Source organism: Ignavibacteriota bacterium (assembly GCA_016218045.1).
In the GTDB taxonomy this organism is placed as follows: domain Bacteria; phylum Bacteroidota; class Ignavibacteria; order SZUA-365; family SZUA-365; genus JACRFB01.
The window spans coordinates 1-42,347 of record JACRFB010000044.1; the positions used below are offsets into that span (position 1 = coordinate 1).

32 protein-coding genes and 1 tRNA gene are annotated in these 42,347 nt (G+C 58.4%); 7 read left to right on the forward strand and 26 right to left on the reverse strand.

Going from position 1 to position 42,347, the window contains the following annotated elements; all coding sequences use genetic code 11:
- The 4 genes from HY962_11525 to HY962_11540 all read right to left on the reverse strand — a co-directional run.
- On the reverse strand, positions 1 to 167 hold a 167-nt coding region (locus HY962_11525; protein MBI5647552.1), incomplete at its 3' end, for a hypothetical protein.
- Between the two features lie 185 nt (positions 168 to 352).
- The gene (locus HY962_11530) at positions 353 to 715 is read right to left on the reverse strand and encodes a hypothetical protein (GenBank protein ID MBI5647553.1); all 363 of its coding nucleotides are present in this window, start codon (positions 713 to 715) and stop codon (positions 353 to 355) included.
- A gap of 251 nt (positions 716 to 966) precedes the next feature.
- Positions 967 to 1,368: a hypothetical protein gene (locus HY962_11535; protein MBI5647554.1), complete on the reverse strand. Its 402-nt coding sequence runs from the start codon at positions 1,366 to 1,368 to the stop codon at positions 967 to 969.
- 4 nt (positions 1,369 to 1,372) lie between these two features.
- On the reverse strand, positions 1,373 to 2,305 hold the full coding sequence (locus HY962_11540; protein MBI5647555.1) for a zinc dependent phospholipase C family protein: 933 nt from the start codon (positions 2,303 to 2,305) through the stop codon (positions 1,373 to 1,375).
- A gap of 961 nt (positions 2,306 to 3,266) precedes the next feature.
- On the opposite strand from HY962_11540, the gene HY962_11545 reads away from it, so the two are divergent.
- Positions 3,267 to 4,142 carry a hypothetical protein gene (locus HY962_11545; protein ID MBI5647556.1) on the forward strand — a complete coding sequence of 292 codons (876 nt, stop codon included), beginning with the start codon at positions 3,267 to 3,269 and terminating at the stop codon, positions 4,140 to 4,142.
- Between the two features lie 452 nt (positions 4,143 to 4,594).
- Here HY962_11545 and HY962_11550 read toward each other — a convergent pair whose 3' ends face one another.
- The 5 genes from HY962_11550 to HY962_11570 all read right to left on the reverse strand — a co-directional run bounded on the left by HY962_11550 (position 4,595) and on the right by HY962_11570 (position 7,741).
- Positions 4,595 to 4,894, reverse strand: coding sequence for a hypothetical protein (locus tag HY962_11550; protein MBI5647557.1), 300 nt, complete (start codon positions 4,892 to 4,894; stop codon positions 4,595 to 4,597).
- A 1-nt stretch (position 4,895) separates the two neighbouring features.
- Entirely contained in the window at positions 4,896 to 5,639 is a 744-nt protein-coding gene (locus tag HY962_11555; protein ID MBI5647558.1) for a hypothetical protein, read from the reverse strand.
- A gap of 321 nt (positions 5,640 to 5,960) precedes the next feature.
- On the reverse strand, positions 5,961 to 6,749 hold the full coding sequence (locus HY962_11560; protein ID MBI5647559.1) for a hypothetical protein: 789 nt from the start codon (positions 6,747 to 6,749) through the stop codon (positions 5,961 to 5,963).
- A 199-nt stretch (positions 6,750 to 6,948) separates the two neighbouring features.
- The gene (locus tag HY962_11565; GenBank protein MBI5647560.1) at positions 6,949 to 7,263 is read right to left on the reverse strand and encodes a DUF898 family protein; all 315 of its coding nucleotides are present in this window, start codon (positions 7,261 to 7,263) and stop codon (positions 6,949 to 6,951) included.
- A gap of 178 nt (positions 7,264 to 7,441) precedes the next feature.
- Positions 7,442 to 7,741: a hypothetical protein gene (locus HY962_11570; protein MBI5647561.1), complete on the reverse strand. Its 300-nt coding sequence runs from the start codon at positions 7,739 to 7,741 to the stop codon at positions 7,442 to 7,444.
- Positions 7,742 to 8,305: 564 nt separating this feature from the next.
- Here HY962_11570 and HY962_11575 point away from each other — a divergent pair.
- The gene (locus HY962_11575) at positions 8,306 to 9,016 is read left to right on the forward strand and encodes a DUF2807 domain-containing protein (protein ID MBI5647562.1); all 711 of its coding nucleotides are present in this window, start codon (positions 8,306 to 8,308) and stop codon (positions 9,014 to 9,016) included.
- Positions 9,017 to 9,420: 404 nt separating this feature from the next.
- Here the strand turns inward: HY962_11575 and HY962_11580 are convergent, their stop codons facing one another.
- The 4 genes from HY962_11580 to HY962_11595 form a co-directional block, all read right to left on the reverse strand.
- Positions 9,421 to 9,822, reverse strand: a complete 402-nt coding sequence (locus HY962_11580; GenBank protein MBI5647563.1) for a hypothetical protein — start codon at positions 9,820 to 9,822, stop codon at positions 9,421 to 9,423.
- A gap of 304 nt (positions 9,823 to 10,126) precedes the next feature.
- Positions 10,127 to 11,407 carry an insulinase family protein gene (locus tag HY962_11585; GenBank protein ID MBI5647564.1) on the reverse strand — a complete coding sequence of 427 codons (1,281 nt, stop codon included), beginning with the start codon at positions 11,405 to 11,407 and terminating at the stop codon, positions 10,127 to 10,129.
- A gap of 57 nt (positions 11,408 to 11,464) precedes the next feature.
- Positions 11,465 to 12,313: a PAS domain-containing protein gene (locus HY962_11590; protein MBI5647565.1), complete on the reverse strand. Its 849-nt coding sequence runs from the start codon at positions 12,311 to 12,313 to the stop codon at positions 11,465 to 11,467.
- 174 nt (positions 12,314 to 12,487) lie between these two features.
- Positions 12,488 to 14,701, reverse strand: a complete 2,214-nt coding sequence (locus HY962_11595; protein ID MBI5647566.1) for an ATP-dependent RecD-like DNA helicase — start codon at positions 14,699 to 14,701, stop codon at positions 12,488 to 12,490.
- Here HY962_11595 and HY962_11600 point away from each other — a divergent pair.
- A complete protein-coding gene (locus HY962_11600; protein MBI5647567.1) occupies positions 14,700 to 15,113 on the forward strand; it encodes a YjbQ family protein in 414 nt (137 codons plus the stop codon). The two genes, HY962_11595 and HY962_11600, sit on opposite strands and share 2 nt — an antisense overlap.
- A 326-nt stretch (positions 15,114 to 15,439) precedes the next feature.
- Here the strand turns inward: HY962_11600 and HY962_11605 are convergent, their stop codons facing one another.
- The 3 genes from HY962_11605 to HY962_11615 form a co-directional block, all read right to left on the reverse strand.
- Positions 15,440 to 18,430: a VWA domain-containing protein gene (locus HY962_11605; GenBank protein MBI5647568.1), complete on the reverse strand. Its 2,991-nt coding sequence runs from the start codon at positions 18,428 to 18,430 to the stop codon at positions 15,440 to 15,442.
- A 175-nt stretch (positions 18,431 to 18,605) separates the two neighbouring features.
- The gene (locus HY962_11610) at positions 18,606 to 21,596 is read right to left on the reverse strand and encodes a VWA domain-containing protein (protein ID MBI5647569.1); all 2,991 of its coding nucleotides are present in this window, start codon (positions 21,594 to 21,596) and stop codon (positions 18,606 to 18,608) included.
- A gap of 190 nt (positions 21,597 to 21,786) precedes the next feature.
- Positions 21,787 to 24,780: a VWA domain-containing protein gene (locus HY962_11615; GenBank protein MBI5647570.1), complete on the reverse strand. Its 2,994-nt coding sequence runs from the start codon at positions 24,778 to 24,780 to the stop codon at positions 21,787 to 21,789.
- 470 nt (positions 24,781 to 25,250) lie between these two features.
- On the opposite strand from HY962_11615, the gene HY962_11620 reads away from it, so the two are divergent.
- The gene (locus tag HY962_11620) at positions 25,251 to 25,694 is read left to right on the forward strand and encodes an ATP-binding protein (protein ID MBI5647571.1); all 444 of its coding nucleotides are present in this window, start codon (positions 25,251 to 25,253) and stop codon (positions 25,692 to 25,694) included.
- A 108-nt stretch (positions 25,695 to 25,802) separates the two neighbouring features.
- Here the strand turns inward: HY962_11620 and HY962_11625 are convergent.
- The 10 genes from HY962_11625 to HY962_11670 form a co-directional block, all read right to left on the reverse strand.
- Positions 25,803 to 25,876: transfer RNA gene (locus tag HY962_11625), tRNA-Arg, on the reverse strand.
- Positions 25,877 to 26,162: 286 nt separating this feature from the next.
- Positions 26,163 to 27,497: an OmpA family protein gene (locus tag HY962_11630; protein ID MBI5647572.1), complete on the reverse strand. Its 1,335-nt coding sequence runs from the start codon at positions 27,495 to 27,497 to the stop codon at positions 26,163 to 26,165.
- A 138-nt stretch (positions 27,498 to 27,635) separates the two neighbouring features.
- Positions 27,636 to 29,399, reverse strand: coding sequence for a hypothetical protein (locus HY962_11635; GenBank protein ID MBI5647573.1), 1,764 nt, complete (start codon positions 29,397 to 29,399; stop codon positions 27,636 to 27,638).
- A gap of 11 nt (positions 29,400 to 29,410) precedes the next feature.
- Positions 29,411 to 31,435 carry a hypothetical protein gene (locus tag HY962_11640; protein MBI5647574.1) on the reverse strand — a complete coding sequence of 675 codons (2,025 nt, stop codon included), beginning with the start codon at positions 31,433 to 31,435 and terminating at the stop codon, positions 29,411 to 29,413.
- A gap of 51 nt (positions 31,436 to 31,486) precedes the next feature.
- Positions 31,487 to 33,082 carry a hypothetical protein gene (locus HY962_11645; GenBank protein ID MBI5647575.1) on the reverse strand — a complete coding sequence of 532 codons (1,596 nt, stop codon included), beginning with the start codon at positions 33,080 to 33,082 and terminating at the stop codon, positions 31,487 to 31,489.
- A gap of 37 nt (positions 33,083 to 33,119) precedes the next feature.
- Positions 33,120 to 33,974 carry a hypothetical protein gene (locus HY962_11650; protein ID MBI5647576.1) on the reverse strand — a complete coding sequence of 285 codons (855 nt, stop codon included), beginning with the start codon at positions 33,972 to 33,974 and terminating at the stop codon, positions 33,120 to 33,122.
- Positions 33,975 to 34,059: 85 nt separating this feature from the next.
- On the reverse strand, positions 34,060 to 35,595 hold the full coding sequence (locus tag HY962_11655; GenBank protein ID MBI5647577.1) for a hypothetical protein: 1,536 nt from the start codon (positions 35,593 to 35,595) through the stop codon (positions 34,060 to 34,062).
- Positions 35,596 to 35,626: 31 nt separating this feature from the next.
- Complete coding sequence (locus HY962_11660) at positions 35,627 to 36,406, reverse strand: hypothetical protein (GenBank protein ID MBI5647578.1); 780 nt, start codon at positions 36,404 to 36,406, stop codon at positions 35,627 to 35,629.
- A gap of 284 nt (positions 36,407 to 36,690) precedes the next feature.
- Positions 36,691 to 37,620, reverse strand: coding sequence for an NAD-dependent epimerase/dehydratase family protein (locus tag HY962_11665; protein MBI5647579.1), 930 nt, complete (start codon positions 37,618 to 37,620; stop codon positions 36,691 to 36,693).
- A 198-nt stretch (positions 37,621 to 37,818) separates the two neighbouring features.
- The gene (locus HY962_11670; protein ID MBI5647580.1) at positions 37,819 to 39,321 is read right to left on the reverse strand and encodes a polysaccharide biosynthesis C-terminal domain-containing protein; all 1,503 of its coding nucleotides are present in this window, start codon (positions 39,319 to 39,321) and stop codon (positions 37,819 to 37,821) included.
- Between the two features lie 251 nt (positions 39,322 to 39,572).
- Here HY962_11670 and HY962_11675 point away from each other — a divergent pair, with 251 nt between their 5' ends.
- The 3 genes from HY962_11675 (at position 39,573) to HY962_11685 (ending at position 42,000) form a co-directional block, all read left to right on the forward strand.
- A complete protein-coding gene (locus HY962_11675; GenBank protein ID MBI5647581.1) occupies positions 39,573 to 40,052 on the forward strand; it encodes a hypothetical protein in 480 nt (159 codons plus the stop codon).
- A 9-nt stretch (positions 40,053 to 40,061) separates the two neighbouring features.
- Positions 40,062 to 40,715 (forward strand): hypothetical protein, encoded by a 654-nt coding sequence (locus HY962_11680; GenBank protein ID MBI5647582.1) that lies wholly within the window; start codon positions 40,062 to 40,064, stop codon positions 40,713 to 40,715.
- 148 nt (positions 40,716 to 40,863) lie between these two features.
- Positions 40,864 to 42,000 carry a hypothetical protein gene (locus HY962_11685; protein MBI5647583.1) on the forward strand — a complete coding sequence of 379 codons (1,137 nt, stop codon included), beginning with the start codon at positions 40,864 to 40,866 and terminating at the stop codon, positions 41,998 to 42,000.
- Positions 42,001 to 42,347: the final 347 nt, after the last annotated feature.

Consider the following 42,347-nt stretch of genomic DNA (forward strand, 5'->3'; position numbering starts at 1 on the left):
CCGGCAGTCTGGTACACGAGCCAGGAGGCGAACTCGGCACAGTCCCACGGACCGGTCCACGACGCGTTGTCTTTCGGTGCACTGGCACCCAGGATGTATTTTTCCTTGAGATGTTTGCTACCCAGAGATACGAGTTTACTTCCTTTGGCGTTTGGTGTGTCGGGCATGGGGCGCTCCGGTGGAATGTGGGTAGCTCAGGACTTGTAGCGGCGTTGAATTACTGTGCGCTGAAAATGTGGAGGGCGTGCGACGGAAACAAGAGTACTGCAATGCAGCGAGGTGCTACGAGGTATGGCCGCGTGGCGTGATGCAAGGTTGTGGCAGCGGCTGCACGCCATGTGCTACCGCCATGTTACGGGGACCCGATAGACATCACAGGATGTAATTCCCTGCCGTTCCATGCCATGCCGTGTTGGCCGTGGAGGCGGTCGTAGAAGCCGACTCCATGTACGACGACTTGCACGGGGGCCGGGAGTTCCTTGTATTTGGTGGTAGGTTTTCGGATGTGGTCACTGATCCAGTTCCGTGCCTCCCGGTATTGGGCAGCCCAGGGAGTGGCGGCAACTTCGGCACAATCGGGATCGGGGATCTCGATCACCATGGTGCTGTCGGTGGTCAGGTCTTTTAACACGAGGTGATAGTCCCTGTCCTTCTCAAGTACCATACCGATGAGCCAGGCCTTGACACGGTAGAACTTCATCTCCACACGATTCATGCGTCGATTGTGGCGACTCGGTTTGATGGCTTGGAGTTGGGTTTGTTTACGCACGGAGCTGCGGATCGTATCGTGAAAGTTAATTTTGGGCATGAGCGAGTCGGTGAGGGTCTTTACATCCCAACGCTCGATACCGCAAGATTGAGCTTCCGCACGAATGCCCGTAACTGAGAAACAGAGTACAGCGAAGGCCGCAATGAGAAGCAGTTTGATAAGGATCCGCCGCGGTAGGCGTGTTGCTGTTTGCATGATCATTCCTCGCATGGTACTGCCTTGAGAAAGAACTTTGTGTTCTTTCGGTACACGGGACCGTCCACAACATCCGGTGAACAGCCGTAATCGAAGAGGACAAAGTCCGGACCATCGTAGACGAAGAGTACGTAACTGCCTTTGAGTGGAGTCAACTCCAGCGTGTAGCCACGAAGCACCTCGAGTTCATGAAACCGCTCCTGCTTGCTCAGCAGCGCATAGAGGGAGTCCCGCGTGAAGGTAGCAGGGAGAGAATCACCGTAGGCGCCAAAGACCGCATCCCGCACATCGCGCACGACGGTTTCCACGGGATTGTATTTCGCGATGGCATCTTTTGTCGGGCAGCAGCCACTCAGCCCGGCCAGAAAACCAATACCGATAAGGAGAGATGTGAGAGTTTTCATGGTGTCAGGCCCAGAGAGTTGGTGTGGTGGAATCCGCGGTGCAGCCCGTGTCAAGGTCCCATTCCTTCAGCACCGCGGCAATATTCCCGTTGTCAAGCATTGCGGTGTACAGGGCGAGCCACCCGTCACACACATTACGCACAGTCCGATCGAACACCTCTTCAAAGCTGCTCACACCACCACCGGGCAGTTTCACTTCATCGTAATATTTTTTGCACTGGTCCTGTTGGGTTGCCCGTAATTCCGAACTCTTGGTGTACACGACGGTACCCGGCTTGCCGAGCCCTGCGTGACGGAAGATGGCGGTGACCCCTTTCTCATTATCCGCAACGTCCATCAACGTGCGGAAATACTTGAACCAGGTCTTTGGTTCGGGCCGGGGTGTTTCCGTCGGATATGCGTCCACCAGGAGCTGCTTCCAGAATTCCATTACGTAGTCAAAATGCGCCGACTGAGCACAGTTCCTGAAGCGGTCCGTGTACTCCGCATGTGTGATCTCCTGCCCATCCATGATGGTGTTGAAGAGCAGGGAGTCCTGAACCTTCTCACATTCCCTGTGAGGTGGCCGGTTTGCTTCTACCGTATATGGGCCGACAATGGCCTGAACAACCGGGTGAACGGTTACATCCGTGATGATGTGCGAGGCATACCCCAGAAGCCAGACGAGAGTATACCGGTCCTCGATACGATTTGCCGGCCACAGGGCACGGAGCCCCAAAACACCATTTTCAACCGGCCTGTCTGTCGTCGTGTAGTGCATCGTGTCCGCCCACTTCGATTGTGACCCAAACGGCACGGCATACGGCAGATCAGGCGAGGCCGCACCGAGGTACATCCAGTGCGAGTGTGCGTTGAGGAGCTGCCGGAGTTCGATCGGCAGTTTCTTACAGTTGCGCGCCTTGTAACAGGCCATAAAATGTGTGATGAGACCAGCCATACACTTCTCCTTTCTCTGCAACCGGCAGTTCACATCCACAACCACCGGTGGATGAATGGCGATGTGAAACCCCAAACTCGCCAAAATGTCCTTGTAATTGTTACCCTGCGGGTACTAAGCATGTGAGGCGGTATGCTGTCACTCTCCTGCCCTTGATTGGGAGTGTGCGGCATACTCTTCGAGCTGGAGTTGTGTGGGCTGTCCGCGGTGGAGCTGGCCAATGCCCGTTCGTATTGAAGTCCAACCTAGCTGCGAATAAAATCTACCTCGATTTCGAGGAGAAAGCAACTTCGATACTTGCAAGTCAGTGATAACTGCAGTGAGAAAGCGGGCAACAGTCACCCCCACGAATGTGCGTAGCGAATAACTTGGATGGAATCGTCCGCAACCTATTGCCTCGCGCATCACCAATTGTTAGATTTCTACGCGGGACATTCTATCACTAACCTGGTGCAGCATGAGATTGACCGTGTGGGCTCTTGAAACACTGTTAGAAGATGAAAAGGTTGTTAAACTGCCCAAGGTGTCTTGTGGTCGACTGGGGTAGTACAATCTTGCACAGGAACCTGCTTAACCTGTGAGCCATGTCACAAGAAAGTGTGCTACCAAACGAGATAAGTCCGCAGTAAGACGGTGAAATACTCACACTCAGGTTTCAAAGTTGCACGGCTGCCTTTCTACCCGTTGTATATATATGGCTGGGTATCATTATTCTGCTCAAGGCAATTGCTGGGGAAGAGATCGCAAACATGCGTGCTCTCGGAAATAAATGTGTCGTCAATACACTCTCAGCATTGGCGCCTGCTGAATGGATATCGCTAAGCCCACAGTTTTCACGTAGGCAAAATCACAATAGTAAGTGCCATTGCTCGCGCCTACGCATAATCGACACTCTTTAAGTAATAGGGTCATTACGTTATTTATTCATCCATATATTGTATAAATATTAAGGATTACAATCATGAGAACCGTTGTAAAAATTTCCCCACCTTATCTAACAATTTATGTCAACGGGAATGAGATCCTCCACGAATTGACAAACGACGAGCGCGACGTCATCTTGCCAGAGCTCGTTAGAATCAGTGATCCTAAAAAAACCAAAATTGTGGTTGACATTGCCGAAAATAAACTCAAGAATATTATTGAGAAGGCACGCAGGCGTATTAATCACGGGAAACAAACAACTATGCACACCTCACTTTGCACCCACGACGCAGCCATTAACGACTTAAGCAGCCGTATGTACGGTACAATGCGTATTTCATTAGAATTTGATGGTAACCGAAAATCAGCGTTTGTCGTTACTATTTGCAAAAGAGCCATCTCACTTCTCCAAGGCTATAAAGCATTAATGCATGAGAAGAACTTTGGCTCCTCATTGTCATTGATAAAGGAGCAATACGAGTGTTTAATGCTTTTCTATGCTTCAGATTTGGCAGTGGATCAAACCGTTTTTTTTGATCAGTACTTTGCTGGCAATTCAATAGCAGAAATAACAGATGTAAATAATCGCGCCTTGGATAACAACTATCTTGCAAGCATTGTCAATACGCGATTCAATCTTTCTGACGGATTCGAGGTCTGGCGTCGTGTTAGCAATTATTTTGATGACATTATTATCGCGGCATTCATGCAGCTCACCATCGAAGAAAGAAAAAATACTTTGACTGCGAAAATTGTTGACTACAGGGATACGCGCATCACAACTGCAGAATGGGATAAACAAACGAAAAGCATGATCGCCATCTCTACGATAGTTGCAGAATTAGGCGAATCTTGGACTCATTTACTTAATAACACTCCCACAATAAAGATTGATCCGGGTGTTGGGATATGAACTACCAAAGGCTATGGCGAACTTCTTCCAGTCGAGGTCGTACCTTAAGTTTCCAGAGCCTGCAATTACCACGACGTGGTGAATACACGACCGCATGAAACGCTGGGAGGGCAGACTCCAATTGAGGTGGTTGACGAATACTATCACGAGAACGAAGCCCAAGTGAAGATCCGAACGGCAGCGCGCCTAGAACAACGAAAACAGAATAATATTGAAGGATGTGAGATGTATCAGGTGCCGCCGTGCTGAAGTGAAACTGTTGATCTTCGAACGGCTCGAACAGTTCATTCTATCCCGCAGTCGTTTGGAGATAAACAGCCATACAGTGCTCTAAATCAATTCCACCGTTCTGTTGCGCTAGATTCATAAGACCGCCCGGTCATAACCTATGACGGTCATTCATTACTCGCTTAGGGACTGATGTCATGGCGAGATGAGTGCGACATCTTACTTCAGCGGGCTAGACGAATTTGAATAATAGCATTTTTTACTGCCTCTATTGCCGTTTCGGTTGTCGAATATGTTTCTGAAGCATCGTACTCGCCTGCTTGTAGCAAGGATTTTCGTCGGCACCCAACAGAGGCCACACTCCCGTCGGCACAGATTCGCACTTCTTCTTCTTCTCCCATATTATTTATCCACCGCAACATTAAGTGATGTTCACCTGTTTTATCGAGGATCAACCCGTTACCTCCACCGCTCGATAATGCACTAGTTACGATAGTTCTAAGATCATCGGCAAAGGTGCTCACTTCACACCCCCATCACTCGCACCACCTCATCGCCATAGTGGTTTATCACTTTCACTGCGATTTTGCCGGAGAGGGGTTTGGTGAAGGGGGTGCTGATGGTGCTGTAAAGAGATGCCCAGGCGGCTTCGTCGATGTCGGCGCGGAGGGCACGTTTGAGTTTGTCGTAGGGTTCGTCGGCGCCGGTGAAGTAGGCGTGACGGACAAAGAAGCTTTCGCCATTGTAGTCGGTGTCGATGAACCAGCAGGCGATGTCGTCGGTGGAGGAGTTGCGGATCTGGCCGGTGCTGGGGTCGTAGACATCCATACCCTTGATTTCCACGATAATGCGGCCCTCGTAATCTTCACGTACTTCAACATCGGGTTCGCCGAACACCATAAACAGGTTGCCGGCACCGGTTTTCTTGAGCAGTTCGTCGCCCATGGCAAGATCGGGATTCATCTTTGCGGGCAGCACTGAGTGTCTCCAGGCACCCGACCATGGATCGAGACGCGAGAAAACGAGGCGTTCTTGTTGGCGTGTGTCCTGAACACTTGCCTTCTTGAGATTCTCGAGTATCATGGTGGTGAAGTTCTGCTGCCTGGGCTCCTCCTGCTCGGTGACGGTGCCGTCGATGTTCTCGTCGGCCGTTGCAAGCACACGATGCGGTGAGAGGCATTCACCGTAGCGTCCATTCGAATGGTCCCACGGCCACCAGGTTATCTTGAGCTGTTTTCCCACCTTTTTCTTCTGCTGCACGACCGGCATTAAATACGAACTGACACGTCGGTCCTCAATGAAAGCGTTCGTAGGCCTCACACCATCGATACGGGAATGCCGATTCGGTTTCTCGCAGGGTGCCCTGAGGATATTGCTCCAGTGAGGTGCCAATGGCTTACTTTTTGAGGAATTTGTTGGAAAAGGGGGTGAAAGGCAAGCGTGTGCAATGTTCGCTGGCATTATGCATTCGTATGTACGTCGCTGTCGGCAATACTGTTGGGCTACTTGGTGCAATCGTTTCTGTGATTCGTATTTCGTGCTAACCACCGACAATGCAAATCGTAGGTCAGCTTGCACCGGCTACTGGAATCAGGACTTGGTTGATGAGTGCCTTTTCATCCATGTGCCATGCACTGTCTTCCATCCCGAGCTGTGAATCCCGAGCCCCGCTATCTGGCGCGGGTGGACGAGTGGTAAAAGGTCCATCTTTCGGCCTGCGACCGTGATGCCGTGGTATGTGCCATAGGTCTTGCCGGTCCCGTACTCGGCCAGGCGAGGGCGTGCATCAGATACCCGCGAGAGGAACCACTTCAACGGAAGATCACCGAGTGTTATCAGAGTTTCAGCGCCAGATTCCAACAATTCGGCCAGCAGCTCCTCGCGGCGATTACTTGAAAGACTACGAGGGACGTTCGGGGCAGTGACTGCGGGGAGTCCGAATTTCTTGATCATGGGATCGTAGTTTCGCGCGAGGGCAGCACGCTGAGATGGATTCATGGCCGCATGCGGGTGCATGTCGGCGAGCCAAACAGTGTCGCGGGTCAGCCCGAGTGGCGCGAGGATTCCGTGGTCGAGGGCATCCCCCGAGGGTCCATTAAACCGTGCTTCAGCGGGTTCCAATGTCCCAGCGCCAATTGGGAGTTTGATACGACTGATGATCTTCCTCGCCTCCTTCTGATCACCAGTCCAGAATATCTCCGGTTCACTCGCAACGGCAAGTGCACGGACAAGGATTTTTTCATTGCCGTCCTTCCAGCAGGCATGTACAGCACTGGCATACACGCCGAGGATGAAGACCTTTTTTGGTGAACGGTCTTTCTGTTCGACCTGTTTCACCGGCTGGCCGAAGGGGAAAACTCCGTAGAGAGATGTACTCATTGTCAGTATCCTATTTCAAGTTCGCAATAACCGTAAAGTGCGATGGTGCAGCCAGTGTTGCAGTATCACATGATGATACTTTTCATGTAATCGTTGCCACTGCTTTCACCCTTCTCACTTGAATTTATTCCTCGGCACATTCGGAATTGTACGTCGTGTGAGTGGATGTACGCAGAATCGACTCATCCACAACCACCCATCAGCCTTCGAAATCCGTATGCTCGACAATCCAACGCTGAAGGTTGGGGCCGACCCAGAACGAGTAAATTCCGAGGGTGATGAATATGAGCAACATCCACTTTATCCAGAGCAGGATGAGACCGCCGCCGTGTGCGGTGAAGATGAGACGCCGTCCGTCGATCAGTGTGTGTTTTGTGATCCAGCGCTGTTTCATACACAACGCCCATGGGAAACCCAACCCGGCAGTAAACACCGTGAGTAGGGCGGCCAGTATGGCGGTTCCGAAGTAGGTGCTCACTCCACCGTCAAACGTGAAGTGTGTGGATTTCGACATGAGATGCCTCCGATTTTGGTGTAATGTGCTGTGAATGATTCCGGAACACTATTGTATACAAGATGCGGCGACGTCATGAAATACTGAATATCGCTCCAACGACCGTCTCCCTGTTGTCCGTCTCTGACCCGCGTCAGGCACCGTTGAACGGTGCATGACTTTCTTTCCCTAGGCCGGCTTAGCCACTCATCCGACCCGGCTCGAGATACTTCCTTACTGCGCTGGCGAGATCGTTGAGTAGCATCAGGCGGCCCATCGCGAGTAGTAATACGGGAAAAACATACCCGGGCATTGCACGGAGGAAAGGAGAGACGAAGGGGATACCGACGAATACGTGGTACAGAGCAACTAACAGCAGCACCCAGGTGTACGGACGGCGCCAGCCGATCTTTCTTGCCTCCTGTCGCAGAAACCAACGATCATGTTCAGGAATTTCCGTCCAGCCGGGAATATGTTTTTCACGAAAATAGAGATTCATGCGCCGCTCCTCCGCAGGTACGAGAGCACTGAATGTATAATGGAAATAATACCGATAATTCCGGAATAAAGCGAATCCCGCGTGCCCTGGGAGTTGTTGTCATCTCCGAATGCACATCGTGCCTGCCCCAGTTGAGAGAATGGCCTGAGTATTGAGGGCTTCACGCAGTGCTTGTTACGTATGGCGTGCAGACGCGGTCTGCAACGTCGTGCGTCTGGATGTGTAGGAGTTAGGAGCTAGGAACCGGGAACTCGGAAGTTGACCTGGGTACTTGGTATGATGCCGCGAAAGCGGTCATCTGCCATGTCGCGCGCAACCGGGAGGGTATTCCGCCGTATATACCCGCGTAGCGATACTACTCCATCGCTCTCCACCCTCAGAGAATCCCGGGATTCCGAGATATTTTCCCGATCCCGCGAAGCACACATTCCATCCCTGCCCTACTTCCCAGTTCCTATTTCCATCTGCCCAGTTCCCAGCTCCTAGCTCCTAGCTCCCAGTTCCCAATTCCTAGCTCCTACTTCCTCGTTCCCTCCGCAGCACAACAAACACATCCGTCCAGCAATGAAACTCCGCCTCCTTCCCCTGCTCCTGCTCCTGTCACTCGCGTCCTGCGGTTTCGAGGAGATGGTCACGCCATCCGGCATGTACGTGTCGACGAATCGAAGTGTGCAGCCCTTCACGAAGGTGAGTGTGGAGAACGGCTTCACGCTGCTGCTGACGCCGGGGGATTCGCTGGCGCTGCGCATCGAGACGTACGAAAACATGCAGCACTACGTCACGACGCGCGTCGTGAACGGCACGCTCATCGTGGACGAGGCCGAGGGCTACGACATCGTGGGTGATGCGCGCGTGGTGGTGCACGTCACCTGCCGCACGCTGGAGGCGATCACGTCGAGCGGCGGGAGCGCGGTGCGCACACTCGGCACCTTCGCGGGCCGCACCATGCAGGTGAACGTCAGCGGCGGCGGAACGCTGAACGCCGACCTCGACTACGACCGTGTGTACACGCTGCTCGCAGGCGGCAGCGTGGCGCAACTGCACGGACGCACGCGTCTCTTCGACGCCTACTGCTCCGGCGGCAGCGTGATCGACGCGCCCGACTTCGTCACCGCCGCGTGCACACTCGACATGTCGGGCGGCAGCACCGCCGACGTGCGCGTCGACTCACTCCTCTCCGTCAATGCCTCCGGCGGCAGCCGCGTCACCTATCGCGGCTCGGCGCAGCTCGATAAAATTGTCACGACAGGCGGATCGATGGTGGTGCATCGATAGATCGGGGGCGGGAGAGCGGGACAGCGGGAGAGCGGAACAGCGGGAGAGCGGAACAGCGGGAGAGCGGAACAACGAAATAGTGTCTCGCTGAGCGGAGTCGAAGCGCGACGGGAGAGCGGGACAGCGGGAGAGCGGGACAGCGGGAGAGCGGGACAGCGGGAGAGCGGGACAGCGAAATAGTGTCTCGCTGAGCGGAGTCGAAGCGCGACGGAACAGCGGGAGAGCGGGACAGCGGGAGAGCGGGAGAGCGGGACAGCGGGAGCGCGGGACAGCGGGAGAGCGGGACAGCGGGAGCGCGGAACAACGAAATAGTGTCTCGCTGAGCGGAGTCGAAGCGCGACGGGAGAGCGGGACAGCGGGACAGCGGGACAGCGGTGTATCGCCTAGATATGCGGGGCGAAGAACTACACTCCCGTCCCGCCCGGCTCGAGGTACTTCCTCACAGCACGAGCGAGATTGTCGAGATGCATCAGGCGGCCTGCCACGACAATTAATACGGGAAGCAAAATGCGCCCGGGCGATGCGTCGAGGATGGGAGATACGTAGGGAATCCCGACAATGATATGGTATAGAACAAGCAGCCACAGTACCCATGTGTGTGGGCGGCGCCAACCGATATTCTGTGCCTCCTGCCGCAGGTACCATCGATCTTGCTGCGGGATGTCTGTCCAGCCGGGAATGTGCTTTTCACGCAGATAAAGATTCATGCGCCGGTCCTCCGCAGGGTCGAGTGCATCGAGTGTATAGGGAAAATAATACTGATTATTCAGGATTAAAGCGAGGGGGATCACGCGAGCGGGGGCCACTGCGGAACTCCCCCTGCCCCCTCTTGGAAAGAGGGGGTATCGGCCTTTATTGGTCGCGGGAATAGACGGGATGTGCACGAATGACGCGGTGCGGAAATGATATGGAACGGACGTGCGGAAGGCGCCCGGTCGGCCGGGACGGCCGACCGTGGAGGCGTCGATGCGCCATGCACTCGGGTCGGCCGGGGACGGCCGACCGTAGAGGCATGGATGCGTCGTGGGCTTGGGTCGGCCGGGGACGGCCGACCGTGGATGCATCGTTGTGCCGCGGACATCGGCGCGGCCGGGACGGCCGCGCTGGATATTATTCGGGCAGTATCATCGTGCTGTGATAGTTGCCGTGATCACAGGCGTAGCGCGCGACGGCGAGGATGTCGTCGGGGGTCACGGCCGAAAGACGGCGCGTCACGTCGGCGATGTCGATGGCGCGACGGTACACGAGCAGATCTTTCCCAAGACGGCTCATGCGTGTGCTCATGCTCTCGAGACCGATGAGCATACCGCCGATGGCCTGCTCGCGTGTGCGCGTGAGTTCACGCGGCGAGATCGGGCGCGTGGCGATGAGATCGAGTTCGCGACGCAATATGTCGCGGCAGCGGTCGATGGCAGAGGCCTCGGCGCTGGTGTACACGCCGAACACACCCGCGTCTTCGTACAATGTCAGAAAGCTGTACACCGCGTAGGCCACACCGTGACGCTCGCGCACTCGCTGGAACAGACGCGATCCCATGCCCTCGCCGAGCAGTGTGTTGAGCATCGTGAGTGCGTGGCTGTCGCTGTGGCGCAAGCCCGGCACGCGCAAGCCCGCGATGTAATGGGCCTGCTGTACGGACTTCACACTGCTGTGATGACTCGGCGCGCGCCGGGAAGGCGGCCGCCTCCTGCGTGGCGTGCCCGCGGGCAGATCGGCCAGGGCCTCCTCACACAACGCCACCAGCAGCTCGTGATCCACATTGCCCGCCGCCGCGATCACGAGATTCGCCGCGGTGTATTCGCGGTGTATAAAGGCCCGCAGAGTCTCGCGTTCGAGTCCGTTCACACTCTCGGCCGTGCCTATCACGGGACGCCCGAGCGGATGTCGGCCGAAGAGCTGCTCCTCGAAAAAATCGTTGATGATGTCCTCGGGATCGTCCTCGATGCTGCGCATCTCCTCGGCGATCACCTGCTTCTCCTTCACAATCTCGCGTTCGGGGAAGGTGGGATGAATGACGAGATCGGCCAGCAGATCCACCGCGCGCGGCAAATGGCGGTCGAGCACGCGCGCATAATAGCAGGTGGCGTCCTTGCCGGTAAACGCGTTTACGTAGCCACCCACGGATTCAAGGTAATGCGCGATGTGATGGGTGCGCCGGCGCTCGGTGCCCTTGAACACGGCGTGTTCGATGAAGTGTGATATGCCTCCCTCGTCCGGCGCCTCGTCGCGGCTGCCGACGTTGATCCAGAAGCCGAGGGCCACCGAACGGACGGATGCGACGGACTCGCTCACCACAGGCACGCCGTTTGGCAGCACGGTGGTGTTGATACGCTCGGACGCGGTGCCGCCGCGTGTGGTATCGAAGGGATTCGCGTGAAGGCGCGCGGTCATGACACGGTTCGGGAAGTGATGCGGGTCCGCGATGTATGCCGCCGCGGCGCCGCGCGCTCAGGAGTCCCCGCGCTCCGTCGCCGTGAGAAAAAGACAGTATCCACCCTGCTTGTCGATTCCGTCAAGACAGGGAAACACGGCAAGCAGTGCCGCGCCTTCGGTGCCGTCGCCGCGTACAAAGGTGACGGGCACGCGTTTCTTTTCCGCGGCGACAGCCGCAAAATCGAGAGATGCGGCGTCCACAATCAGATCCGCACACACGATACCGTTGTGTTTCGGCATATCGCGCTGGAACAAGGCCTGCGCGGAGGCGGACCATCCTGTCACGGCGCCCCGTGCATCGATGTACAACACGGCGGCCTTGCCGCAGTCACATGCGAAGGAATCGAGCGCGGCGCGCGCGCAGTCGCGGGCGTTCTCGGCCTCTTTCAGTCGCGTGGCATCCTGTATGCTGATGCGCACGCCGATCTGTCGTCCGCGGCGCGTAATCACGGGCTGCCACGAGGCGATGGCCCAGCGTTCGACGGCGTCCTTGCGGATGAACTTGTATTCCACGTCGCTGCCGGTCTTGCCGGTCATAGCGCGTTTTCGATCCATGCGGAAGCGGCGGCGCGAATCGGGATGTATCACCTCTTCCATCGTGACACGTCCTTCGAGGAATTCCGCCGGCGCATAGCCGGTGATCTTTTCGCAGGCCGGACTGATATGCTCGAAACGCCCGTCGACATTGAGCCAGAACTCGAGACTCGTCGTCAGATCGGTGATGATGTGCATACGCTCGTGTGCCTCGTGCAGAAGCTTCCTGTACTTGTTCTTCTGCGCGGCCATAAGTTGAAGGACGTTCTCCCGTTGGGGCTTCGTCAGATTCAACTTTTCCAGGATAACCTGGCGGCGTTTCTTTTGCATAGAGCGGGTGTGTCCGTCGCGGCTGGAATTGGAGAATGTTCCCAACCGTCTGGAGATTGTCGGGTGCAGGGTTGCACTGCAATGTACAGCGATTTTCCTTCACCAAACAACAGGATGTGATAGTCTGGTGTTATGGAATTGCGGTCCTGCGCAGACCGCGCGCGGCACGTCTGTTTACGCGAGGGCGCGTCGCAGCGTGTCGCGCAGGCCCGAGAAGCGGCGCGCGATGCGTTCGTTGCGCACGGCGGTCGCGAGGGCCTGGCGCTGACCGACAAGCACCAGCAGCGAGCGCGCGCGGGTCATGGCGGTGTAGAGCAGGTTGCGCTGCAACATGATGCGGTGCTGCAGTACGAGGGGCAGCACCACCACGTCGTATTCGCTGCCCTGGCTCTTGTGTATGGTGATGGCGTAGGCGTGTACGAGGTCGGCGAGTTCCTCGAACGAATACGCGACCACGCGTCCGTCGTCGAAGGACACGATCGCGCGCGACTCCTCGGGATCGACGGCGCTGATGATGCCGATGTCGCCGTTGAACACGTCCTTCTCGTAATCGTTGCGCACCTGCATCACCTTGTCGCCGATGTGCCAGGTCTGCTCGCCCTTGCGGTACACCACGCGGCCGTGCGGATTCAATTCTGCGCGCAGCGCGGCGTTCAGCGCGGCGACTCCCGCGGCAGTGCCGTGCATCGGCGTCAGCACCTGTATGTGCGACACGGGTTCAAAGCCCATCTCGCGCGGGATCCTATGCGCCACGATGTCGCGCACGAGCGCGGCGGTTTCCTCGGGTGTTTCGGCGTCCACAAAAAACGTGTCGCGTTCGAACACGGGCATAAATCCCTCGCGCACGCGGTGCGCGTTCGACACGATACGGCTGTCCACGCCCTGCCGGTAGTTGAGATGCAACGCCGTGGTCTCGGCGCAGCCCGCGTCGATGATATCGCGCAGCACATTGCCCGGACCGACGGAGGGAAGCTGATCCACATCACCCACAAGCACAACACGCGCCGGATCGGGCACGGCGTCGAGCAGCGCGGCCATGAGTTGTATATCGACCATCGACATCTCGTCGACGATGAGCACATCGACCTCGAGGCGGTTGTCGGCATTGCGCTGAAAGCCGCGTGTGGCGGGATCCACTTCGAGCAGACGATGGATGGTTTTGGCCTCGAAGCCGGCGAGTTCACTGAGGCGTTTCGCGGCGCGTCCCGTGGGCGCGCAGAGCGCGGGCCGCAGCTCGAGCGCGCGCGCGGCGGCGATGATACCCGCAATGCTGCTGGTCTTGCCCGTGCCCGGTCCGCCGGTGACGACGGTCATCGGACCCGCCAGCGCCTTGTGTACGGCTTCGCTCTGCACGGGCGCAAACTCCCACGAGCGCCGTTTTTCGAGATCGCGGAGCACGCCCTCGACGGCGAGATGATCCACCGCACGCGGACCTTTCGCGGTGAGACGTCGCACGTCGGCAACCACCGCATGTTCCGCCGCGAGCAATTCGGGCAGATACACGGCGTCGTCCTCGTGCGCAAGCAGGCCCTCGCGCAGCGTCTCACCCAGTGCGCCGCGCACGGCCTCGGTGTCGCCCTCGAGCAGCGCGGTGGCGGCATGTATCAACTGTTCGGACGGAAGAAACGTGTGCCCGTTGCTTCGGGCGGCTTCGCCGAGAGTGTACACGAGTCCGGCGCGCAGGCGTTTCGGGTGATTTGCATCGATGCCCAAACCGCGCGCAATGCGGTCGGCGGTGACAAAGCCGATGCCGTCCACCTCCTCGATCATACGGTAGGGATCCGCGCGCAGCAATGGCACGGCTTCTGCGCCGTAGGCGCGGAAGATGGCGACCGCGTGTCCGCCCGCCGCACCGTGGCTTTTGAGGAACACCATCACCGCGGCCACGCCGCGCTGTTCCTCCCAGGCCCGGCGTATTCCCGCGAGCTTTTTCGGACCTATGCCTCCGATTTCCGCAAGGCGTCCGGGTTCGGCGTCGAGCACATGCAGCGTGTCGGTTCCGAAGCGTCGCACGATGGCGTGTGCGAGAGCGGGTCCGATACCCGGCAGCACGCCCGACGAGATATAGCGTTCGATGCCCTCGGAGGTGACGGGATACGCGACCTGGTAGGAGGTCCACTTGAACTGTTTCCCGTAGCGCGGATGCTGCACCCAGCCGCCGGTGAATTCGAAGCTGTCGCCCACGGCGGGACCGAGCATTTCGCCCGTTGCGACGATGGGAAAGAGTTCGTTTTCCACGTCGAAGCGTCCGACCGTGAAGCCGGTATCGGCATTGTGGAACACGATGCTGCGCAGCGTGCCGCGCAGCGTTTCCGCGCCTTGCCTTTCGTCGCCGTTTCGAGTATCATCAAACGGTCGTTCGTCCATCATTCCGCCGGGGTCAGACATGAAATTCCATACCGAATATCTCACCTTTCAGACGAAAAAACACCGCGAGTACATCAACATCACAGGCGAGGTCGAAAACATACTCCGCCGCAGCGGCATACAGGAGGGCATGGCGCTGGTAAGTGCGATGCACATCACCGCGGCCGTGTACGTCAACGACGCCGAAAGCGGGCTCATACAGGACATCGACGAGTGGCTGGAGCAGCTCGCGCCCTTTAATCCCGATTACCGGCATCACCGTACGGGCGAAAGTAACGGCGACGCACACTTGAAATCACTGCTCATGCATCACGAGGTGATTGTGCCGATCACGAAGGGCGAACTCGACTTCGGTCCCTGGCAGCAGATCTATTACGCCGAATTCGACGGGCAGAGGAAGAAGCGACTCATTGTGAAGATCATGGGAGAGTGACTCAACGCCGGATCATCACAGGAGGAACGGAGGTAACGGAGGCATTTCCTTTCTCTCAGCTTGATCTCACTCGCGTGGGATGCGACATCCTCACAGGAGGAACGGAGGTAACGGAGGCATTTTCTTTCTTTTCAGCTTTTACACAATCGCGTGGGATTCGACGTCATCACAGGAGCATAGTTCAGCTATTTGAAAAAGTCTCCGTTACCTCCGTTACTCCTGTGAATATCCACTCACTTTCGCATGGGAGTCGACATCATCACAGGAGCATAGTTCAGCTATTTGAAAAAGTCTCTGTTACCTCCGTTCCTCCTGTGAGCATCCACCTACCGCTTCACCACACTCCGCGACAGCACACGCCCCTGCACTGCTGCGGTGACGAAGTACAGTCCCGCGGGGTGTGATGAGAGATCGTAGGTCACGGTCTGTTCGCCGTGTGCCTTGCGCGAGGTGGTGCCGGTGATTGTCTGGCCGAGAACAGAAACGAGGCGGATGTCGGCCGGTTTGTCTGAGGTGCCGCGCAGTGTGACGGTGAGCTCATTCGTGACGGGATTCGGATACACGTCGAGCCAGACGGATCCGGGAACGGGGACACCGTTGAGGCCCGTGAGTATAAGGTCGATGATGTCGGACGCCGATAGGCATCCGTATTCATTTGTGACATGCACCTGATAGCCGCCCTTTGACGTCGCCACATAACTCTGTTGCACCGCGCCCGATATTCGTGTGCCGTCCTTGTACCATTGATATGTCCGGTATTGCTGTGTCATCAGTGTGTCGCCCGACCGTGTGATGGTGGGTTTCACCGGAGCAGGTACAACGGTGGTTCGCACCGTGTCGGAGTACCCGTAACAACCCTCCGCACTTTTCACCCGCACCCACCAGGTTCCGGCGGTGCGGACATTTATCGAGTGCGTGAGCTCACCGGAATTCCAGAGGTATTCGGCATATGATCCAACGTCGAGCGTGGTGTAACTCCCTTCACAAAGTCTCAGTCCATTGAGTGGCATGATACGCGGCGCGGGGGCAGGCGTCGGAAGCATCGCGATTACGATGGGTGGCGCAGTTCCTCGGCGTCCGTACTGATCCGTGACCGTGACAACATACATGCCCGCGCTGTGCACGACAATGGTGCGTGTGCGTTCGCCCGTACTCCAGATATAACTACTGTATCCGTCGCCCGCGTCGAGTTCCACACTTCCGCCCGGACAGAGACGCAGCGATCCGAGCGGTGTGATGACAGGTGCGGGCGGCCGTGTGAGTGCCGGGACCGCCAGCTCTATCGCTGTCCGACAAATCTCCACGGTGTCGCGCCGTGTCACACATTCAAGCACGAGTCGCGTGTCAACCGGCTGTTTGTCGCTGCGGACATACCACAACGCAGTCGCGCTCTGCCCTGGATCAACAGGCAACGGTGAAAGCTCCTTGCGTGCCGTGCCTGAATTGTCTGGCGAGACGAGGCGTATGCCTGGGGGCAGGAGCAACTCCACACTCAGCCGGTCTTGCACGGTTGTTGTCGTGTTGCGCACGATGGCTTTCACCGGTACGGGATCGGGTGCATACGTCCGGTTCCGAAAGTCCGCGACCAGGCGCGGCGCCTGCAGCGTACATAGGACCTCGTACTCCGATTTCGGGATCACGATGTCGTGTGTACACTGTCGCGCAATGCCATCCTCGTACAGTGTGGTGAAGGTGATGCTGCTGATGGCGGAGTCGGAGCGTGGACGGGCACACAGACTCCATGTTGCTGATACCGTGTCATTCGGCTGCAACGTGGACGGTGTCACGGCGATGGTGTCGGATGCGGGTGACATCCGCAGGAAATCTGCCTTGATATAGTCGATCACAACACGCGTGTTGCGGGCAGCTTTCCGCCCCAGGTTCCGAACATGTGCGGAAACGGCGACGTTCTCAGGCACGTACGTGGCGCGTGGCACCGACCAGCCGAGTGAATCAGGTCCGGATGTTGTGCACGCAACATCGGGGTAGGATGTGGTAAAACACAGGCGTCCCGATGACAGCACGGGTTGGAAACACCCTGTCTCGAAAACCAATGATTCCACGTCGATGGGTGTACACAGCGTATCAACGGGCTGTTGAACCGCCTCGAAGAGCAGCTCGGCAAGCAACGACGGGGCAGGAGCCGTCCGCAACAAGGTCGGTGTCATTGTCTGCACTGTCACCCCACCGGGAACTGGTGTCACTTGCAGAGGTACGTTCTCGAGCAACGATCCGGGGGGAGCCTGCACGCCGATGCACCGTACAATCTTCTCGTCGAAACGCACGTGGAATGTGGCACGATGAAATGGGGTATTATCGGGGAGCGGAGTGAACAGCTCGATCGGCATTGCCATGGCTGGTTGCACGTGTACGGTATGTGCGGAACATCCCACAACGACAGACAAGGTGGTGGATGTATCCTTCGTAACTGTGTATGTCCTCCTTTTTGAATCGCTCCCCTGGCAGATGTTCAGAACAGAAAAATCTACGGTGCGCGTGCCGCCATCCAGGCATCTGCCCTGATACGTGATGAGACATTCGCCGCCTCCACCATAAATGATCGTGGAGATCTCCTCAAATATCTTGATCAGTTGCGTAGGGTTCATCGTTGCATAGAATCGACCACCTGTCTGATCCGCTATGTTTTGCAAGATGTCTGACTGAATGCTTGTTCCGAGTCCTATCGTATACACCCGGATGCGGTGCTTGTTTGCGAGAGCGATTATCTCAGCCGGACTGTGCGTACTCGAATTATCGCCGCCGTCGGTCATGGCTACAACGCCGCGGCATGGGTTCACGCCGTTCTCGATCAGGTGTTGCACCCCGGTAAAGATGCCATCCCACACAGCGGTTGCGCCGCTGGTAGGGAGCGCATTGATCGCATTGTGCAGCAGGTCCTTGTATACAGTCATCGGCTGGGCGATGGTCGCCGATGTAGAGTACCAGATGATCGCGGACTCGTCGTTGCGGCCGTCCATGAGATCAATAAACCTGTTGCCCGCTGCCTTTACTCCGATGTTTCCAGATCCCGCCATTGAGCCGGACGCATCAAGCACCAGCACCGTCGAATTAGCGCAATCAAGCCCTTCTGGAGTCCAGAAATTAAAGGTGCTGACGTCGACGCCATCCTCCTGCACGCGGACATCGCCACTATTCTCGATCCACACGCGCTGTCCACCACACTCAACCGTGAACCACAGTTCGATGGTCGGCCAGTTGTTCACAATTCGCTTGAAATTGAGCTGCGGCTGCGCCACAACCGTGATCGGGAACAATACAACAACCACAATCAGGAAATCCCGATACACAGTACGCATCACACCTCCGATACAATTCGTCCTGTTGAGATTACCCGATGGATGTTGAAAGTAACAACGTGGAAAGTGGAAAGTAAAAACGGCTACTTCGCGTGGGACTCGACGTCATCACAGGAGCATAGCAAGGGTATTTGAAAAAGTCTCCGTTACCTCCGTTCCACCTGTGAGTATCCACCTACCGCTTCACTACACTCCGCGACAGCACACGCCCCTGCACTGCGGCAGTGACGAAGTACAGACCCGCGGGGTGTGATGAGAGATCGTAGGTCACGATCTGTTCGCCGTGTGCCTTGCGCGAGGTGGTGCCGGTGATTGTCTGGCCGAGAACAGAAACGAGGCGGATGTCGGCCGGGTTGTCCGCGGTGCCGCGCAGTGTTACGGTGAGCTCATTTGTGACGGGATTCGGGTACACCTCGAGCGAAATGGTGTTCGGTGCGGGAACACCTTCGAAGCCGGTGAGTACGAGGTCGATGATGTCGGACGCCGATGTGCATCCGTATTCATTTGTGACACGCACCTGATAGGCGCCCTTTGACGTCGCCACAAAACTCTGCTGCACCGCGCCCGTCATTCGGCCACCATCTTTGTACCACTGATACGTCTGATACCGCTGTGTTGTGAGTGTGTCGCCCGATCGTGTGATGGTGGGTTTTACGGGCAGCGGTACAACGGTTGACATTGCGGTGTCGGAGTACCCGTAACATCCTTCCGCACTTTTTACTCGCACCCACCACGAACCGGAAGTGCGGACGGTTATCGTTCGTGTGACTTCGCCGGTGTTCCAGAGGTACTCTGCGTATGATCCGGCATCAAGTGCGGCGTATTCGCCCTCGCATATGATATGCGGCCGACGCTGAGGAGAGATGTATGGCCTGGGCGCCGGCACCATCGCAACCACAACGGGTGTCGCTGTGCCACGGCGTCCGTACTGATCCGTGACGGTGACGAGGTAGCTGCCCGCGCTGCGCACGACGATGGTGCGTGTACGCTCGCCGGTACTCCAGAGGTAGCTGCTGTATCCGTCGCCCGCGTCGAGTTCCACACTCCCGCCCGGACAGAGACGCAGCGACCCGAGCGGCGTGATGACGGGTGCGGGCGGACCCGTAACTCCCGGAATCAGCATCTCGACCGTGCTGCGGCATATCTCCACAGTGTCGCGCCGCGTCACACACTCGAGCGTGCGGCGTGTGTCGATCGGCTGCTCTGCGCTGCGCACAAACCACAAGGCGCTGCCGGTCTGTCCGGGATCGAGCACCGCCGGAGTGAGCTGCTTGCGCGCGGTGCCGGGATTGTCGGGTGCGACAAAACTGATGTCGGCCGGCAACAGGAGTTCCACCGTAAGACGGTCCTGCAGCGTCGCCATGGTGTTGCGCACCACGGCCTGCACGGGTGCGGGATCAGGTGTGTACTTCTTCGTCTGAAGATTGGCGGTGAGAGCCGGCGCGATAAGTTGACATCCGACATCGTACTCCGATTTTGGGATCGAGATGTCGTGTGTACACTGCCGCGGCAGTCCGTCGTCGTACAGCGTCGTGAAGGTGATACGGGTGCTGCCGGTATCGGAACGCGGACGCGCCTGCATGATCCAGGTGGCGGTGGCCTGACCGTTTGGTGGCAGCGTGGAAGGTGTCACGACGATGGTGTCGGTTGCGGGGGATAGCCGCAGCAGATCGGCGCTGTTGTACCCGATCACAACACGTGTGTTGACCGCATTCTTGAGTCCCGCGTTCTGCAGATGCGCGGAAACCTGAATACTGTCGGGCAGGTGCTTGCCGAGAGGCAACGACCAATCGAGCGCGGCGGGACCGGACGTTGTACATGTCACATCCGGATACCCGCTCGTGAAACACAGGCGCCCGCTCATAAGCGCGGGACGGAAACAGCCGGCCTCGAATATCCATGAGGTCAGTTGTACGGGAGTGCAGGTGGTGTCGGAGGGCGACCCGACGGGCGTGAAGAGCAGTTCCGCCAGCAGGGATGGCGCGGGCGCCGACGGCAGATATTTCCGATCTAAGGTTTGTACCGTGACACCGCCTGGAATGGAGGTGATGGTGATGGGAACATTTTCCAGCAGCGATCCGGGAGGTGTTCGTGCGCCGGTGCAGCGCACCACGTTTTCATCGAAGCGCACCGTGAACGTCGAGCCGTAGAAGATGGATCCGTCGGGAATCGGCGTGAACAGTTCCAGCGGCATCGCCATGGTGGAATGCGACCGCAGCGTGTGACTCTGGAAACCGAGTGCCACCGACATGTATGTGGTTGTATCCTTTAACGCCCTGTAGGTCTTGGTCTTTTTGTCGCTGCCTGCACAAATGTTCTTGACGGAGAGATCGACATTCCGCGTTCCGCCATCCAAACAAGAGGCCTGATACTTGATGCTGCACTCCTGGAAGCCCTCCGCGAGAATGACGAAGATCTCCCGGTAAATCGCGGGCAGATCAGCAGGGTTTGCCGTCTGGTAGTAACGTCCGCCGGTCAATTCCGCAATATTTTGGAGCGTCCCCGATGACACGCCACTACCAAGACCAATGGTGAAGACCCGTACGCCGTTGCGGTTTGCGAGCGATATTATTTCCTGTGGCGACCGGCTGCTGGAGGCGTCGCCGCCATCAGTGAGTGCCACCACTGCGCGACACTCGTTTACGCCGTTGTTGATAATCTCCAGAACGCCGCTGTAAATGCCGTCCCACGCAGCGGTGGTCCCGCTGGCCGGAAGCGCATTGATGGCATTGTGCAGCAGGTCCTTGTATATAGTCATCGGCTGCGCCAAGGTTGGCCACGAATTGAACCATAGCACTGCGGCTTCATCTGCGATTCCGTCCATAAGATCCACGAAGGCATTTCCTCCTGCCTTTGCGCCAGCATTGCCGGCTCCCTGCATCGAACCTGAGGCATCGAATACCAGTGCTGTCGAAAGCCTGCAGTCGAAAGTCTGATCCGGACAGAAGAGTGTAAAATCATGTATCGGCGCACCGTTCTCGGTCACTGTGACCGCCGATTTGTCGGTGAGCCACACGGGCTGGCCCTGACACCCAACCGTGAAATACAGCTCGATCGTCGGCCAGTTGTTGGTGACTCGCTTGAAATTGAGCTGCGGCTGCGCCGCAACCGTGAACGGGAACGATACAACAACGGCAATCAGGAAATACCGATACACGGTACGCATCACCCCTCCGATACAATTCGTTCTTTTGAGATTACCCGATGGATGTTGAAAGTAATAACGTGGAAGGTGGAAAGTACAAACATGGAGAAAGTTGAAAGTGGCCAATTGGAGAGTAAAAAATTGATTTTTCTACTTTGGTGCTTTTTCACCTTGCTACTTTGCTACTTTCGACGTGGATACGTGTCACGTGTTACTGCTTCACGACCTTCGCAGCCACACGCCGCCCATGCACCGCGGCGGTGACGAAGTACAGACCCGCGGGGTGAGTCGAGAGGTCGTAGATAATACTCTGCTCGCCGTGTGAGCTGCGCAATGCTCTGCCCGCGATCTTTTGCCCGAGTATGGAGATGAGCGTGATGTCGGCCACCTTATCTGCGTTGCCGCGCAGTGTGACGGTGAGCTCATTTGTGACGGGATTCGGGTACACCTCGAGCGCAATGGTGCTCGGTGCGGGCATGTCACCGATGGCGGTGCTTGAGAAATCGTACACATCCGATTCTGCAGTACAGCCGAAGGCGTTCGTCACCCGGACAATGTACCGTCCGCTGTTGCCTGGAACGAAGGTGCGTTTGTCGCCCAGTGCTAACGGCAACCTGTTGAGATACCATCGATATGTGGTGGCGGGCTGTGTTGAAAGCGTGTCACCCTGCTGAGAGATGATGGGTTTATCCGGCAGTGGATGCACGACAGTGCGCACCGTGTCGGAATACCCGACACATCCACGTGCCGTCGTAACACGCACGAACCAGACACCCGCGGTGCGCACCTCCAACGTACGCGTGGTGTCGCCGGTGTTCCAGAGATATCTGGGGTAGGACCCCGGATCGAGGACCACCGAATCACCGAGGCAGATTCCGACCGGCAAGGACAGGCCGAACTGCGGTGCTGGTGCGGGGAGCGTGTTCACCACAACTGGTGGTGCGGTCGCGTTGCGGCCGTATATATCCGTCACCGTGACATAGTACACGCCTGTGCTGCGCACCGCGAGCATACGTGTACGCGCGCCCGTATTCCAACTGTAGCGCGAATACCCGGCGCCCGCATCGAGCACGATGCTGTCGCCTTCGCACAACTCATGCGGCCCCTGCGGCGTGATGGCGGGAGTCAACGGCGGCAGCACGGCGGGAAAATACAGATCGTACACACAGCGGCTGACCACATTGTCGAAGCGGCGCGTGATACATTCCACGGGGATGGTTTTTGCAACGGTGCTCGGCGCCCGCCGCACAAGCCACTGCCCCACCCCGGTCTGCTGCGGTGACAAAGTGGAAGGAAGCAGAGGACGTCGCGCATTCGACGCGGAGTCGGGCGTGACGAACTGCAGATCCGAGGGCAGCACCAGCTCGACGCTGAGGGTGGTCTGGTCGCTGGTGGTGTTGTTGAGCACACTGACTGTGACGGGAACGGGATCGGGGGAATAGGTCATTCGTACGCTGTCGACAAAGATCGGCGGCGCGGAGATGGTGCACTCCAAGCTGGACTCGGCCCGCGGAATGGTAATCGTGCGTGTACACACGACGGGTGCATGATTGTCGAACAGCGCCGTGAATGTGATACGACTCGTATCTGGAAGGGCGTGCGGGCTCGCGCGCAACAGCCATGCGGCCTGCGAACTACCGTTCGCGATGATCGTGGTGGGACTCGCATCCAGCGTATCCTTCAACGGCACGAGCAGATCGAAATCGGTTTTATCGTATTGCAATACCACCCGCGTCCCGAACGCCGTCATCGTTCCGACATTGTTCAGTTGCATCATCACGGTGAAGCTGTCGGGCTGATAGACGTTTTTCTGCGGCGACCATGTCAGTGCGGCGGGTGCCAACACATCACAGATCACTTCGGGGCTGCCGGGGCGGATACACAGGCGCCCGCCCGAAAGGACAGGACGGAAACATCCCGCATCAAAGATCCACGATTCGATGCTTATGTCGGAACACACTGTGTCCGTGAGTCGCGGGTTCTGCGCTTCGAAGAGCAATTCGGCGAGCAATGCGGGGGTGGAGGCGACCTCGAGCACCTTCCGGTCCATAATCTGCAGCACAGCGCCGTTCTGCGACGGTGATATCGTGATCGGCAGGTTTTCGTAGATGGATCCGGGGGGAGTTCGGATCCCTGAGAATTTCAGGACCGTCGGATCGAATCGGACAGTACACGTCGCGCCATACAATATGTCCTGCGGCACGATGGGGCTGCGCAATTCCAGTGGCAGGGCGATTGATCCCGTCCCCTGCATGGCGGTCTTGCTTGCGATGCCGATGGCGAGCGGCGAATAGGTCGTTGTATCCTTCGGCGCCTTGTATGATTTCACCTCGGTGTCGTTGCCACCGCACACGTTCAAGACCGACAGTTCCACTGCGCGCTGGCTTCCATCCGTGCAGCGGCTCTGATAGGTGATGAGACACTCCTGAAATGACGAAAAAATGATCGTGGATATTTCCTGGTATATCGCCGTCAATTGTGACGGGCTCGGAGTTTCGTAATAACGGCCACCGGTCGTTGTCGCGATATTCTGCAGAATGGAGGATTGTATGCCTGATCCCAGACCGATGGTAAATATGCGGATGCGGTTCCTCATGGCCAGGGAGATCGTCTCCGCCGGCGACCTGGAACTCGAATTGTCACCGCCGTCGGTTAAGACGATCACCACGCGGCAGGGATTCACGCCATTGCTGATCAGCTCCTGTACACCGTAGTACATCCCATCCCACACTGCCGTCGCGCCACTGGCCGGCAGAGCGTTCACAGCGTTGTGCAGAAGGTTCGTATACACGGTCATCGGCTGGGCGAGTGTCACGGTGGATGTGAACCAGAGTATGGCCGCCTGATCGTTGACCCCATCCAACAGATCGATAAACGCGTTTCCGGCCGCTTTTGCACCCGCGTTGCCCGCCCCTGACATGGAACCGGATGCGTCGAAGACAAGCGCGACCGAGATGGCGCAGCGAATAGAGGGATCGGGACACCAGATCATAAAATCGTGTATCGGCACACCGTTTTCAGTGACGGCCATATGAGATTTGTCGGTGAGGTACAGCGGGGAGCCGTTACACGCGACAGTGTAATACAACTCGATCGTCGGCCAGATGGTGACAACCCTTTTGAGGTTGAGCTGCGGCTGCGCTTCTCCGACGGCGGGGAGAAGGAACAGAATCGTGAGCAGGGAAATTCGAGACAAAAGCCGCATGTCACCTCCGGATATGTGCATCGTCACGCAACAGCAAGGGAGTCTCCCGTTTCCCGTTCAAAGACAAAATACTCGAAAAATCGATGACTCATTATACAACGCCGCAGTCGTTGTATGACAATCGAGCGGACGAATCCTGACCGAAGGGTCACAATATTCGAAGCGCCACATACAGGCACCGCCGGTGCGCGTGTGATCGAGGGCTCGGAAGTGATCTTGGAAAAAGTCGATCCTGCTCAGGGCGGGGCTCCCGATACGCGACGACGTCCGGACTCCGCCACCGTCCGGAAATATTTTCACGCGGGTCGGGGATGGTCGAAGCGCCCACGGAAAAGCGGCTCCGGAAACACGTTTCCGGTTATTGTGTTTTCTCGAGGATACGGATGTGGATAATTCGACACATGTGTATCTTTCCCCGTGTGTTTCGACGCACACCGTGGCATCCAACATGTGAGGATATCATCACCTTCATGATACAAGCAGCAGCATATCCCGAATTACGCGCATCCATCGTCATCCCCTGCCGCCGCGGCGAGTACGCCGCGTTGCGCGACGCCACCGCGTGGCTGAACGCGCGCTGCGATGCCCTCCGCGCGTCCAGGGACGCCCGCGAACGCCTCGATTTCTGTCTCAACGAAGTGTTGGCAAACATCATCGACCACGGCCTGGACGACGAACACGAACACCGCGTGACCGTCAGTCTCGATGTTGCCGCGCAGGGTTACACACTCACCCTTCGCGACGACGGCCGGCCCTTCGATGTGGCGCGGTCCGACACCTACACTACGCCGCAATCCCTGCAGGAAGCCGGCTCACGCGGCTACGGGCTGCATCTCGTTCACTCCCTCGCCACCCGCGTAGAATACCAGCGCGACGGATCGTGGAATGTTGTAGCGGTGTTTGTCGGCCCCTGACACCGGACCGAGAAGGGCGAAGAGGGAAGAGGGAAGGAGGAAGAGGGAAGGGTACGACGATTTGAAGACGGTTGCCGTTTTCCGTTCACCGTTGTCCGTTCCCCTTTGCACGCCCGGCTGGACTCGAACCAGCGACCCTCTGCTTAGAAGGCAGATGCTCTATCCAACTGAGCTACGGGCGCGTGTGCTATCTCGCAATGTACGTGTCGCGGGGTGGAAAACATAGCGCGGGAGCTGACACCGTGTCACTCAGTGTCTCCTGACTCCTGACTCCTGGGTCCGCACGCGGGTGTGAGGAGACACGAGACAGAATACAGGAGACACGCACTGTGCAAGTCCGTTCCTCCTGTCTCCTTACTCCTGTCTCCTCACACACCCCCAGTAGATCGCGCTACCATCTACCAACTACCATCTACCATCTACCATCATCTACCATCTACCATCTACCAACTACCTATCTCCCCTGCATCACTTCTTCGTGATAATCACCTCGGTGCGGCGATTGAGCCGACGGCCGATTTCGGTGTCGTTGGGCGCGATGGGAAGCGACTTCCCCATGCCGCGCGTGGTGATGCGCGACGCATTGATGCCGCGGTCCACCAGGTACTTTTTCACGGCGCGCGCGCGCGCGTCCGACAGCGCGATGTTGTATTCGTCGCTGCCGAGGAAATCGGTGTGGCCGCGGATCTCGACATGCATCGTCTGATACGATTTGAGCATGTTGAGGATGTTGCGTAATTCCGATACAAAAGTCTGATCGAACGTCGCCTGGTTGAACTCGAAGAGAATGTTCTCGAGCACAAACTTCTTGTCGACTTCGAGGATAGGCACGCGCTGGTTCACGACCACCTCGTCCTGCATGTTGCGGATCTCGAGTGTGATCGCCTCGGGCGGCACTTCGGCCTTGATGGTGTACTTCACCGCGTACAGGTTGGTGATCGACGCGCTGAACTCGTCCAGTATGGAACTGAAGTCCTGCACGATATCGAACTGCTTGCCGTAGGTGGCGTCGGTCATCTGGCGGTAATCGGTGAGCCGCGGCGGCGAAATCGAGAAGAGCCGTATGTTCTTCTTCTTGAGGAAATCGACCATCGACTTCGTCGTGTATTCGGTCTTCCCGTCGCCCGCGTCTCCCTTCTGGTGGAACGGCGCGTCGGTGATCAGGATGAAGATGCGCTGGGCCGACTGGCGGAAACGCAACGTGGTGCCTTCGGACAGGCCCTCGAGCGCGTTCTCGGGATTGTCCCCTCCCCCGCCGATCGCGATGTTGTCGATGTAGGTGATGAAGACGTTGACGTCCTCGGTCAACTCCTTGCGCCGCTCGATGCGGTCGCTGAAGGTGATCAGGCCGAGACGGTAATCGACGCCGCGCTGCGACAGGCGCTGCGTGAATTCGAAGATGTTGTTCTTGACCTCGTTCACCTCCTGCCGCATGCTGCCTGTCTGGTCCACCACAAACACGATGTCGACGGGCACGCTGTTGCTCGCCGAAATGGTGCTGATGTCCTGGATGGACACGGGCATCCCGTCCTGATACAGGATGAGGTCGGTCTTTTTTAATCCCGAAAAATAATTGCCGACCGAATCGCGCGCGTCGATGATCACGTCGGCCACGGGGAAGCGGCTGATGTCGACGGAACGGATTTCCACGGTGACCCTCTCGGGCCGCGTGCTGCGGGCCGAGATGATGGTCGCCTTTTTCAGACTGTCGGCACCACCCGCTGCAAGAAGTTGCGGCAGGAGCAGCGCCAGAAGCACTGTCAGGCGCGCGGCGGGAAACTGTGGTGAAGCGATGGTCGCCATGTATGCAGTCCGCGGAGCGCGGCGGATGAACTGTCGAATCGCATGAAGGAGAGATGGAAAGGGCGATCCGCCGAGACGGACCGCCCGTTCACAACGTTCACGTGCGGCCCGTGACGCGGGCACACGCGCGGGTCCGCATCAGAACACGAAGTTCATGCGGAGGCCGGGGACGATCATCTCGCCGTGTTCCCACGGCTCGGGATCGCGGAACACCACGCGCGAGTATTTCACTTCCGCGCGCAGCCACTGGAAGATGTGGAAGTACACTTCGGCCATGAGTCCGCCGTTGAAGTACTGCAGCGCCGTGCCGTAGCGGGTCTTGCCACGATGGTCGTAGCTGAGGCGCACGAAGGCGTCGAGCGTGCCGTGACCGGCAAGCACCTTCACGCTGTCAAAAACGGTGGAATCGGAGAACAAAGTATTGTCTTCCTTCCAGCGCCATGTGCGGCGGGCTTCGTTGAACTTCTGATAGCCGAGACCGACATGCAGGCGCAGTCCGTCGAGCATGAAACCGAGATCGCGCCAGTAGTACGCGGTGGCCGACGCGGTCATGTAGTAGAAGGTCAGACGGCGGAGCATCGCCTTGTCGGGATTGCCGGCCGCGTTGACGGGAGGATTAAATTCATGGTCGCGGAAGAAGGGCTTCATGCCCGTGCCGTTCAGGATTTCTCCGTCGGCATTGGTCACCTTCTTTGTGCCGAACTTGTTGAGTCCGAACGACACAAACGCCGCGGCGCCGAGGCCGTAAGCGTCGGTGCCGAGCGGCGCGGAGGTGTTGCTCAACTGGCGGAAGTACTCGCCCGAGACGCCCCAGGTGCCGTTAGTGCGGCGATTCTTGAGAAGCGGCAGATCGGTGTTGATGCTCTCGTCGCCCCAGGTGAAGGGAATCGAGGGACCGAGTTTGAAGTACTCGGTGGACGAGGGCTCGTACACGAACATGGTGTTCCACTGCGGTCCGTACAGGAACGGCAGATTCACCCAGTCGTTTCCGATCTTGAGTTCGAAGCCGGCGCGGATGCGCGAGGGCGCGAGGCCGACGTTGTTGTTCATCGGATTGTCGGTCTCGAGCGTCCACATGAAACCGCCGCCGAAAGGAATGCTGACGGTGGCTTCCGCGTTGTCGGGACGCGGCTGAAGCACGCCCGTCTCCACGCGATGCGGGTATTCGGACGGATTCGCGACGCGGTCGTACAGTTCCGAGGTCAGCACGTCGCGCAGGTTCTTCTTGCCGACGATGCGGTAATCCTCGAAGTCGGGATTCTCGGCGTTCGCGCTGAAGCTGGCCGAGGATTCCTCCTCGCCGCCGCGGGCGCGGGCCTTCTCGATGATGACGGCGATGAGCGTCTCCGGATCACGCGGGCTGCGGATGATGCGGATGCGCGCGCGGCCCGTGAGAATGCGGTCGGCAATCTCCACCGCCTCGTCGTCACGCAGATCGTCGCGGTTGTCGCGGACCTTGCGCATGATTTCGAGCACGGTGGGTTCGTCCATCACAATCCACTGCGGGAAGTATTTCTGGATGAGCGGATCGAGCGTGGTGATGGCGCGGACGAGCACGCGGAGACGGCTGTTCTCGTCCTGGAACTGCTTGAGACCGATGTCGAGCAGACGCACGTAGTTCTGGCGGTTCTCATCCGTCGGGGCGTAGGCCACAACTTCGTTCACGAGTTTTTCCGACCAGACGATGCGGCGCTTGAGATCCTCTTCGTCGAAGTTTTCGCTCGCCATGAAACGCATGATGGCGTCGATCGAGGTCAGCGCGTCGCCCGATGGCTGGGCCTGGACGGGCGCGGGCCGGAACAACGTCAGCGTGCAGGCGACAACCAGCAGCGCGAGGGCTGTTTTAATGGCGTTCATGCGGGTACCCTGGAATTCCGAAAGTGTGAAAGTGCGAGTCGTCATGGCTTCCCTCCTCAGTTGAACAGTGAAGGAAGTCCGAGGCGGAACCTCGGCGTGATCATGAAGACGCTGTTCTCGGATTCCCACACTTCCTTGCTGCGGAGCAGGAACGAGTACTTCGCTTCCACACGCAGCCATTCGGTGAGTTCGAGCCACGCATCGGTCATAAGGCGTCCGGTGAAGTACTGGATGCCGAGACCGTAATTGTTTTTCGCACCGGTATTGATGAAGTCGAAACGGATGAACACGTCGAAGAGATCCTTCTCGCGTTCGAACCAGTACAGCTTGTTCTTCTCGACCTGCTTCATGGTGTTGTCGGCCCACTTCACGACTTCGGTGTTCGCCGCGAAGTAGTTGCGCTCGACGCGCTGGAAGCCGCCGCCGACGCTGAGGCGCACGAGCATGTTCGGATCGTGGATGCGGTCCTTGAACATGATCGGGTAGTACACGAGCGCGGCGGTGGAGATGTTGAAGAAGTTGTTCTTGTACACGCGATCGTCGATCATCGTGTTGACGAGCTTCATGCTGTGATACTTGTCGGCCCCGTCGAAACGGTCGGTGATCGTGATGCTGCCGCCGAGCGAGAAGGGGAAACCGAAGGTGAAGTCGAACGCGATGTTGTAGCCCATCGGCGAGTAGAGCAGCGAGTTGTCATACGACAGCGGCGTCGGGAAACCGTCGGCCGTCATGTTCATCGGCATGACAAGGCCCACGCTCATCTGGTGTTTGTAGCCGATGCTCAGCGTCGACATGCCGGAACTCCAGCGCGGCATCCCGATTTCGGGATTGCCCATGGCGTAGGCGATGCGCCAGTCGGGTGCAAAGCCCGAACGGGCCGGCGAACGGAGTTCGATCTTGTCGAGGGACAGGTCGAGCACCACGAAGTCGGCCGGCTGGCGGCCCGGATTCATGACCACGTCGATGGTCTGCGAGAAGGTGCCCGCCTGCGACTGGATGAGCAACTGGCCCGGTGTCTCGTACGGCGAATTGCCGACGTACTCGAAACGGATGTTCTGCTTGCCGCTTGTGTCGGCTTTCGGTCCGAGCATGAGCGGCGTCCGCGTGTCGACGCGGAAGGACTCGCTGTTCGATCCGATGAATTCGATCTTGTTGATCTGGATCTGGCTGTTGTCGGGATTGGTGATGCGCACGCGGCCGCCCTTGGGATCGTCGAGCAGTATGGGCACTTCGGCTTTAAAGAAGGGTCCCGCTGCCTCGGCCTGCACCGGAAGCTGATTCGTGCGGAGTGTGTCCTTGATGTTCCAGAAATCCGAGAAGCGGCTGGTGGCCGTCTCGAGATCGGCGTTGTTCATGACAATGAAGGGACCGCGTTTCTCGGCCGCGAATGCGGGCTGGGGAAGCGGTTCTTCATTGACGCGGCGTGCGAGCACGTCGTCGTACAGCGTCTCGTCCTCGGTCTTGATCGCGCTCCACAGGTCCATCCCCGAAAGGATGTACTGTTTCAGCGTCGAGCTCTGACCGCGGGCGCGGGGGCGGCGTGCGCCTTCCTCGTCCTCTTCCTCGTCCTGACGCGGTTCGGGACAGGTCTCCGTCTTCACCACGCGCACTTCGATGAGGTCGTAGGGATTGATTCCCTGCTGTTCGATTTCCTCGGGTGTCGCTTCAACCACGTACACTTCGACGCCGCTGATCGACGCGCCGCCCTGGCCGGTGGGACAGGGGACGGTCGATGCGCCGTTGAGGTGATACTCTTCGTCGAGCAGTCCGAGTTCGTTCGCGCGTTTGAACACCTTGTCGAGGCGTTCCTGCAGCGCGGCCGGACGCAACCGGTACCCCTTCACCTGCGTGAAATCGTAGCCGGTGGCGAGGTTGCCGCGGCGGCGGCCGGTTGTCGGCAGCGGCTTGTCTTTAGCGGCCGAACGGATGAGCTGGTTCTTTTCCTGAAGATCGTTGTATTCCTTCTTCAGATCGTTCTGCTTGGTTCGCACCTGGTCGGGTTGCGCCTTCGCGGGAATCACGCTCACGGCTCCGACAAAGACGAAGCAGAGAAGTAACGTGCGAGCGATTGTGCTCTTCATACGGGTGCCTCGTGGGTCGTGTGATGCTTTTTCGATAGTCGCTTTCATGGATCACTCGGCGGGGATGAGGGTGATGTCGTACGTTTCCGACGTGCCCCCTGCCGTGATCTTGATCACCGCGGCGGTGCCATCTTTCTTGACCTTGCCCTTCAGATAGAACTTCACCTGGGTGCCGTTCTCGAAAGGCGGTGTTGCCGCGATGGGACGGATGTCGGGCGTATCCGCGAGCAGATCGTTGCCGTTCTCGTCCTCGACGGTGACGCGAATGTCGCTCGCCGACACGTTGCGGATGTTGTCCTTGGTGCAGCGGCCGCAGCGGTCCGTGATGAATTCGAACGGTGTGTTGATCGGATACTCGCCGCCCTTGTTGAACAACGGCTGGATGTTGACCGGCGGTGTGGAGACGGTGTACTGGAAGTCCGACGGCATAAGCTGCTTCTTCGTCGAATCGAAGTACACGAAGTACTGACGTCCGCGGTACATCGCGTTGATCGCGAGTGTCTTCGCCGTGGGCGGCACCTTGTAACGCACGATGCTGCCGTTTCCGCTCTGCACTTCCTTCTCGTCGACCAGCAGTTTCCACGAGTACGAACCGACGTCCTCGAGGCCCTGCACGTTGATGTTCATTTCGAACGATTCACCCGCGAAGGCCTTGCCCGGACGGCGTTTCGCCAGCACGGGATCCTTCACGATGACGTTGAACTGGATGGGACGCGAACGGCTCAGAGCGCCGGCGCCGCGTTTGTCGTACGCTTCGGCCGTCACGGTCTTTTCGCCCGCTTCATTGAAGGTGCCCGACCACGCCCACTTGCCGCGCGCGGGATCGTCGCTGCGCCACGGATTCTCGTTGGCCTGCGGGCTCAGGGCTCCGCCGCCGCCGCCCACGTTGATCGACGAGATCTTGTCGACCGTGGTGCCGCGCACCTTGATTTCGTTGTAGGTCGGGAAGCCCACCGCGGTCACGATCGGGTCGGCCTGGATCTGCAACTGGTCATAGGCCTCGGAGATCACCTCGACCGTGAAACGCGCCGGATCGAGCTGTTCGGACCGCTGGATGAACGACTCGAGCGGCGTGCCCTTCAGGGCCTGATCGAAGTCGATCGCGCGCTGGATTTCCTCGCGCCGGAACTCGAGAGAACCCACCTTGATCACGGCCTCGCGGCCGACCTCGGGTTTGAGTTCCACGCGGTTCGTGCCGGCCTTGACCCAGAAGTCGAAGCGCCCCGCGCCCTGATCCGCCTTCCAGTTGAAACGATAGATGCGCTCGCCTGTGGTGGACTCGAGCGAACTGTCGCGGATGTCGGCCGGGTACTTCAGGATCTGCGTCACCTGGCCGTTCTTCGACACTTCCACAACCGGAGGTGTGGTGACTTCGTCACGGTCGCCCAGACCCTTCACGCGGATCGTGAAGTAGCGCGACTCGTTGACCTTGAGCTGGTTGTCGCCCGCCGCTGCAACGGTGGGCATGTTCTTCAGCAGCTCGAGAATGATGCGCCGGTTCTTCTCTTCAAGGGCGCGCTGCTGTGCGAGCAGATGCTCCTCCGCATCGTCGCGTTCGACGATGATGATAAGGAGCTCGCAGATGACGGCCAGGTACAGAAAGAAATAGACCTGGTATTTTTTGTAGTGATCGCCTGATTTGGCCATGGTTCATTCCTCCTGATCGTTCGCGTGAGCGCGACGCTCAGCGACCGACCATGCCGCGCGATTTGTGAGCGGACTCTTCGAGGTCGTGTTCCAGCGCATCCAGTTTGGCTTTCACTTCGGACCAGGTAAGCTCGGTGCCGGGCACGCGCGAGCCGTCACCCTCGGTTTCATCCTCTTCCTTCTCGTACCAGGTGGTGAGACCGAGGAGGCAGAGCACCGTGATTTCGACGATGATCGCGATGATGATCAGGTCGGGCTGATGGGCGACCATGAACTTCACACCGCGGAGACCGATGTTGAGGATCAGGAACGCGGTGCCGATGAAGGCCACGGCCGTGATGTTGTTCTTGTACTGCGGGATGAAGTGGTTGTGCATGTACATCGCGAAGGCCTTGCGGACGCGGCCGTGGCTGTCCTGCAGGCATTTCTTCGGCCACGTCATCAGATGGTCGCCGAAGCCGAGGTTGTTCGGATTGTCGCTGATGTTCTTCGAGAGACCCGTGGCCTTCAGTATCGAACCCACGAGCGCGTGCAGATTCCCGCGGAACAGGAAGAGTCCGAACGGCGTGAAGAAGAGCACGATGATGGACATCGACACGATGGCCACCGTGTAAATCATCGCGAGATTCAGGATGAACGTCGAGATACCGATTTTCACGACGCGTTCGGTGAGGGCGCCACCGGGGAGCAGTTTTTCGAGTTCCTCGGCCTTTGCCTCACTCAGACCGCGCTGCTTGCCTTCGTCCTTGAGAAATGCTTTGTACTGTTCGAGCGTCATCATTTCCTCTTTCGACGACTGGGCGAAGCCGGCGCCGGCGGGAATGAGGAACGCGCAGATGAGCAGCAGAACGAAGAAAGGCAACGTTCCGTGTGATCCGATGATTCGTGACATGGGATAACCTCCTCGGAAAACAATGAATATTGAGCTCCCCGGCCTGGCCGGGAAACGCGTTTTAGAGTGATATGTAGTCGACAGTTTATTCATACAACGTAAATTCCTTCTCGACCTGCGTCTTGCGCGCGCGGATTTCGAGGCGCACGCGGGCGGGCACCGCAACGGTGTCCTGCTCGTTGCCGCGACGCACGGAGATCTGGAAACGTCCCATGCTCAGCATGGTGAGATCGGTGCGGATCAGGTCTTTTTTCCTGTATCCGACTCCCCCGCTCACGCGCCATAATTTTACGTCGACATCCTTGAGACTGGCCACGGGACGGTCCTGCTCATAGCGCGGATCGCTGAACATACGCGCCGTGAACGAGATGGGCTGCAGCAGGCGAGGACGCGCGGGCAGCTCGACGTTGATGTGTGTGGGAGGATCGACCACGCGGAACGTGAACGTGGACGTGCCGCCTTCGTAGGACAGCGGCGAGATGTACTCGTACGGTTTGCCGCGGTAAGTGGCGCGCACACGCAGCACCTTGCCCGCGAAGTTGTTCGGCAGATGGTAGCGGATCTGCGTCCCCACACCCGTGTCCTTCACCGATGCCTTGCTGCCTCCGGCCACTTCGAGCAGCTCCCAGCGATATGCCCTGGTGTCGGTAAGGCCCGCGACGGAGATGGAACACGCGAGATCCTCGCCCGCGTACACATACTCGGGCACCGCGCTATCGAGGAAAGGTTCGACGCTATTGACCACGAACGACACCTGCAGCACGTCGACAACCTGTCCCGTCTTGTCGATGCGGAACTCCACCGTCACGGTGTCGCTGCCGCCGCGCGCGGTGCCGGACCAGTGGTATTCACTCAGCGAGGTCGAATGGCTGTGCAGCTCGATTGCGCCGTAACCGCGCACGATGCGCGCCGACGACACCGGCAGGGGGTGCGTCACGGTGATGGTGTTGTTCACCTGATAGCCGCGCGCTGTCGCGATGCTCTGCGTCTCGACGGCTGCGCGCATGCGCGCCCACGCGAAGGTGCGGGTCGCGGAAGTGTCGCGCACGTGCACGCGCAGCGAGGTACGCGCATGTTCGAGCCGACGCACGAGTTCCGCGTCGACGGCGCCGGATGAGAACGACACGTCGCCGTAATGATACAGACCGTCGTCGCCCAGGCGTATGCGGCGCGCGTGAGCATCGAAGGTCAGCACGTAGTCGCCGGTCTGGTCGAAGCGGCACTCGAAGGGGAAGGCCACGGTGCGGTCGCGCAACTCTCCGACACCGCGCCGTCCGTGCACCGCGACGGCCGCGGGCGAGATGAGCGTGTTGTCGAGAGAGAGGGACATCAGTTCAACCCCCACGGAATCACGAGGCCCGATGTCCGCAACCACGATGCGGTCGCGATACGTGCGGGCGCCGGGCGCGACGCGTCCGCGGCTGTCGGCATCGACGTACACGGTGACGACGCTGTCGGGGAGTTCGAGCGTGAGCGGGCGGAGGAAGGAGCGCACCACGACTTCGGAGCGCGCGCGCAGAACCGCTTCCCGCGTGTCGCGTTCGCGCGAGACAATGACGAACACGCCGACTGCGCAGAGATACAGCACAAAGAAGACATCGAAACGTTTTCGCCTGACCACACGTGCGTCCTCATTCTCGCTCTTGACCCGCCTACGCCCTGCCCGCTTCCAGCGCGGAAAGACGCCGCGCGATGGACTCGAGGGATTCCCGCGCTTCGCGCAGGGCTTCAATGTTCTGTTGCATGAGCGCGTCAGAGCGGCCGCTCGTCGTTTCGAGGAAACCGCGCAGAAGGAGGTTCGTCTCCTGCATCGTGTCGCTGTACTGGCGGATGTTCTCGGAGTTCACCTTCGAGAGGTGGTCGGTGAGCCGCGTCAGCAGCACGTCCTGACGGATGTCGGACTGTGAAATAAGACGAAATAGATCCGATACGGCGTTTGTCATCTCGCGCACCGTGCTGTTCATGGAACTGAGCAGGGTCTCGGAGGCGCCGAAGGCGTTCGATCCCGCCGCGTCTTCGTTGGGACTGTAGGCGGTCACGAAGGCGAGGAGCAACAGCAGCAGGGCCTGTATCGAAAAGGCGACCAGCGCGAAGGTCTCGTCCACATATCCCGCGAGGTATACGACCAGCGAGATGAGAACCAGCACCGCGCCGCCGTACACGAGGCCCGACACGTAGTTGTAGTAGTAGCGCCCGACGATTTCCTCGAAGAATACACGCGTGCCCAGCTTCACGCCGAGGCTCGTCTCGAAACGCACACGACGGCCGTCGCTGAATTGGATCTCGGTGCCACGGCGGCACAGGCGCCAGCAGTCGAGCACGGTGCCGAACTCCAAAGTATTCTTCACGCGCCTGTCATGATAAAAATCATGCAGAAGGCGGCGGCCTTCGGGGATTTCAAGATCCTTGAGTGTTTCTGACGTGTTGAACAACGGTGGGTCGTCTCAAATGGTCGTTGATCAGGGAACTACAAACCCCGATCAAAGTTCATGAATCATGCCATGAGCAGTGTGTCGGAAAGACGGGCGGAAGGGCGTTCAGCCCAATGCGTAGCAACAACTTATCACTAATTCGTACCATGCGGCAAGTGAATAATATTCACAGCTTGTGCCCATCGTTCACACGAAATTCAGGCGGATTCACGCACGGCCGTCATAAGTGCCCTGTTTTCATACGGCTGACGGGCGGGCCATCCGCGTCGACGGGTTCCCGGATATTATCCTCGGGAAACCTTTTCGCGAAAAAATTCGAGAGTTTCGAGCAGTCCTTCGCGCAAGGCGACTGTCGGCTGCCAACCGAGCTGTGTACGAATTTTTTCTGAGGTGCACACGCTGCGGCGCTGCTCGCCGGGTTTTGCGGGTCCGTGCACGCGGCGCAGCGGCGTCGCGAAGCCGCTGTTCAGCGTCTCGAAAATATCCACCACGGTGCTCTCGACGCCCGTGCACACGTTGAAGGTATTGGTGCCTTCCATCGTCAACGCGAGCGCGTTGGCGCGCATCACGTCGCCCACAAACACGTAGTCGCGGGTCTGCAATCCGTCGCCGTTGATCACGGGCTCGTTGCCGCGCAGCATCTTGTCGGAGAAGATCGCGACCACGCCCGCCTCGCCGTGCGGACTCTGCCGCGGACCGTACACATTGGTGTAGCGCAGGACGGTGTAGGTGAGCTGTTTCTCGACGGCGTAGTAATGCAGGAATTTTTCCACGGTCAACTTGGAGATGCCGTAGGGCGAGACGGGATTTGTCGCGTGTTTTTCGTCCGCCGGAAAATAGTCCTGCTCGCCGTAAATGGCTCCGCCGGTGGATGCGAAGATGAACCGTTTCACACCGTGGCGCACGGCGGCCTCGATCATCGAGATCGAGCCGATCACGTTCACCGACACGTCGTGGCGCGGATCGAGAACGGATTTGCGCACGTCGATCTGCGCGGCGTGGTGATTCACCACCTCCACCGCGTGCCGCTGCATCACATCGTACACGCCCTCGTCACGGATGTCCATCTGATAGAACGTCGCACCCTCGGGCACATTCTCCCGGAATCCCGAGGACAGATCGTCGATGATGGTCACCTGATGTCCGAGACGCAGATACTCGCGCGCGATTGTCGATCCGATAAATCCGGCCCCGCCGGTGATGAGTACGTTCATGGTGTGTTCGTGCCTGTGAGGTTCATGGAAGAATGGCAAGGTACGGATTTTCGTGTAGAGAACCCGAAGGTCCGTCCCCGGCCGTTGTGCACATGAGCGGTCGCTTCTCCCGGATCCGCGCCTGAGTCTGTGCATTCTCACACACCCCGTTCTCCCGATGTTGCGCGCGCTTCCCCTCGTCGTGTCCCCGGTTCCGCTCTACTGCTGTTCCTTCGTGAAAGATTTGCCGGGAGCGCGCGGCGCGCGCAGCAGGCCGCGCAGTTCGCGCAGTTCCGACGGCAGGAAAAAACGGAAGGCGAAGAGCAGCACGATGTAGAGGACGAGCAGAACCGCCTCCCACGCGAGTTGCGGCAGCACCGCGGGTTTTATTGGCAGATACCACAGAGCGGCGACAGCGGCCATCGCCAGGAGTATACGCGCGAGCCGTGTATACTCCCACGGCACGGGATAGATGCGCTGCGAGAGTATCCAATACAGCAGCGCCATCACGAGGTAGGCCGCGAGCATGGCGTAGGAGGCTCCCATCAGTCCGTACGGCGGAATGAGAAGCAGGTTCGCCGCCACGTTCACCGCGGCGCCGATGCCCGTCACCAGCGCGAGATGGCCGGTGCGTTTCTCGATGAGCAGACCCGCGTTGAGGATGGTGCTGACGCCGGTCCACAAATAGCCGAAAAGCACCACGGGTACGATGGGCAGTCCGCTCCAGTATCCGCGGCCGATAAGGGAACGTCCATGGAGCAGCGGCACGGTGGCGGCATCGTCGATAAAAAACGAGACGCCGAGCACGATGGCGCTGCCGAGCAGCATGAAGTATGTCATGACTCGTGCAAAGAGTCGTTTCGCGTCGTCCCTGCCGGCCATCTGCAGGAAGAACGGCTGCCAGGCATACTGGAACATGGTGACGACCAGCATCATGATGATGCCGAGCCGGTAATTCGCGCCGAAGATGCCTGTGGCCTCGTCGCCCATGATGGCCTGCATGATGGGGCGGTTGATGACCTGCGTCACCATGGCGGCCAGACCCGCCGGAATCGTGGGCACGCCGAAGACAAGCATGTCGCGCAGCAGCCGCCGCGGGAAACTGAAGCGCAGACGCGCAAACACGCCCGGCGCGAGCAGCAGCGTGCTGGATGCCGAGGCAACAAGATTCGCTGTAAAAATCGACACGATGGACATGTGCAGCACGAGGACAAACACGAGGTTCAGCGCGATATTGATCAGGATGTTCGTGACGCGGATGAACGCAAAGCGCCGGGCCTTGCGCTCCATGCGCAGCGCCGCGAAGGGCACCACGTTGATGGCGTCGAGCGCCAGCGTGATGCTCGCCAGCGGTATGATCGCGCCCCACTGCCCGCGGATATTGGAACTCGCGGCGATCGGTTCGGAGAACAGCAGCAGCAGCGACGTGAAGACGGCGGAGGCCAGCGCGATGAGAATGACGGGCGCGGAGAACACGGCGTTGCGCGCCTCCTCGTCGCTCGCGTTGCTCACAAAACGCATAAACGCCGCCTCGAGTCCCAGCGGGTATACAAAGTTCAGAAAGGCCACGTATGAATACACCACGGTCACGACGCCGTACTCGCCCGCCGGGAACACGTTTGTGTACAGCGGGACAAGCAGGAAGTTCAGGAAGCGGCCGAGGATCGTGCTGATCCCGTAGACGGCGCTGTCGGATGTCAGGCGCTTTAGCTGTTCTCGCATCGCGCCGCCAAGATAGCACGGATGCCGCCAAGGTGAAACTTGGTCCCGATACTGCCGGCGCCGCCATACGCACGGGCGCGTGCGGCTGACGAATATTACAGAACTGTAATTATGTATTAAGGTTGCATTCATGCAACACGAAATCTGTTATAGTATCATTGTGCAGCAGAAAACACTAGAACGCACCTCTTAGGAACACACCACCGTCGCTCTTTGACGATTGCGATAAAGTAAGACAATACGGAGCTGAGATGGGTGGAATGCAGATGATTCTTGTTATCGGGGCGTTGACGCTTCTGTCGATACTCTCGCTCAACAGCAACAGGGCGCAGTTGCTGAGCGAGGCGCAGGTGTCCGACGCCGAATTCACCGTGGCCGCAACGTCGGTGGGACAGTCGGCGCTCAACGACATATGTTCCCGCGCCTTTGACGCGGCCACGGTCGCGTCCGACACAGCCACACTGCCGCGCTTTACCGAACCCGCGCGCTTCGGCGCGAATCTGAACGAGGCGGGGACCACCGATGATGTGGACGACTATCACGGATTTGTCACAAACATCACCACACCCCGGGCGGGCGCGTTCCGTGTGTCTGCAATAGTATGGTATGTCAATCCGTCCACCCCTGATATTCAATCGCTTTCCAAAACACATATGAAACGAATACAGATTACCGTGGTATCGGATTTTATGGAAGAACCTGTCACTCTTGTCTATCACAAAAGTTATTGAGGTCGGAGAATGGGTAGCGCGCTCGATACATTCGGATCATTCATCATCGGCGGGGTTGTGCTGGTCATGCTCACCGCGCTCGTCATTCGTATGCAGCAGTCGGCGAGCGACACTGTGTTGAACGAAATTTCCCAGGTGTCGCTCACGGACATGTCGCAGACGCTGGAACGGGAACTCGGCATCATCGGCTACAGGGTCCCCTCGTCGCAAAAAATTCTCGCGATGAGCAACACGTCCATCACCTTCCTGTCCGATCTTGGCAACGACGGCGTGATCGATACCATTTCGTACGCCACAAACACCACGAATCTGGGCCAGGAGGTGACACGCACCGTGGCACGCAGCGGCGCGCGTGCGCGGAGCTGGACCAGCAAGGGCTGCCTGCTGCTTTTCACCGGCTACGATTCCGCGCGCGCGGCCACGCTCACCGCGGCGAACGTCCGTTCCATCGAGGCCTCGATGCTGTCGAGCAACCTTCTGGTGCGAAGCGGGGATGTGACACAATCGCGAGCCGTGAGCGGAACACCCCTGACACGGACGATGGGCAGCCAGCAGGTGGTGGATCATAACGTCATCATGCGGTCCGCCGTCAACTGCAACACCGGCGCCTACTGGCACAAGCAGGTGTTCCCGCGGAATCTCTCCGTCGCGGCTGTGCAGTAGTTCCGGACGCAATCCGCTTCAAAAGAAGAACCTACCAGAAAATGCTGAAACGGACGGTGTGTTTCCGGAGTATGCACACCGGCGTGTACATCGCCGCGAAATCAGTATGTACGAATGTTGTCCGTTGTAGCAGCAAGTGGAGGTCGTCGTGGGAAAAATGTTGATATTTCTTGTACTCGGGATGGGCATCGTCGTGTCGGTCTCGCGCATGCAGATAAACAGGAGTACGTTGAACGTCACCGACAACGCCTCCGCAAATTATTCGACGAACCAGGCGCATAATCTCGCGATGAGCGGAGTCGAGCAGGCCGTCATGCGCCTTGCCCTGGACACGAACTGGCTCACCGGCTATACGAACAGCAATGTCGGCGGCGGCACGCTGGATGTCGCCATCGAACGATCGACCGCGGCGTTTCCGGGCGGACCACCCGCGAATCTTCGCAGCGGACGCCTGGTGACCTCGACCGGCACCGTGGCCGGTGAATCCCGCACAGTGCAGGCGATCATACAAATTCCGATGGTGGAAAGTGTTCCGCGCGCCATGCAGTACGCGATGTTCTCCAACGGTGATCTGGAATTGACGGGCAACTTGAATGTGGTGGACGACAACAATCTTGCGTGGAACGCCGACATTCACACCAATGCCGCCTTGAAACTGAAAGGGAATAACACCGTGCGCGGGTACGGCACGTATTTCAGCGCAATCGAAAGCACACCCGCGAAAAATGCGGATATGACCTTTGTTCCCAATGTGGTGATGGGAGGCCCGGTCCATCATAAGGCACCCAAAGTGGATCTGCCCGAAATCAACCCAGCGAAATGGGCGACCATTGCGACAAAAACATCCAACGGTGATCCGAAACTAGCGGGCAACACTGTGCTGGGCACGCGCGAGAATCCGGTGATATGGTACGTGAACGGCAACCTCACCCTCTCGGGCAATGTCAGCGGATACGGCGTGTTTTTGGTGACGGGAAACCTGTTCTTAAACGGCAACGTGACCATCAACACACTCGACCCCTCGGGCAACAACCTCGGCATCATCGTGGGAGGCGACGCCCAGGTGAACGGCAATGTCAAAGTCGCGGCCAACATCCTCACGAAGGGCGACTATCTGAACAACGGCAATGTCACGATCACGGGCTCCATCGTCGCGGGCGGCCGCATCGATCTCAAGGGCAGTGTGCTGGTGCGATATCGTCCGCCTCTCGCCAAACTCACTGGAAAAATTTGGGCCACCACTCCCGGCCGTCCGCAGATTGTGTCGTATTACGATGAGTTGTAGCGGGGCGGGGGTAGGTAAGTAGGTGGTAGTTGGTAGATGGTAGGTAATGAATCGGTATCGGGCGGTGTAAGGAGACAGGATACAGGAGAAAGGAGACACGAATTGTTTCGATGCTTGTCTTCTGTCTCCTTCCTCCTGTCTCCTCACGCGACCTTAGTAGATTGATCTACTCCGTCCGTGTAAGGAGACAGGATACAGGAGATAGGAGACACGAATTGTTTCGATGCCTGCCTCCTGTCTCCTTCCTCCTGTCTCCTCACGCGACCTTAGTAGATTGATTTACTCCGTCCGTGTAAGGAGACAGGATACAGGAGAAAGGAGACACGAATTGTTTCGATGCCTGTCTC

What these genes read in the sequence shown, in the direction of transcription:
- HY962_11530 (MBI5647553.1), bottom strand. Translation starts at nt 715, where the DNA reads ATGAATCGTGTGGAGATGAAGTTCTACCGTGTCAAGGCCTGGCTCATC.
- HY962_11535 (MBI5647554.1), bottom strand. Translation starts at nt 1,368, where the DNA reads ATGAAAACTCTCACATCTCTCCTTATCGGTATTGGTTTTCTGGCCGGG.
- HY962_11540 (MBI5647555.1), bottom strand. Translation starts at nt 2,305, where the DNA reads ATGGCTGGTCTCATCACACATTTTATGGCCTGTTACAAGGCGCGCAAC.
- HY962_11545 (MBI5647556.1), top strand. Translation starts at nt 3,267, where the DNA reads ATGAGAACCGTTGTAAAAATTTCCCCACCTTATCTAACAATTTATGTC.
- HY962_11555 (MBI5647558.1), bottom strand. Translation starts at nt 5,639, where the DNA reads ATGCCGGTCGTGCAGCAGAAGAAAAAGGTGGGAAAACAGCTCAAGATA.
- HY962_11560 (MBI5647559.1), bottom strand. Translation starts at nt 6,749, where the DNA reads ATGAGTACATCTCTCTACGGAGTTTTCCCCTTCGGCCAGCCGGTGAAA.
- HY962_11565 (MBI5647560.1), bottom strand. Translation starts at nt 7,263, where the DNA reads ATGTCGAAATCCACACACTTCACGTTTGACGGTGGAGTGAGCACCTAC.
- HY962_11570 (MBI5647561.1), bottom strand. Translation starts at nt 7,741, where the DNA reads ATGAATCTCTATTTTCGTGAAAAACATATTCCCGGCTGGACGGAAATT.
- HY962_11575 (MBI5647562.1), top strand. Translation starts at nt 8,306, where the DNA reads ATGAAACTCCGCCTCCTTCCCCTGCTCCTGCTCCTGTCACTCGCGTCC.
- HY962_11585 (MBI5647564.1), bottom strand. Translation starts at nt 11,407, where the DNA reads ATGACCGCGCGCCTTCACGCGAATCCCTTCGATACCACACGCGGCGGC.
- HY962_11590 (MBI5647565.1), bottom strand. Translation starts at nt 12,313, where the DNA reads ATGCAAAAGAAACGCCGCCAGGTTATCCTGGAAAAGTTGAATCTGACG.
- HY962_11600 (MBI5647567.1), top strand. Translation starts at nt 14,700, where the DNA reads ATGAAATTCCATACCGAATATCTCACCTTTCAGACGAAAAAACACCGC.
- HY962_11595 (MBI5647566.1), bottom strand. Translation starts at nt 14,701, where the DNA reads ATGTCTGACCCCGGCGGAATGATGGACGAACGACCGTTTGATGATACT.
- HY962_11605 (MBI5647568.1), bottom strand. Translation starts at nt 18,430, where the DNA reads ATGCGTACTGTGTATCGGGATTTCCTGATTGTGGTTGTTGTATTGTTC.
- HY962_11610 (MBI5647569.1), bottom strand. Translation starts at nt 21,596, where the DNA reads ATGCGTACCGTGTATCGGTATTTCCTGATTGCCGTTGTTGTATCGTTC.
- HY962_11615 (MBI5647570.1), bottom strand. Translation starts at nt 24,780, where the DNA reads ATGCGGCTTTTGTCTCGAATTTCCCTGCTCACGATTCTGTTCCTTCTC.
- HY962_11620 (MBI5647571.1), top strand. Translation starts at nt 25,251, where the DNA reads ATGATACAAGCAGCAGCATATCCCGAATTACGCGCATCCATCGTCATC.
- HY962_11630 (MBI5647572.1), bottom strand. Translation starts at nt 27,497, where the DNA reads ATGGCGACCATCGCTTCACCACAGTTTCCCGCCGCGCGCCTGACAGTG.
- HY962_11635 (MBI5647573.1), bottom strand. Translation starts at nt 29,399, where the DNA reads ATGACGACTCGCACTTTCACACTTTCGGAATTCCAGGGTACCCGCATG.
- HY962_11640 (MBI5647574.1), bottom strand. Translation starts at nt 31,435, where the DNA reads ATGAAGAGCACAATCGCTCGCACGTTACTTCTCTGCTTCGTCTTTGTC.
- HY962_11645 (MBI5647575.1), bottom strand. Translation starts at nt 33,082, where the DNA reads ATGGCCAAATCAGGCGATCACTACAAAAAATACCAGGTCTATTTCTTT.
- HY962_11650 (MBI5647576.1), bottom strand. Translation starts at nt 33,974, where the DNA reads ATGTCACGAATCATCGGATCACACGGAACGTTGCCTTTCTTCGTTCTG.
- HY962_11665 (MBI5647579.1), bottom strand. Translation starts at nt 37,620, where the DNA reads ATGAACGTACTCATCACCGGCGGGGCCGGATTTATCGGATCGACAATC.
- HY962_11670 (MBI5647580.1), bottom strand. Translation starts at nt 39,321, where the DNA reads ATGCGAGAACAGCTAAAGCGCCTGACATCCGACAGCGCCGTCTACGGG.
- HY962_11675 (MBI5647581.1), top strand. Translation starts at nt 39,573, where the DNA reads ATGGGTGGAATGCAGATGATTCTTGTTATCGGGGCGTTGACGCTTCTG.
- HY962_11680 (MBI5647582.1), top strand. Translation starts at nt 40,062, where the DNA reads ATGGGTAGCGCGCTCGATACATTCGGATCATTCATCATCGGCGGGGTT.